The organism is Dyella dinghuensis (assembly GCF_003977615.1).
In the GTDB taxonomy this organism is placed as follows: domain Bacteria; phylum Pseudomonadota; class Gammaproteobacteria; order Xanthomonadales; family Rhodanobacteraceae; genus Dyella_B; species Dyella_B dinghuensis.
In genome coordinates, this window is sequence record NZ_RYZR01000002.1 from 1,214 (window position 1) to 58,884 (window position 57,671).

Genomic DNA, 57,671 nt, shown 5'->3' on the forward strand with positions numbered 1-57,671 from the left:
CTGCCCGCAGAAGGTTGTGATCGACCTGAAGGGCGTCAACTTCAAGTTCGACCGTCCGAAGAAGGGCGAGACCAACATCGAGCCGACGCTGGCAGTGCCGAGCAGCGACTCGCTGGCCATCCTCGACCAGGCTGTGGACACGCTGAAGCGTTACCCGCAGGTGCATGTGACGGTCGCTGGTTACACCGACGGCGTGGGTACGCCGGCGTACAACCAGGGCCTGTCGGAGCGTCGTGCGAAGATCGTGTACGACTACCTGACCTCGCATGGTATCGACGCAAGCCGTCTGGAAGGTCCGATCGGTCATGGCATGAACGACCCGATCGACACCAACAAGACCGCCGAAGGTCGCGCTCGCAACCGTCGTACGGAACTGCAGGTTCAGCAGTAATCGAACGGCAAGCAACACGAAAAAGCCCGGCACACGCCGGGCTTTTTCTTTGTCCGCGCAAAACCCGAGTAGGCTTGCAAGCCGATGCCCGCACCACGTAACTCGTCGTCCAATCAGGCACGCTTCGGTCTCGCACGCGTGCTCAGCAAGCTTGGCGTGTGTTCACGCAGTCAGGCCGAGCGCGCCGTGCGCGAGGGCAGGGTAAGCGTGGATGGCCGCGTAGTGCTGGATCCGGAACGACCTGCCGATCCCGAGCGTCAACGCATTTTCCTGGATGGCGAGGCTGTATCCGCTGCCAAACGGGTGTACATCGCGATCAACAAACCACGTGGCGTGGTTGTGAGCGCAGCAGACGAACAGGGTCGCGATACCGTGTACGAATTGCTGGCGGCATCCGGTCTGCCATGGCTTGGCCCTGTAGGGCGTCTGGACAAAGCGAGCGAAGGTTTGTTGCTGTTGAGCAACGATAGCGTTTGGGCGGCCCATCTCACCGATCCACGCTTCCACGTCGATAAGACTTACCACGTGCAAATCGACACGATTCCCGACCAGCTCTTGCTGGATCGGATGATTCAAGGCATCGCAGACAAAAACGAAACGCTCGCTGCAAAACGCGTAGCGCTACTGCGTTCCGGCGAGAAAAATGCGTGGCTGGAAGTGGTTCTGGATGAAGGCCGTAATCGGCATATCCGGCGCTTGCTGGAAGCCCAGGGCATCGGTGTACTTCGATTGATTCGGGTAGCCATCGGCAATCTGGCCCTCGGCAATCTCACCAAGGGTCAGTGGCGGCATTTGAGCGAAGAAGAAGTGGCGGCTTTGCAAACGCACTGACGCCGCCAGCTGGCCTCCCCCCGCAAAGAGAGAGGCAACAGGTTCAGGCAGCAATAATGCCCAGCGATCGTGCGACTTTCGTAAACGCGGCAATCGCGCGATCCAGATGTTCGCGTGTATGTGCGGCGCTCATCTGCGTACGAATGCGCGCCTGACCTTGCGGCACGACAGGGTAGAAGAAACCCGTAACGTAAATGCCTTCCTCAAGCAGCCCGGCAGCCATCGCCTGCGCCTTCTTCGCGTCGTACACCATCACCGGCACGATCGGATGCACGCCCGGCTTGATATCAAAACCCGCCTTCGTCATCTGCTCGCGGAAATAACGCGTGTTTTCCTGCACGCGCTCGCGCAAGTCGCCTGCCGAGCCGAGCATGTCGAACACCTTGATGGCCGCTGCGACGACGTGCGGAGGCAAGGAGTTCGAGAACAGATACGGACGCGAGCGCTGACGCAACATCTCGATCACTTCCGCGCGGCCGGTCGTGAAACCGCCCAGGGCGCCGCCTAATGCCTTGCCGAGCGTTCCGGTAAAGATATCGATCTTGTCCATCACGCCATGCACTTCGGCCGAACCGCGGCCGTGCGGGCCGAGGAAGCCTGTGCAATGGCATTCGTCGATGTGCACCAGTGCGTTGTACTTGGCGGCCAGTGCAGTGATCTTGTCGAGTGGTGCGATAAATCCATCCATCGAGAACGCGCCATCGCTGGTGATCAGCTTGGTGCGCGCGCCCGCTGCATCGGCGGCTTTCAACTGCGCTTCCAGATCGGCCATATCGCAGTTTGCGTAACGGAAACGCTTGGCCTTGCACAAACGAATGCCATCGATGATCGATGCATGATTCAACGCATCGGAAATCACGGCATCTTCTTCACCGAACAACGGTTCGTACAAGCCACCGTTGGCGTCGAAACAGGCGGCATAGAGAATCGTGTCTTCCGTGCCGAAGAATTCAGCGATCTTCTTTTCCAGCTGCTTGTGCAGATCCTGCGTGCCGCAGATGAAGCGCACCGACGCCATGCCGAAGCCATGCGTATCCAGCGCATCCTTGGCCGCCTGGATCACGTCGGGATGATCGGCAAGGCCGAGGTAATTGTTCGCGCAGAAGTTCAAAACCCTGCGGCCTCCCTCCAGCTCGATCTCGGCGGACTGCGGCGAGGTGATGATGCGCTCGGCCTTGAACAGGCCCTGTTCGCGGATGGATTCGAGTTCTTGGGCGTAACGCGCCTGGCCGGAGTAGCTCATGGGGACATGCCGAGATGGGGAAAGCGCCAATTGTCGGTCTTTCTGGCGCCGGGGGAAACCATGACTCTCGGAAGGCGGAGCCCGCCGTTGCAGGCGGGTCGTTTGCGGGGCTTAGTGCAAACCGAAGTCGTCGCGCGTTGTCTTGCCCTTGTCGTCGATGCCCTGAGCGTCAAGCTTGGGCGCCAGCACGAACACGCGGCCATCGTCGATCTTGCCATGCATGTATTGGCGCACCGCATCGGCACGCCGCTCGGCAAGATGGCGCAGCGCATCCTGATCGACCACGACGTTGGCTTCCATGAGTTTGATCATGGTGTCCGGCGGCTCCGACTTCGCCAGGCCAACGAGATCGCGCGGCTTCTTGAACTTGTCGTGCTTGTACGCCTTTTCCAGATACTTGTTGTAATCGTCCGTACCCGGTTTCACCGGTGCAGCGGTGGCCGCAGCCGTGCCGATGTCGTCGGCTTCCTCTTTTTGCACCAGGTCATCCACCATTACCTTGCGCAAGCCATCCTGATCGACGGACGGATCGACACGACCAGTGATGTCCAGCTTCAGATCGGGCTTCTTATTGAGAATGTCGACAATCTGCACCAAGCGCGCGTTGGCTTGCGCATCCAGCTTGTCCGAACCGGGCGCAAATTCCACATAGCCCAGATCCTGATTACCGCCACCACCCACCGCGGAAGCCAGCAACCGGAACGGGGCTGTTACTGCGCGCTTGATCAGATTGACGAAGGCCTGCCAGATCACACCACCCAGACTGAAATGCGGATCGTTGAGCGAGCCCGACACCGGCACATGAATATCGATGTTGCCGTTGGAATCCTTCAACAATGCAACGGCGAGTTTCACCGGGAGATGACTCACACCGGGCCCTTCGATGCGATCGCCAAAGGTTAGCTGTGTCAGCACGATGTGATTGTCGGCGTTCAACTTGCCCTGATCGAGTTGGTAATGCACATCCATCGTCAGGCGTCCCTTGGTGATGGGATAGCCCGCGTATTTGCCCGAATACGGCGACAGATGCGTCAGCTCGATATCGTTCGCGCCTGCTTTGATGTCCAGAAACGCAACCGGTGTAAGCGGATTGATCGTGCCGGTGATGTTGACCGGTGAGTTGTTGTCGATCGAACCTTGCAGCGTCACGTCAGCCGGCGTGCCGGTAGTGGCGGTGCCGAATGCACCGATCTTGCCCGCCAGTTGCGTGATGTTGGCGGTGTAATTGGGTTTGATGAAGTTGTCCGTGTAATTGAGGTTGCCGTTGGACAACACGATCTGGCCAATATGAATGTCTGCGGGCGGTGCTGCCGTGGTGCTGGCGCTGGCAACGTTAGCCGTGGTCGACGTGCCGCCACCTGCAGCGCGCGTGACTTCCTTGGGCGGTGGCGGTGCGGTAGCAGCCGGAGCAGGGCCATTCTGTGCGCGCGTCACCGAAACGGGCGCCTCGGCAGGATTGGAAACCACATCCTGGATATTGATACGACCGTTCGCGTTGACGATCACGCGTGCGTAGAAATCATCGAGCCCGATACCGCCGATATCGACCTGCGGCGCACCTTCGCCCATGCGCACCTTCATGTTTGTAAGCGAGAGCGAATTCCAGCGCAGAAAATCATCGTTGGTGACCTTATCGAGCACATGCACACGACTGAGCACGACGCGGCCTTGATAGTTCACCAGCGGATCGGGCTTGTGATCGCGGTAACGCGCGCGTCCATTCAAGCTCAGCAGCGCGGTGTCGACGCGAACATTCAACGGCACCTTCACCAGCGACTCGAAGGGCGCTACGTCCAGACGTGTTGCCACAATACGCAGATCCGCATCTGCAGGTTGCGGCTTCACCGTTCCGTCCACATTGAATTTGCCGCGGCCGATGCCACCGGCAAGATTCAGTTTGATCGGTTTGTGCATATCGTCGGAAAGATTGTCGAGGCCGAATTTGTCGGCTTTGATGACGATATGTCCGTCCTTGTTTGGCAGCGTCGGATCTGTGAACCCGAACGTGCTTCCATCCACACCCAGATGCGTAATGCTCCAATGCCACGGCGGCGATGCCGCTGCTTTGCCGTGACTGGGTGGCGAGGGTTTCATCAAACGCGTGAGATCGATGCTTCCATCCTTCAGACGGCGCGCGTCGATCTTCAAGCCATCCATCGTCACGTTACTGAGCTGCGCGACGCTGCTGCCGAGATCCAGATGTGAGATCTCCGTCGTCAGCGCTTGCCATGTCACGGGTTTGTGTCCGTGCTGATCCAGCGCAAAATTATTCACGACGAGTTTGCTGCCATCCATGGTCAGCTCCATCGTCTTGCTCCAATCGGCCTGCAGATGCATGTCGCCATCGAGCGTGCCGCTGGCGATTTGTGCGTTGAGCATGGAGGGCGCCATGCCCATCAACGGGTCGAGCGCCACGTTGTTCATCGTCACTTCGCCATTGAAGCGACTGGTGCTCATGAACAAGTTGCCGGTGGCGTGCAGGTTGCCGCCATTGAGGCCGGACGTGAGGTCGATGGTGCCCGGTTGCGCAGACACAGTGGAGAGATTGCGGATCGATCCGTTGAGACTGCCTAGCGTCAACCGCGCCGGTTTGTCGCTGGTGAGGTCGGTGTATTCAAGCGCACTGTTCTGCAGGCCGAGCGTATCGATGTGCGCATCGGTGGGCGGCGTCCCCGGCTTCGGCGGTGGTTTGTCCTTGCCGAGCAAGCTATCGAAATTCGTGCGGCCACCCGGCAACTTGGCGTAATGCAGCGTCGCTTGATTAATCTGGATCGTGCCAAAGTGATAACGCGATACCAGCGGTTCGACATCATCCAGTGCTGCGCTGCCGTGTCCCAACTCAAGCAGCTGTCCATTGTCCTGTCCGGTCAACGCAAGGTTGTCTGCTTGCAACTGACCTTTGAGGATCAATTGCTGCGTCGGCTTGGTATCGATGAAATTCAGTTCGAGATGACCCGACAACTGTCCGCTGGGAATTTGTGCCGGAAGCGGCTCGGGTACGTACGCGAGATAGCGCGGCAGATCGAAATGATCCAGCGTAAAACCGATAGTCGACTCGTGGCTATCTGCAAACGGTTTGGTCTGACCTTCAATACGCAACGGACTGCCGTCGACCTGCATGGCGAGCAGCGGCTGCACGAAGATATCGACGTCGTGCGGCAGGTTGGCGATGAACGGAATGCCCAGTTCCAGCTGCGAGATACGATGCGCGGTGTTTTGCACCTTGTCGTCGAACGTAATGTCGCCGTTGTGCACGCTGATGTTGGATAACGCAAAGCGCGCGGGCGACGCATTCGGATCTGCAGGCTTCGCATTGAAGCGCTGGATGATATCGGTGAAGTTGAATTCCTGTGGTCCGGTGCGCGCGATGTGTATCTGCGGCGTTTGCACCAGCAGCTGATCCAGCACCGGCGCCATGTGGAAAACCGAACCCCACGACGCATCCACCACCAACTGGTCCACATCGACGAACGGCGATGTGCCATCACGATCGGCAATATGCAGCTTGTCCACTTCCACCCGCAGGGTGTACGGATTGAAGTGAATGGCACCGATGGAAACCTGGCGGCCTAGCATGGCGCCGAGCCGTGTTTGTGCCTGATTCTTGATGATCGACGGCGCGATGAAGAAGCCGAACAGGCCTACAAGCACCAGGAATATGACAATGACCAGCGCCGTGATGCGCAGGCCGCGCGATCGATATAGGCCCTTCGCGCGTTCGCGCCCAGCCTCGATCATGGAACCAGGGGACGATTTTTGGTTTGCCATAACCACGATGCTCCCGTGACATCGCGGACCGACCGTGCCCAGCAGTGCTAGCCGTGCACATCCGTAAGCCAAATACTCAAGTCGGCACGCCTGTCAGGGAGTGTAACGTGCAGCGTAGGGATTTGCGCAGTGTTGGCGACGCAGTTCATGAACCGCGTCACCGGGAAACGATTTCAAGCGCGGCGCCCGCTCGGTGGGAGAGGGCGCCGTCAGACCCTCAACGTGGAAGAGGGGTCAAACGATCAATGCCAGGAGCAAACGACCTTGCCGCACACGCCGGCATCCATCAGGTCGAAGCCTTTCTGGAAATCGTCGATATGAATCTGGTGCGTCAACACCTTCTGCAGCGGGAAGCCCGACAGCACCATTTGCGTCATCTTGTACCAGGTCTCGTACATGCGACGGCCGTAAATGCCTTGCAGCGTGAGACCCTTGAAGATCACGCGATCCCAATCGATGCCTGCGCCCTTGGGCAGAATGCCCAGCAGCGCGATCTTGCCGCCGTTGTACATGCAATCGAGCATGTCGTTGAAGGCACGCGGATTGCCGCTCATTTCCAGACCGACGTCGAAGCCTTCCATGTGAAGGTCCTTCATCACATCTTTCAGCGACTGATTGGCAACGTTCACCACACGCGTCGCGCCCATGTCGGCGGCAAGTTTCAGGCGGTAATCGTTGACGTCGGTGACAACCACGTTACGTGCGCCGACATGCTTGGCGATACCTGCAGCGATGATGCCGATCGGGCCTGCGCCGGTAATCAGCACGTCTTCGCCGATCAGATCGAATTCCAGCGCGCAATGTGCAGCGTTGCCGTAGGGATCGAAGAACGCCGCCAGTTCCGACGGAATCTGATCCGGAATCGGCCACAGGTTCGATGCGGGCATCGTCATGTATTCGGCGAAGGCACCGTTGCGGTTCACGCCGATACCGACGGTGTTCGGGCACAGATGCTGGCGGCCTGCACGACAGTTACGGCAATGGCCGCAGACGATATGGCCCTCGGCGGAAACGCGGTCGCCAATCTTGTAGCCGGTCACGCCAGGGCCGATTTCCACAATGCGGCCGACGAATTCATGACCGATGGTCAGGCCGGGCTTGATGGTGCGCTGGGACCATTCGTCCCACTTGTAGATATGCAGGTCGGTACCGCAGATCGCGGTCTTTTCCAGTTTGATCAGCACCTCGTTCGGGCCAACTTCCGGTACGGGCACCTCTTCCATCCAGATGCCTTTCTCGGCATGGCGCTTGACCAGGGCTTTCATCGTTTGCGGCATGGGGGATTTCCAAAAACGGGCGGGGAATTTAAGACAAGTCCGCAATTATAGATCGCCAGCCCGCTACCCTGCCTTGACGCACTGCGGCATCAAGGCGCAACGCCCGTTACTGGGCGCCCAGCTGATCGTAGACGCGCTTGAATACGATGGGTTGTTTCAAATCCACCGGCGTCCACGTCTCCGTGACCGTCAGATGTTGGCCATCGGCCGATTTCGCCCAGTCCTGTTCCAGCCGGCTACCGTCGCTGAACTGCATCGTCAAATGCATACCATCCGATGAGACTTGGGTCTGTATTTGTGCCGTGCCGTTGAGCGACGGACGCGTGATGTTGTCGAACTTCGTATCGAGTCGATCGGTATTGTTGAAATCCACCTGCATGTCGGCGGTGCGTTGCTGGATGTTCAACAGTGCATCGTCCGCGAATAGGGGCGGAGTGGGATCCTTCGCCCCTTTGTTCTTGTCGAAGCTGTGGCTTTCTTCATAGTCATGATTGCTGCCGCCACCATGACCGCCACCACCGCCGCCGTGGTGTCCACCGCCCTGGCCGCCAAGCAGGTCACCCACCGTCGACGGCGCTGACCCGTTGTCGCTCGAGGAATGGGCCGAGGGTGACTCTTCGTGCTTTTTTTCGGCGTGATAGCGCTTGTTGATGTCCGCCGCGCCGTCGCTTTGAGCGTCGTTGAGCTGCCACAGGCCCGAGAAATCCGGTGCGGGTGGCGTCGCGGCTTTCGCGTTACCGCAAGAAAGCGATCCCACCGCAAGCACCAGGAACAACGAGCCGGAAAATTTCGATAGCGACATGAGGCGGACTTCAAAAGGAGGTTGAACGATCATTGTGCCCTCATTGACGGAGGGTTTTGCAATCGAACGCGTCACGCGCGTTCCAGTGCACACGCGTGCACGGCTCGAGTGCCGATTAGAATGGGCGATGCCCGTTGATCGCCGACCCCTCGCCATTTTTCTGATGGGCCCGACCGCGTCGGGCAAGACCGCGCTGGCTTGCGCCTTGAGCGAGCAGTTCCCGCTTGGCTTGATCAGCGTCGATTCGGCGCTCGTGTATCGCGGTTTGGACATCGGCAGTGCCAAGCCCGACGCGGCAACGCTGGCGCGTTATCCGCACGCGCTGATCGACATTCGCGATCCCGCACAACCTTATTCGGCTGCCGATTTCAGCGCTGATGCGCAGGCGGCCATGCAACGCGTGCATCAGGCAGGCCAGGTGCCGTTGCTGGTCGGGGGTACGGGGCTCTATTTTCGGGCGCTCCAACGAGGGCTTTCGAGCCTTCCCGAAGCCGATACCGAGATACGTGCAAAGTTGGCTGAAGAGGCCGCCAGCATCGGTTGGGACGGCATGCACCGGCGTCTGGCGGAACTCGATCATGCAGCCGCCGAGCGGATCAAACCGGCCGATGCCCAGCGCATTCAGCGCGCCCTGGAAGTGATCGAGCTGACGGGTCAGCCGCTGAGTACCCAGCAGCAGGGCGGTCGGGGCGAACCTTTCCCGTGGCGAGTGCTCAAGCTGGCCCTGCTTCCCAAGGACCGGGCACCTCTTCATGCCCGAATCGCGAGGCGTTTTGACGACATGCTCCACCAAGGCCTGCTCGAAGAAGTAGCCGCCTTACGCAAACGCGGCGACCTGCGGCCGGACCTGCCCGCCATCCGGGCGGTGGGTTACCGGCAGGCCTGGGAGCACCTGGAAGGCCTCCATGATGCCTCCGAGCTACGCAACAGGGGCATTTTCGCCACCCGGCAGTTAGCCAAGCGGCAGATCACCTGGTTGCGAAGCGAGCTCGACGCCCGCACGTTAGACCCTGAGAGTCCGCTTGTGGCCGCCTGGGCCACCGATGCCGTCCGGCTATTTCTTGGATGACAACCTCGAGGCCATTCTTAAGCGAGGATGTGACCCAGTTTTGTTATCTCTTTGTCATAACTTACAAAACTCTTTCAACCACGATTTAAAAGCGGTTAACATTCAAGCGAACTCGGGCCGGGGCGCCGTTTGGCCCCACATTTCTTCGGCCCATCCGTGGCACGTGGGGGAGAACAACAATGTCAAAAGGGCAATCCTTGCAAGATCCGTTTCTGAACGCTTTGCGCCGCGAGCGCGTACCGGTCGCTATTTACCTGGTCAACGGTATCAAGCTGCAGGGCACGATCGAATCCTTCGATCAGTTTGTCGTGCTGCTTCGAAACCAGGTCAGCCAGATGGTCTATAAGCACGCCATCTCCACAGTGGTCCCGAGCCGGAACGTGCGTGTCGGCAACGGTCATGAAGGCCATGACGGCCATGAGAACCACCTCGAGGCGCACGCGTCGGCCGACGAAGGTTGATCCACTCTGTTTGATAGACAAAAGAAAGGCGAACGAGCCGTATTAGTCCTCCCGCATTCCCGCGGTGAGGGCGATACGGCAGAGCGTGCGGAAGAATTCGTCGAACTGGTGAAGTCCGCTGGCGCAGAAGTGCTGGCGACGATTCCTGCGCGCATCGAATCACCGAATCCCCGTTACTACATCGGCACCGGCAAAGCCGAAGAGGTCGCCGAAGCCGTGCGCGCACTCGATGCGGACCTGGTGCTGGTCGACCATCTGCTCACGCCGGTGCAGGAACGCAACCTCGAGAAGATGCTGAGCACCCGCGTGGTGGATCGCGCCGGGTTGATCCTCGACATCTTTGCGCAGCGCGCCCGTTCCCACGAAGGCAAGATGGAAGTGGAGCTGGCGCAGCTCAAGCATCTCGCTACGCGATTGGTACGCGGCTGGACGCACTTGGATGCACAGCGCGGCGGTGCCATCGGCAACCGCGGTCCCGGCGAAACGCAGCTGGAAACCGACCGCCGCCTGCTTGCCGAGCGCGTCAAAATGCTCAGCAAACGGTTGGAAAAAGTGCAGACGCAGCGCGTGCAGCAACGTCGCGCGCGTTTGCGCAATACCGTGCCGCGTGTGGCCTTGGTGGGTTACACCAACGCCGGCAAATCCACACTCTTCAACAAGCTCACGCAGGGTGAGGTGTACGCGGCGGATCAACTGTTCGCCACGCTCGATCCTACCGTGCGCAAGCTCGACGATCTCAGTTGTGGCCCTGCCGTGATTGCCGACACCGTCGGCTTCATCCGCGAACTTCCACATGATCTCGTCGCAGCGTTCCGCGGCACGCTAGCCGAAGCGCGCGATGCGGATCTGTTGCTGCACGTCAGCGATGCAGCTGACGAAGAACGTGAGCGCCTGCATCGCGTGGTCGATCAGGTGCTGGAAGAAATCGGCGCAGGCGATGTGCCGCAGCTGCAGGTGATGAACAAGATCGACCTTGCCGGTGGCGAGCCGCGCATCGTGCGCGATGCGGAAGGCGTGCCGCAGCAAGTGTGGATTTCCGCAGCCACAGGGCAGGGGCTCGATCTGTTGCGTGATGCGCTCGGCGAAGTACTCGGCGGCGATCGCATTCGCTCCGAACTGCTTTTGCCCTTGTCAGCCGGTCGTCTGCATGCACGACTGCACGCCGCAGGCGCCATTGCCGACGAAGCGGTGGACGAATACGGCTGGCGCTTGCGCATCGATGCACCACGCAGCGTGCTGGCGCCGCTCACCGGCGGCAAAGGCCCGGACATCGAGTTGTTGCGCGATCTACTCGGCAACCCCGACGCAGCCATCGACGCTCCCCAGCTAGACCAGTAACCCTAAATGCTGACCCTTCTCCCTCCGGGAGAAGGTGCCGGCAGGCGGATGAGGGTACGACCGGTAGCGAAACCCCACACGCTGACGCAAGCCCCGAACCCTCACCCCAACCCCTCTCCCGCCGGGAGAGGGGCTAACCACACCCGCTCGTACTTCAATCGTCTTGTTGTGAACCCTTCTCCCTCCGGGAGAAGGTGCCGGCAGGCGGATGAGGGTACGACCGGTAGCGAAACCCCACACGCTGACGCAAGCCCGAACCCTCACTCCAACCGCTGTCCCAAGGGAAGAGGGGCTATCACCACCGCTCGTACCTCAACCGTCTCTGTTAGAATGCGACCGTTTGTGGCCATGCCTTTTCGGCCGCTTGCACGTCTAACGACCCGACACCATGTCCCATTCTGCACAGAGCGTTTTCCGGCCGTTGTTGCCGGCCTCCCAGCGGCCTCAAGGAGACTGACCATGGCCTGGAACGAACCCGGAAACGGGCAACGCGATCCATGGAACAAGAACAAGCGTAGTTCCGGTGGCAAATCGGGCATTGAGACCGCACTCAAGGATTCGTTCAAGCGGATCGGCAGGCTTGGCGGTCCGGGCGGCATCTTCACCATCGTCGGGGCCATCGTCCTGGCCTGGGTGTTGCTGACCAGCTACGCCGTCATCGGTGCGGGGCAGGTCGGCGTGGTGCAGCGCTTCGGTGCCTATGCGCGCACGGTCGGCCCTGGCTTTCACTTCAAGCTTCCGACGCCGATCGAAGCGGTCACGCCCGTCGCCACCTCGCGCGTGCGTGCGTTGTCCGATCAGATTCGCATGTTGACCAAGGACGAGGACATCGTCGCTGTCGATTTCAACGTGCAATACCAGGTCACCGATCCGCAGAAATACCTGTTCAACACGCGCGACCCGGACGGCACGCTCAACGAAGCCGCACAGGCCGCCGTGCGCACCGTGATCGGTGCGCAACAGATGGACACCATTCTCACTGGTCAAAGCGACAACGCCGCGGTGGCGCCTACACTGACGGCGCTTCAGCAGGCCGTGCGCAATCAACTGCAGCACACGCTCGATACGTACAACTGCGGTTTGCAGGTCACCGACGTCAGCTTCCAGACGATTACGCCGCCGCAGGAAGTGAAAGACGCTTTCGATGACGTCAACGCCGCACGCCAGGATCGCCAGGGTGCGATCGATCAGGCGCGCGCCAACACCAGCCAGGAAATTCCGCTCGCCAATGGCGATGCGAAGCGTCTTTCCGCCCAGGCCGATGCTTACAAAGCCGAGCGCATCGCCCACGCGCAAGGCGACGTCGAACGCTTCAACCTGATCCTGAAGGAATACAAAGCCGCGCCGGATGTCACGCGCCGCCGCTTGTGGCTGGAAACGATGGAGCAGGTGCTCAGCACCAACAACAAAGTCATCGACGGTTCCGATGGCCGCAGTGTTATCAACGTCACCAACGAACGCGAAACGCCCGCTACCAACCTGCCGGGCGTCGGAACGATCGCACCGCCCGCCAACGATGATGCGGACAAAGGAAAGCAGCCATGAAAACCACCGCTGCCATCATCATCGTGTTGCTCGTCCTGCTTGGCCTCAACAGCCTCTACACCGTGGACGACGGTCAAACGGTTCTTGTCACGCAGTTCGGCAAAATTCTGCGTACCGACAAGCAGGCGGGTCTGCACGCCAAGGTGCCGTTGGTGCAACAGGCGCTCACGCTCGACAACCGCATCCTTGCCTACGACGGTGCACCGGAGCGTTATGCAACATCCGACAAGCAAAGCATCAACGTCGATTACTACGTAAAGTGGCGCATCGATAACGCGGCCGACTACTACCGCGCAACCGGCGGCGAAGAGTTGCAAGCAGGACAACGTCTCAGCCCCATCGTCAGCAATACGCTGCGCGATATCGTCAATACGCACACCTTGCAGGATCTGGTGGGTGGCGGACAGAACGATCTCACCGCGAACGCTATCCAGCAATCCAACGCACAAGCGCAAAAAACGCTCGGCGTTTCCATTGTGGACGTGCGCATCACCGGTATCGAATTCCCGGATGACATCAAAGCGGCCGTCTACAAGCGCATGCAGACCGAACGTCAGCAGCAAGCCGCGACCATTCGTGCCGATGGCAAGCAGCAGGCCGAAGCGATCAAGGCCGATGCCGACAGCCAGGCGCAGATCATTCGCGCCAATGCGGAAAGCGATGCCGAACGCGTGAAAGGCGAGGGCGATGCCCAGGCCGCGCAGGTCTATGCGCAAGCCGCTTCGCAAGATCCGGATTTCTTCGACTTCTACCGCAGCTTGGAGGCTTACAAGCAAGCCTTCGGCGACGGCAGAGGCACCATCATCCTGAAACCCGATTCGGAATTCCTGCGTTACTTCGGCAATCCTTCACCCGCGCCGGCGGGGCGTCGCTGACGCCATGCCGCGCGATTTCTACGCTGCGCTTTGCCTTGTGCTGGTCATCGAAGGCCTTGTGCTTTTCGCAGCGCCGAAAGGTTGGCAAAACATGATGCGCGAGGCTCAGAAGCTGGACCCGCGCACCATACGCATCTTCGGTGCGGCGGCTATCGGCCTGGGTCTGTTAACGCTGCAGTTTGTGCACTAACACTTTTCACCGCGCGGTAACCAATGCGCGCGATAGTTTCCCCGTTCCGCCGATCGGAACGTCTTTAGAGCGAGAAATATCATGGGCAAGTCAGTCGTAATTCTTGGCGCACAGTGGGGCGACGAAGGCAAAGGCAAAATCGTCGACCTGTTGACCGAACGCGTAGGCGCCGTCGCGCGCTTCCAGGGTGGTCACAACGCCGGCCACACCCTTGTCATCAAGGGCAAGAAGACCGTGCTGCACCTGATCCCATCGGGCATTCTGCGCGACGACGCGCTATGCCTCATCGGTAACGGCGTCGTGCTGTCGCCCGCCGCGCTCAAGCAGGAAATCGAAGAGCTCGAAGCGCAAGGCGTCAACGTGCGTCCGCGACTGAAAATCAGTCCGGCAACGCCGCTGATCATGCCGTACCACATCGCCGTCGATAAGGCGCGCGAAATCGCTGCCGGCGGCAAAGCCATCGGCACCACCGGCCGCGGCATCGGCCCGGCGTATGAAGACAAAGTAGCGCGCCGCAGCGTGCGCGTCGCCGATCTGATGTATCCGCACGAACTGCCCGGCCTGATCAAAACCGCCGTCGAATACCACAACTTCATCCTCACGCAGTGGTTGAAGGCCGAGCCGGTCGAATATCAAAAGGTGCTCGACGACGCACTCGCCTACGGCGAATTCATTCGCCCGATGGTCGACGACGTCGCCACCATCCTGCACGACGTGCGCAAGGAAGGCGGCAACATCCTGTTCGAAGGTGCGCAGGGTGCATTGCTCGATATCGATCACGGCACGTATCCGTACGTCACATCCAGCAACACCACCGTCGGCGGCGCACTCGCCGGTACCGGTGTCGGCGCGGGTGATATCGACTACGTGCTGGGCATCTGCAAAGCTTACGCAACGCGCGTCGGCGGCGGTCCGTTCCCCACCGAACTCAACGATGAAATGGGTGAACGCCTGCGCAAGGTCGGCAACGAATTCGGCGCCAGCACCGGTCGTCCGCGCCGTTGCGGCTGGATCGATCTGGTTGCGCTGAAACGCGCCGTGCAGATCAACGGCATCAACGGCCTCGCCATCACCAAGCTCGACGTGCTCGACGGCCTGGAAACCATCAAGGTCTGCATCGCATACGAATACCGCGGCAAGCGCCGCGAACTCGCGCCGCTCGATGCCGACGGCTGGGCGGAATGCAAACCCGTCTACCTCGAATTCCCGGGCTGGGAAGAATCCACCTGCGGTATCCGCGACTGGAACAAACTGCCGCCGGCAGCACGCGCCTACCTGCGCGCCGTCGAAGAACTCTCCGGCTGCCATCTCGCCCTCGTGGCGACCGGCGCGGACCGTGAAGACACGATTGTGCTGGACGATCCATTCGCATAAGCCTTAGCCGCATGTGGCATCCCATAAGAAGGGCCCTCTCGCGAGGGCCCTTTTTTTGCCGTGAAAAATGGGGCGTTACGCGCGAGAAATTATTCAGGACCCTTAAGGCCCATAACTTGCTTAATGACTTAACAGCCTCGCCAACGCCCCGGCGGAAAGCAAGGTTGGCAGGTCCGCGGGCGTTATATATCCCCGCAATTTGCCGATAAGTGTATTTAACAGGACATGGGCTCCGTTCCACGAATGTGACGCAGAAGGTCCATAAATGCTGCGTCGCATCCGATGCCCCGTTTTAAGGGAGAGGCTTCTTGCGCGTCGTTTTGCTGCTCGTACTGCTGCTGATATCCCATCTTGCTCTGGCGAACTGGAGCGGCCATGCGGAAGACGCGTGGCCGCAGTTGACCATGTTGGCGGTGCAGGCGACGGCACTGTGGGCGGTATTCACGCGCTACCGGCGTAGCCCGGCGCTGATCCGGTTGCCATGGCTGTTGCTGGCGCTGGCCGTCCTGATGCAAGTGCTGTGGGGAAGCACCAACCTGCTTACGACGGTACTGGGTGACAAGGGTGGTTACCTGTCCGCACTCGCCACAGTGTTTTCCAGCATGTACCTGATCCCATGCATGTTCATGGTGTCGCGCTCCTTCGTGCGAGATGAACCCCGCGTCGTGGCCGCGCTGGACCTGGCCATGGCGTGCGTGATCGCGATACTGCTGTATGAGTTCTTCACGCACATGCTGAGCGGGCCGCTCGCCAAAGATCCCAGCAGTATCTACGTAGTGGTCTACGACGCGGACGCGATCGATTTTTCGCTCGCCATCATGGCCATTCTGCGCTTGCTGGGTGCGCGCAGTTTTCGCTGGCGTTTCTTTTACTACGCAGCCAGCAGTTATTTGCTGGTCAACGCCATCGTTGCAACCATCTATAACCGCGTAGAAATGCAAGGCCTGCCCTGGTGGGCCGGATCGTTGATCGATATTCCTCACGCATTGCTGGCGCTGGTAGCGATACGACAACCGCCGCGCTGGTTGCGCGCTTACCATCCGTCGCTGGGCGTATCGCAAACCATCGCATCGTTTGCACCGATCATCCTGTCGATGATGGTCGTCGTACTCGGCTTCAGCGTCACGCGATTCAGCTTTGTTGTCGGCCTGGTGACGGGCTGCGCATCCGTACTGTTTTACGGCTTGCGCGTGGCATTTATCCAAGCCCGACATATGGACATGCAACGCGCCGGCGACTTGAGCGCGTTGCGTCTGGAGCAACAGGTGGGACGCGACCCGCTCACAGGCATCGCCAACCGCGTGACACTCGATACGCGTCTACGCGAAGCCATGCAGGAAGGACAGCGAACAACCCACTACTGCGCGGTGTTGATGATCGACATCGATTTCTTCAAGCAATACAACGACAGCCTGGGCCACATCGCCGGCGACGCATGCCTGGTCAAAGTAGCTTCTGTGTTGAGCAGTCAGCTGCGCGCGCGCGATTCGGTCGCGCGCTACGGCGGCGAGGAATTTGTTGTCGTGCTGATGGATGCCAATGCGGAGGCTGCCGTCGAAGCAGCAAAGCGCATGACCGGCGCCATCGAACGTTTGAACATCCCGCATCCGCTCAGCCCTTACGAACGGATCACAGTGAGCATCGGTATCGCCACGCAGGCAGCCGACACTCCCATGGATCCCGTGTTCCTGCTGGAAGAATCCGATCGGGCGCTTTACATGGCGAAGAAAAATGGCCGGGATCGCGTGGAAGTGGCCGATAAATCAGCGCATGACTTAACGGTGGGCTGGAACAGGTTCGATATAGTCAAATAGTTTTTCCACACAGTCGACAACTTGTCGCGGCGCGTGTTGTAAGTGCCTGGATACTTCGCATCGTAGAACGCATCCTTACCGGGCCGCCTAGTGGTCGTGGTCCGCACTTCTTTGCCGTGCCAGGATTTTGTCGACGGGGCTGGTTCGTAGCAACGGCTGCCGAGCTTTTCTACGCTGAAGTCACGATGGATATCTAAAAGGCCAGGAATTTGGACGGCCGTTCTACAAGAAGCTGTAAACGGGCATTTCGACAGAAGTGCGTGAGCAAACGGCGAGAATTTGGTGAGTGCAAATCGCAACTTCCCGCTATAGCGTCTGTGGGTTCGGTCGCTGAAGAGGGGGCGGCCGCGCAAGACGTCACGAAGGGCTAGTTCGGGAGACGTGAGGACGCATGCGTCCTGCGTGGCCATCGGCGGCGTCTCTCATTTTCCCTCGGGGAATGTCTCATGTTTATTGAAAGCCGCCATCGGCCATGGTGCATAGCTTTGGCCGTAACGCTGGGGAGTGTGGTATCACCCGTGTGGTCTGCAGCCACACCACAAGCAACGAATGCTTATCCGGACTATCAGCCGGACAGCCCACGAATCAATGCCGCGATAGACAACAGCAACCTGGTTACCGTACAGGGTAGTCGCCCGGCGTTGGCGGTAGCCAAATACGACAAGGGTCCGCTGCCTTCGTCGCAGCTGATTCGCAATGTCACGCTGCTGCTGAAGCGAAGTGATGAAAAACAGAAGCAGGCAGACGCCTACTCGGCGCAACTGACCAACCCGAGCTCACCCTATTTCCATCATTGGTTGACGCCCGCGCAGATCGGTCAGATGTTTGGACCGGCACAGTCGGACGTCAACAAAGTGACGCAATGGATCAAGTCACAGGGCTTGACCGTCACTTCTGTATCGCCGACCGGAATGACCATTCACTTCTCCGGCACCGCCGGTGCACTGGGTAACGCATTTCATACCAGCCTGCACAGCTACTCAGTCAACGGTGAGCAGCATTTCGCCAATGCCGGTGCAGAACAGATTCCGGCTGCGCTGCAGGCGGTGGTGCAGAATGCGGTTCCATTGCACAACTTCTTTCCGAAGCCGCTCTATCACAACGTCGGATTGGTGAAGAAAGACAAGAATAGCGGGCGGTGGCAGACCGCGACGAAGGATGCGTCAGCACCGAATTTCACCGTGCCACCGGGAACGAACTCCGGCACGGCTTATGACGTCGCACCGGCGGACTTCAATACGATCTACAACGTCAATCCGCTCTGGCAGCAGGGCACGCCGATTCGCGGTGCGGGACAGACGGTGGTCGTGTTAGAGCAGTCGGATGTGCTGCCGGGCGATATCCAGACGTTCCGCCAGGCATTCCTGCCAGCCAATGCCACCGGTACGGTGAGCTATATCCATCCGCTTCTCTATCCGGCAGATACCAGTTGCCCTGATCCGGGCGAGGTATATCCGGACGAAGGCGAGGCGGCGCTTGATGCGGAGTGGGCCGGTGCGGCCGCACCCGACGCGAACATCGTGGTGGCATCGTGCAGCGATGCAGGCGGAGCCACGTTTGCCCCGTTCCAGGCGGCGGAAAACATCACTCTTGGTACGGATAGCCGCTTCGCGGTGATGCCGGCGATCCTGAGCCTGAGCTACGGCGAATGTGAGCCGGAAGGCTTGGTGGATGGCAACGCCAGTTACGCCGGCTTCCTCTGGCAGACAGCCTCGATGGAGGGCGTGACGGTATTCGTTTCGTCCGGCGACGCGGGTGCAGTGGCGTGCGATCAAGGCTCGGAAGTCTCCTTCCAGGGTACGACGGTAAACGGTTTGGGTTCCACGCCGTATAACGTTTCGGTGGGCGGTACCGATTTCCATGATCTGAACGAGACGAGCAAGTACTGGACGTCGACCAATCTGCCTCTGGATTCGTCTGCCATCAGCTACGTGCCGGAGATGACCTGGAACGACTCGTGCGCAAGCAGCGTCATCTATCCCTTGCTCGGTTTCGGCAGTGCAGTGGAATCCTGCAACAGCCTTACCCCGGCGCAGCAGCAGGCATTCTTGAATACCGTTGGCGGTGGTGGCGGTGCCAGCACCAACTGGTATCAGCAGCCATGGCAAACAGGTGTGTACGGCATCAGCAACTACAACTTCCGCACCATGCCGGACGTGTCGTTGTTCGCAGCCAATGGCCTGTTCGGCCACGCGCTGGTGTATTGCATGTCCGATCCGAACGTCGGCGGCACGACCTGCGACTACAGCCAGCCCGATGATGTGTATTTCAACAGCGCGGGCGGCACGTCATTCGCCGCGCCTGCGATGGCAGGCGTCCAGGCGTTGATCAACCAGGCGGTGGGACGGACCGGCGGTAATTACCTGCTTCCCGGCACCGGCAATATTCTGCCGGCGTTGTACTCGATTGCGACCAAGGAATACGGCACCAATGGCTCGCCGAACACCGCGATGCTGGCGGCGTGCAACGCCTCCAATGGTGCAGCGATCAATACCCAATGCGTATTCAACGACATCACCGTGGGCGATAACGCCGAAGTCTGCCTGGCCGGTTCCCGGGATTGCTATTCGGGTGCAGGCGTGGAGCAGTTTGGCATTTCCAGTAACGGTGGCGCGACCACGCTGGCACCTGCCTGGATGACCAATGCTGGCTACGACAATGCGACCGGCCTGGGTAGCGTCAACGTGACCAACCTGGTCCACGCAGTGGCCAAGTTCTATCAGCCATTCCAGCGCGGTTACGTAGCTCCGTACGACTTCATGTCCGGATCCAACGGCGTCGGCGATGGATTCAGCGATATAGCGCTGGTGGATCCGGTCAAGGGCACTCTGACCTCGCTGGGCATGAAGGGGTCGGTGGTTGTGCAGAAAGTGAGCCAGTCGATTGCCCCTGGTTATAGCATCGGTGCCATCGGCAATATTCTTGGTGACAACGGTGTTGGCCAGCTGGCATGGACCGGCCCGGACAACCGTCTGTATTTGTGGGACGGCAACGGTACCGGTAACTATTTTCCGATGCCGATCGGTAACGTTTATGCCGCAGGATGGAAATTGATCGGTTCGGGTACGCCCGATGGCAGCAAGCAATCGCAGCTGTTCTGGTTCAACGCGACGATGCATCAGTTCGGCTGGTGGAAGGTCGCCTACAACTGGTCCACGTTTACCTATGAAGCGACCATCTCGCCAATCACCACCGTAGCCGCGGATTATGTTCCGACCCTGGCCGATGTGAACGGTGATGGTTACGCCGATATCGTGTGGACCAGCACGACCGACAACAGCGTCTATGTGTGGATCAATGACCAGCAGGGCGGATTCGTCGATCACCGTATCGCCGATCATCCGGCCGGTTTCGTGCTGTTTGGTGCAGGTGATGTCAATGGCGACGGCAATACCGACCTGATCTGGACCAATCCTTCCAGCAATCAGATGTCGTGGTGGCTGATGGATGGTTTCACGGTGCTGTCGCAACAGACAGTCAGTGTTGCTCCTGGCTATACCATGTCGAGCATTGCCGATTACGACGGCGATGGCCTGGCAGACATCCTGTGGGTGGGTAAGGCAGGCGACGTCTACGAGTGGCAAAGCAATGGCAGCAGCTTCCAGTCTTTCCGGGTTGCCGACGCTGCGGGCAATCCGCTGGTGATCCCGGCTGGTACGCAGGTGCAGACGAGCCGTCTACAAGGCTCGGCGACGGGTGGTGAAAACACCAGCGTTGGCTCAAGCCACTAACGTTGCTTCAAAGACATGTTTGAAAGGTGGCCGGGTAACCGGCCACCTTTCTGTTGGTGCGTATGGGGCTTTCATGATGGTTGTGCTGAAAGACGAAATAAGCTTTCATTTAGATGGTCCGTGAGGTCTCGGATGAATTCCAAGGAACGCTAGAAACAAAACGAGGAACACCGTAAATTCACGGCCTTTGCGGGGCAAGCCGGCTTCACTTTTGTCGAAGGATAGTTGGAGCCGCAACCTTATCCATCCCCTGATCTGTAATTGGATTGGATGGGACATGGCCGACGCGCGTTTGAGCTGACTAACCTAAATCCCAAGACTTCGCACTATGGAACTGAAAAACGGAGTCAGGGTTACTTCTTGCGCGCTGGCCGGCCGCCACATGGCGAACGTGGAACGCAAAAGGCATTGGCGCATCGTGCGCTCTGTTCTCGGATTCTTACACATGGTCGCTGAATTCGCAGCGAGCTTTGCAAGCTACGGCTGCGCAGGCTGTTTCGTCAGTATCCTGCGTGGATGTGTTCGTTTTGTTTATCCCCGCAAATATTGTGAAAACACTTAGACGATCAACCAAGTTGTCAGCTGACGTTTTGAAAACGCAATCCGACCTCGACTTTTATACATGTCGACACGCATTCCGCGCGCGTCGCGTACGAGTTCAACTAACGCTGGTGTCCTGCAAAACATCCATGCCCTTGATGACGCCCGGACGCTCGGCAAGTTTCGTCATCCAGCGATCCATCGACGGGCGTTTGGCGCGAGCGTCACTGAGCAAGGTGGGATTGTTGGTGATCGCGGCAACGACCCACGGATAAATGGCAATGTCGGCGATGCTGTAGTCGTCGCTGCCGACATAAACCGATTGCGACAGGCGTTGTTCCAGCACGTCGAGCAGGCGGTTGGATTCTGTGAGATATCGATCTATGGCGAGTGGCATGCGTTCCTTCGCGCGGTTGGCAAAGAAGCCTAGTTGTCCGAACATCGGTCCAATGCCACCCACTTGCCAGTTCAACCACTGCAAGGTGGTGTAGCGCGCTGCGCCGCTCGCGGGGAGCAGCTTTCCCGTTTTCTCTGCGAGGTATTGAAGAATGGCTCCGCTCTCGAAGAGCGTTACGCTGTTTTCCCCGTCGACCATGGCCGGGATCTTGCTGTTTGGCGACAGGGCTACGAAGTCCGGCAGAAATTGCTCGTCGCGGGTGATGTCTACGGGATGCACCACATAGGGCAGTTGCAGCTCTTCGAGCGCGATGACCGGCTTTCGCCCGTTGGGTGTTTTCCAGGTGTACAGATCGATCATGGCTTCCTCGATGAACAGTGGTTCTGATGGGCCTCCATCGTAGTTATTGCAATGCCACGCATAAATCCGGCGTGAAACACTTCAGTTGATACCTGGCGTAACAAGTTGCCTGGGCCTTTGCGCGGCCGCCGCCATCAGGGCACTTTCTGCACCAGAAAATCGATGAAGCTGCGCACGCGTAGCGGTACATGGCGGTTGTGCGGGTAGAGCAGGCTAAAAGGCCGCGACCGGCCACCGAACGGCTGTAGCACCGCTACGAGACGGCCCTCGCGCAGATCGTCTTCAACGATAAAGCGATACGTCTGGAACAAACCGGCGCCGTAGCGCGCGAGCGTGACGCCGCCGAGCACGTCTTCGGAAAGTATGTAACCACCGTCGCCGGCGATTTCGATCTTCTCGCCTTGATCCTGAAAGAGCCAGGGAATGCGGCGGCCGCTGCTGGGAAGGTCGAACTGGATGCACTCGTGCCGGGCTAGATCGTCCAGTGTGGTTGGCGTGCCGCGTCGAGCCAGATAGTCGGGCGCGGCCACGACGACCAGTTCCGCATCTTCAAGGTGGCGAACGATCAGGCCGGAATCGGCGGGGGCGCGAACGCGAATGGCAAGGTCGAAGCTTTCGTCGGAGAAATCGACGTTGCGGTTGCTCACGTGGACATCCAATTGCACCTCTGGATGGCGCTCTCGAAACTCCGGCAGCAATGGCAATAGCCGATAGTGCGCGTACGTGGTCGGCACGCTGATGCGCAGCGTACCGACCGGCCGAAGTTGCTGGCCTGTTGCCATTCGCTCTGCTTCGATCAGCTGGGTCAGTGCTTGCCGGCACTCTTCGAAATAGGCGCGGCCCACGTCGGTGAGGCGAATCTGCCGCGTGGTTCGAACGAACAGGCGAACGCCCATGCGTTCCTCCAGGCGCCCGACCGAGCGGCTGACGGCGGCAGGCGTCACGCCAGCTGCCGATGCGGCCGCGGTGAAACTACCGAGCTCTCCTGCCAGACAGAACAGCTCGATGCTACCCAGCAATACATCATCAAACTGGCGACGCATGATTCATTACGCCACGTATCAACTGAAGTGCATTGAACCATATTTATCGCGTGGGAACGCGGGAATACAGTGGTTTTCGTGTTCGAGCGACGCGCGACGGCGGTGGGCAAATGCCGCAGCGCGGTGCGTCGATCATCCATCCATGGCTGGTGTTCAGCGCGCGCGCCGGACCCAGCGCAATCGAGACATTAATAGAGGAAATAAGCATGAAACTGGTTTTGATCGCCGATCCCATGTGTTCCTGGTGCTACGGATTCGGCAAGGAAGTGACGGAGCTGCGCGAGGCCATTCCCGGACTTGAGCTGCAGGTGGTCGTGGGCGGCCTTCGCCCTGACGAAACATCGGTGATGCCCAGGAACCAGCGTACTGCTCGCCTGGAGCACTGGTCGCGCGTCGAGGCGGCGAGCGGGCTCCCGTTCAATCGCGAAGCGTTCCTTGCCAACGACAACCTGGTCTACAACACCGAGCCCGCGTGCCGCGCCGTCGTGACCGCCCGGCGACTGGCTCCTGAAGCTGACCAGCTTGCGGTGCTTCGTGCCATCCAGCGCGCGTTTTACGTCGACGGACGCGACATCACGAAGGGTGAAGTACTCGCAGACGTTGGCGCTGGTGCATTGTCCGGGCAAGGCTATGCGACCACGCCGGATGAATTCCTCAAGGCGTGGCAATCGGCAGAAGCGATGGACGAAACGCGTGGCGATTTCCTGCAAGCGCGACGCTGGGGTATTTCCAGCTTTCCTTCGCTGCTGATCGAAGATGCCGACAAGCTCTACAGCGTGGCGCCGGGCTACGTCGACGCAAAACAGCTTATCTCGCGTGTGCGCACGGTGGCCGGATCGCGTCTGAATGCGATGGCAGGCTGAGTCTATGCATGACGATCAAGCCGTGCTCGACCTGGTGAGCAAATATCTTCGCAGTGTGTATGAAGGAAACACGCATGGACTGCGCGAAGTGTTTCATCCGAACGCGCGCGTCGAAGACGTGGTCACCGGAAGCTTCCGCTCACGTTCTGCCGATCAATATATCGAAGCGGTTGGCTCGCGGCAGAGTCCTTTGGCGGCGGGTGAGACGTTCACCATGGCGCCGAGGGCTATCGAAGTGCTCGGCGATATGGCCACAGTCACGGCGGAGCTACACTTTCTCGGCAACCACTTCTACAACGTGCTTTCCCTGCTTCGTTGCGAGGGTCGCTGGTTGATCATGCACAAGCTTTTCGGTTCCGCAGACCGATAGCGTAATGAGTGGCGTGCGCTAACCGTAGGTGAAGTCCGGCTTGCTCTGTCCGACCTCGATAATGTAACCGTCGGGATCGCGGATGTAGCAGCGCGTCTCGCCGTACTTCTCCTTCGGCTCCGTGATGAACTCGGCGCCCCGGCTTTTCCATAACTTGTAGCAGGCATGAATATCCGCAACGCGGATATTCATGAAGCTGCTGATCTTGTCCGGATCGGCGAGGACGCTGAGCGTTACAGACGGCTTGTCGGGCGTCGGTCCGCCACCCACATTGACCAGCAGCCACGTATTCGCGATCTGAATGTAACCCGGTGCGCCCTTGCCGTCGCCGTGACTGAGAATGCGACCACCGAAGACCGTTTCGTAGAAGCGAGCCGATCGTTCTATGTCGGCGACCGTGAGGAAATGCGCGACGCTGATCCCTTCCCGCGGCGGCATCTCATAGTCCTTCTGTTCGATGTGTACGCTGTTCATTGGCTACTCCAATTTCGATGTGCCAAAGCGCTCTTGCGGCAAAAACGCGACGCACGCAGCAGCGAGGGCATCGATCACGCCTTTTTCCCATTCGGGCGTTAGTAGGCAATCGTTATTAATCCAACGCCATTTACGATAAAAACATACGTGTGAGTAGGAAGATATTGCACGATGGTATTGAGCGGTCGGCAGGTTGCATTGAGCCGTTCGAATGAAGGATGGTGCCAGCTAAGCCACCCAGGAAAAACAAAACACCTTTAACCGGACTGGTCCTGCGGTGTTCTGACCTCTTACCCTCCGTCGTTCGCTCAAGCTGGAACATCTACGTTTAAGGTAATCTGGCGCTTGAGTTCCGCTTTCGACCCGAAGTGGACGTACGTGTGGAGCGAAACATGGATCGAACAAAGACCGCTTTTCTAGCGGCGCCACTGGTCGCGTCGTTGGTTTATTGGTGGATGGAGCTAGTAGCGAATGGCTATCGAGCTGGCGAGCCGTTCGCCGCTTCGTTGGAATTCCTAGCGTTAATCGCGATCTTTGCTTATGGGTGGACGCTTGTCGCGGCACTCCCTGTCTATCTGGTTCTTCAAAAGATTGGTTTGGCCAATAAGTGGCCAATTTTCATTCTTGGAACGGTTTTAGGCTGGCTATTCATTGCATATTGCAATGATGGACGTCCGCTCTTGCATCCTGAGGGCTTCGCTGTCGGGATGATCGCTGCCTGCACTTTTTTACTCATTCGATCTGGCGATGAGCGGCGCATTTCAGTCGAGGATTGACTGTCCGCTTTCGACCGAAAACGGACATCAAAATCGGCGCATTGAATCCATTGGAGTGTTCGAAACAAGACGAAATCCTGTTTCTCTACTCCAATACAACTCTATAGTTGCCCAGGCAGACCCAGCGGACCGATTATGACCACACCGATCGCCACCAACGCCCAGCCCTCGGACGAAGACAGAGCCCGCGCTGTGCACTTCCGTGATGCCATCGCGGACATGCTGGATCCTCTTCTGGTCGAGGGGCGTTTGCGTGAGGGGCTGGCGAACCGGGAGTCGGTCGAAGCCTTGATTGCAATGCATCGTGACGGGATGCTAGCCGGTCATCAGTGGGACGAGCATCACCCGTTTTTCGTTGCCAACCCGGCTCTGAAAGTCTGGCAAGCCAACAACCTTGCGCGTGCCCGCGCCTTTGGCGAGGAGTTTGCCGACGCCGACAAATGGTCACCCGATGGGCGCCACTATTTGTTCGTGGGCCGGGACAAACTCGCCTTGGTAGGTTTGGAGGCTCGCTGCAAGGATCTGCGGCAGCGCCTCACCTTGTGACCGTTAAGGCCGCCGCTCAAGGCGGATATGAAATGCGGCCGTGCTGCATCCCATCGCCATGTCATGAGAGAAAACGATGAGCCATCCCGCAACACGTACCGTCTTGATCGTTGGCGCATCGCGTGGCTTAGGCCTCGCACTAGCGCAGGAATACCTCGTGCGCGGATGGCACGTCATTGCGACGGTGCGCGGCACGGCGCATACCGGGTTGCATGCGCTGCTGGCCGAGCATAAGGGGCGATTGGAGATCGAGACGGTAGATATCAATGAGACCGAACAGGTGCAGGCTTTGCATACGCGCCTGCGTCAACGTTCGTTGGATATCTTGTTCGTCAATGCAGGCATCGCCCCCAATCCGGGCACACCTATCGGTGAAGTTAGTACGGATGAATTCGTGCAGGTGATGATCAACAATGCGCTGAGTCCACTTCGTTTTATCGAGACGTTTCACGATCTGGTGCAGGTCAAAGGCACCATCGCGGTGATGTCTTCAGGTCTCGGCAGCGTTGCCAACAACACCAATGGCGGTTGGGAAACCTATCGTGCCAGCAAGGCATCGCTCAACACGCTGCTGCGGAGCTTTGTCGCGCGGCATGCCACGGATGCGCGCACGTATCTGTTGATAGCGCCCGGTTGGGTGCGCACCGATATGGGTGGTCCGGAGGCGACGCTGGGCGTCGACGAAAGCATTCCGCGTGTGGTTGATGTAGTGGAAGGGCAGACTGGCAACGGTGGTTTGCACTATCTGAACTATCAGGGCGAGACCCTGGCTTGGTAACGGGCGATTTGAAACGGTAAGCCGACGCCCTTGCTGAGACGCTAGAGATCAAGCTCGATATCGGTGGTGGGGCGCGCGCAGCATATGAGCACGTTGCCGTTTACGGGTGCATCGATGGGCTCGGGGTCGTAAAGAATCCGGCCGCCGATGAGTGCGGTCTCACAGGTATGACATACGCCAGTGCGGCATGCCCATCGGACGGGAACATCGCAGGCCTCGGCGAACTCCAGCAGGCTTTGGAATGTGTCGGACCAACGGACGGCCAGACCGCTTCGACTGAATGAGACCGTTGGTCCATCGCCTTGAACACCCTCCGGCGGATGCGGACTCCGGGCAGAGACCGCAGCAATACCCGGCGTTATCGATCCTTCGCTGCCGAAGGTTTCCGTATGGATATTCGCGCTCGCCACGCCAATGCCCTTCAGGCCAGTGATGAGGCCTGACATGAAGCTCGGTGGCCCGCACAGATAGAACTGCGCTGTGGTTGGCGCACCCAGCCGTTGGATCGTCGCCGCACTGATACGTTCTGCGGCATCGAAGTCGCGCCCTTGTCGATCCTCCGCGCGAGGCTGGCTGTAGGCGACAAGCGCATGCGCATGGGGCAATGCATCGAGCAGATGGTGTACTTCCGAAGCAAAGGGTTGCTCGGCACCGTTGCGCGCGCCATGAATCCAATACACGTCGCGATCGGCGGCGGTTCCATCCGACACCAGCTGATGAAGCATGCTCAGTACCGGCGTGATGCCAATGCCTGCGCTCAAGAAAACCACCGGCGCTTTATCACTGCGTAGATTGAATGTTCCGCGCGGTGCGCTGACTTCGATAAGGTCGCCCGCGTGAACACTATCGTGTATGTATTGGCTCCCATCACCGGAACCAAGCTTCACGCTGACGCGATACACGCCACCTTCGCCGATATTGGAGATGGAATAGCTACGCGTCACCGTACCGCTTGCAGACGCACCCGGAAGACGTAGCACCACAAATGATCCGGCGGCAGGAGGGGCGAGGGAAGGCGGTTCATTCGCGGCCAGAAGCAGCGACGTCACGGCATCGCTCTCCTTGATGACGCTGACCACTTTAAGCGCACGAAAACCGGGCCACGCCACCGCGGGGAGCACAGGCCCGAGACCTGCGTTGCCGGGCAATCCCGATGTGTTCGCCAGCAAGGCATCGAAGGAGCGCTTCCATCCAGGACTAAGTGCCGGTTCGTTGGCAGCGCTTCGGACGCGATCTTCGGGATGATTCGGCAAATAGAGCAACGCATCGACTTCGGCGACGGTGATCGCTTCGCGCCCCTGCACGACGCGAATGATTTCGTCGCCCGCGCCGATCTCTCCCTCTTCGATGACTCGAAAATAAAACCCGGGTTTCCGATGTGAGACGAGCAACGCAGGCATGCGTGGTTCGTCCATCCGTATGCCGACGCGATAGCAGGTGACACGCGGCGCCGACACTTCAAACAGCGCGCTGCCAATGCGATATCTGTCGCCGATGCACACCTGGTCGTCAGGAAGCCCATCGACCGTCAGATTTTCTCCGAACATGCCGTATTCGGTTAGCTGCCGATGCAGAATCTGTTCCCAGTACTGGTAGGACGCGACCTGATAGACCATGACGGCGCGATGCAAGCCACCGTGGCCTTGGCGGTCCCCTTGAGCATCGCCGTCGAGATTCAGCCGCCGCGCCATCACGCGCCCGTTCACCGGCCGCTTCCAGATGGCCGTGCGCACGATCTTGCCCCGCCATTGCACTTCTGCTGGAAGGCCGACATTGACAGAAACGACATGGCTCATGGCTCAGGTCTCTGCGAGCATCGAAAACAGGCTAAGAAGCACATGCTACGCGTTTCCTCTCCCAAGAAACCATGCCGGAGTTGTTTCATGGATTCACGGGTCGGCGTAGTCTTGCGGCTGCAGGCAGCCACGCAGGCGCAAGCACCGGTGGTGGCTTAAAGTAAGCGATAACGATAGCAACCATGATGGAGAGGGCGAAATGAGCAAAGGTATGGATTCAAAAAAGAACGACAAGAAAAAGCCGGCCAAGACCATGAAAGAGAAAAAGGCGGCCAAGCAGGAAAAGAAGAAGAACGCCAAATAGTCGAGTCGCTCTTGATGTCTGCATCGGCAATCTAAGTTAGCCGGGTATTCGGGCGTGTCTTACGCAAGGGCTACGCCCCAATTCCGAACCATCCTTCTCCCGCCGCGAGCGATACAAAGCTTTCTAGCGAAGCGCCCAGATGTTCGATGGCGTTGAGTTGAGATGGTTGAGCGATCTCGTTCAACGTGGTCAATAGTTTCCGCGTCGCGCTCTTCCCGCGTTCCGTCAGCGCGAGCAGGATTTGCCGGCGGTCCGACGACGAGCGATGCCGGCGTACCAGGCCATCTCGCACGAGATCGTCAAGCAATCTCGTCAAATAGGCGGCGGCAATCTTCGTGTCGGATTTGAGTTCCATCTGCTTGCATGTCGATGCACTTGAAAGGCGAGCGAGAACGAGCCAATGCAGAAGCGTCAGATGCTCGTTTGCTCCTGAAGCAAGTTGCACCAACTGTTCCATGACATGCATCGTGTATTTCAATGTTCTGGCGACGTCCGCCACTTTGTAGATGGTTCCTGTTGCCGTTTGTACGCCAACGGTCGTCAACTTATGTTTTGTGAGCGGTGCATGCGCTACTTGTTCCAAAGAGTCGTGCCTTGCGTGTTTGTTCATATCTACTCCGCAGCGAGGGCGCTGATGAGAGGCGTGTCTTGTGGTTGTTCATGGTTCGGCTGACGTGGGGTTCACTCACACGTCAGTCGAATCATCGATGCGCCGTCGACCATATGGTCGCCATGTGGGCGTACTTACTTCACTTCGCCAGCCATGTTTTTGTGAATGATCTGAGCGACCAGTTCGTCCGCGTTCGCCAACTGTTGCTGGAAAACATCCGTGCTGAAAGCAGCCTGCGTCGGTACGTTCTGGGCAAGCATCAGACCGTTATCGTCGTGCAGGTTCACGGTCGTATCCATCGACATGCCAATGCGTAGCGGATGTTGATCCAGCTGCTGAGGATCGGTGAACACCACGCGCACGGGAATGCGCTGCACGATCTTGATCCAGTTGCCGGTCGCATTTTGCGCAGGCAGTAGCGCGAACGCGCCGCCTGTTCCTACGCCAAGCTCCAACACCTTGCCGTCGTATTTGACCTTGTGGCCATAGACGTCGGAGGTCACTTCCACCGGTTGGCCGATGCGCATGTGAGTGAGCTGCGTCTCTTTGAAGTTGGCATCGATCCATACGTCATGTAGCGGTACCACGGCCATCAACGCGGCACCCGGTTGCACGCGTTGACCAACCTGCACGGTGCGCTTGGCGACATAGCCGGTGACGGGTGCGACCATGGTCGTACGAACCTCCGTGAGGTAGGCGGCACGGTATTGAGCGGCAGCGGCTTTGACATCGGGATGCGACGTCACGATGGTGTCATCCACCAATACCTTATTGGTCTGCAGCTGCTGCTGGGCTGTTGTGAGTGAGCTTTCGGCGGCAGTCAGTGCATCCAATGCATGTGAGAGTTCTTCCGCTGAGATGGCGCCTGAGCTGGCCAAGGTAACGCGACGGTTGTAGTCGGCCTTCGCTTTCTGCAATGCGACCTGGCGTACCGCCACGTCGGCCTGCGCGCCTGACACGGTGCTGTACAGACCGCGCACCCGGCGCACGGTAGCTGCGAGGTTTGCAGCGGCATTCTGCAGGGCCACATCCGCGTCCGACTTATCAAGCGTCACCAACACGTCGCCCTTCTTGACGAAGTCGCCGTCATCGGCGCCGATGCTGACGACGGTGCCTGTAATCTGCGGTGTGATCTGCACGACGTTGCCGTTGACGTAAGCGTCGTCCGTGCTTTCGTACCAGCGGCTTTCCAGAAAGTACCAGATGCCAAAAACGATAGCGCCGACGAGGATGACGGCACCAAGGATGCGCAGCATGAGGCTGCGGCCTTTTTTTTGGGGTTGCACGGCTTCGTTGGTAGCCGAGGAGGGTTGAGTAGACATGATGGCTGCCTCAAGAACGATGGTGAATAAGGGAAGAAGAGTTCGCGTCGGCAGCGACGGCCGACACGTTAGGAGCGGGCTGGCTTGGGCTATAACCGCCGCCGAGCGCCTGAATGATTTGCACCGAGTAGTCGGTTTGTTCGGCATGCAATGTCGCCATGCGATTTTGGGCAACCAGCAGTTCCTGGCGCACGCTGAGTGCTTCGAGATAACTGCCGATGCCGGCCTTGTAGCGTTGTTCGGCGAGCGTCCACGCATCGTTGGCGGCGTCGACGGCGCGCTGTTGCGCGTCGATCTGCACCTGCAACGAGGTCAGTGCGTCGTTGTCGTCGCACACTTCGTTGACGGCACGCACAAGCGTGTCGTTGTACTGCGCCACGGCGAGATCGTATTGCGCGTCCTGCCCGTTCAAATTCGCACGGCGGCGACCACCATCGAAGATAGGCAGGCTGATCGCCGGGCCCGCTTGATAGAAGCGGGATTTCGCCGTGAAGAGATTGCCGCCACCAAGCGCGATCAAACCTGCCATCGCGGAGATGTCGACGTTGGGAAGGAACTGCGTCTTGGCTGCGTCGATGTTTTTATCGGCGGCTTCTACGCGCCAGCGCGCAGCGACGAGGTCGGCGCGATGTCCGAGCAGATCCATCGGCAGATTGGTTGGAATGCTCAGCGCACCCGGCGGCAACAGCTGCGGGCGAGCGATCGTCAGGCCGCGATCCGGACCTTTGCCCAGCAGCACGGATAGTGCGGAGCGCGCTGCATCGATCGCACGATCCGCTTGTGCCTTTTGACCCTGTGCACTGGCGACTTCCGAATCGCTCTGCTTGAGCTGCACTTGACTATCGATGCCTGCGGCAACGCGTTGCCGCGTCAGCTTTTGCACGTCCGTCGCACGCGACAGCTCCGCCGTTGCGACATCCTGCTGTGCATAGGCGTAGCCGAGCTGCACATAGGCGCGGGCGACGTTCGTGGAGAGTTCGATACGTGCCGCGTGTGCGTCGACTTCTGCAGCGCGCTGCTGGCCCAGCGCTGCTTCCCATGTGGCACGTTGACCGCCCCAAAGATCGAGGTCCCATTTGAAACTGACGTCGACATACTTGGCCGCACCGTTATGGCCTTTGCCGATGGGCGGCAGCGTCGTCGGCAGGCGCACTTCGGAAACACTGCCGCCGGCGTTGACTTCCGGTTTGCGGTCGGCGTCGGCTTCCGAGGCTTCGGCTTGCGCCTGGCGCGCGCGCGCATCGGCTTCGGCGAGGCTCGGGTTGTCGTGCAGGGCTTCGGCAATCAGTGCATTGAGCTGACTGTCGCCCAATGATGTCCACCAATCGGCCTGGGGCCATGCAGCAGGCGACACCTGTACGTTTGCAAGCGTACGCGTTACCGCGAGAGAGTCGGGGTTGATAGGCGCGCCGTCCGGATGCAGGCCGCCGCTGCTGGCACATGCTGCCAGTGCGAGGGTCATTCCGACCGCTGCCGCAATGAGATGAACACGCATAGTCTTGGTCTCGGTATGTGGGTAGGGGTTATGGGATGAAGCGCGCAAGCGCTTCGGATGTAAGAGCGTTAGCGTTGGGTATCGGCGTCGATGAACTTGCCGAGCAGACGCAGCAGTTCTTTGAATTCGGTTTTGCTGAAGTTCCTCACGCGCTCGTTCAGCACGGGCAGCGCCATGTCTGGAATGTTTGCGGCAATGGCCTCGCCTTTGCGCGTCAGCTTCAGATCGACGACGCGGCGATCGGTGTTGCTGCGCGTACGCTTCAGCAATCCCTTTGCTTCCAGCTTGTTCAGCATGCGGGTCATCAGGCCGGTGTCGATGCTGAGGTGCCTGGACATTTCAAAGGGCGTGGCAGCAACACCGCGGCTAAGCCACAGAATGATGCCCATCTGCTGGCTGGTAATGTCGAGCGGCTCCAACGCAGCATCCATGTCTGCAAGCACCATGTTGCGTGCTTTCGTCAACATGAAGCCGATGCTTTGCGTCGTCGGAAAAGTTTTTTTTGTGTAATGTTCCACGTCGAAGTCCTCGAAGCTGTTGTATGCGTCGTGCGGCAATCGGATAGGGAGTGTTCGGTCGTATCGGCGATTGATCAGTGGCCGCCAGCCGTCGCCGCTTCAGCGGCTGCATCCTTGCTGGGATGCGTGACCCATATCAGTGGAATGATCACGATGAAGATGATCGCGGACAGCCAGAAGATGTCGTTGAGACCGAGCATCGCCGCTTGCGCGTTCAATCCGTTCTCGATGAAGGCCAATGCATTGGATGCACCGATCTGCAGCGTCGACTGCGCTTGTGCGACCGACTCGGTAAAGATCGAGTTGTAGCTGTTGGCCTGTTCTGTCAGCTGCGAGTGATGCAGGATCGTGCGGTTGTTCCAGCCGGTGGCCAGCAGCGACGTTCCAACGGCACCCGCAAATACGCGCACGAAGTTCGAGAGGCCCGCGGCAGATGGGATCTTCTCCGGCGGCAGTCCCGACAAAATGATGGCCGTCAGAGGCACAAAGAAGAGGGCAGTCGGAATACCCTGCAGCAGTGTTGGCAGGATCAACGTGTATTGATCGATCTGCGTGGTATACAGCGAGCGCATGAAGAACACACCGGAGAATCCGGCGAAGGCCATCGTCGCCAATATGCGCACATCGGTCTTCATCATCAGCTTGCCCATCATCGGCGCAAGGACGACGGCAAAAATACCGAGCGGCGCGGTCACCATGCCGGCATCGACCGCGCGATAACCGAGATACTCCTGAATCCACTGCGGCAGCAGCACCAGGTTCGCGAAGAAGATGGCGTACGCGACCGAGATCGCTACGGTGCCGCCGAGAAAGTTGCGTCCGGCGAACAGTCGCAGGTCGACGATCGGCTTCTCTTCGGTCAGCTCCCAGATCACGAAGAACGCAAGCCCGATCAGTGCAAATATGCCGAGCGCACAAATGACCGGCGAGTTGAACCAGTCCAGATCCTTGCCCTTGTCGAGCATGACTTGCAGCGCAGCCACCCAGCCGATCAGCGCGAGCAATCCAACTGTGTCGATTGGCAAACGATGCGTAGGCGTTTCACGGTCGCGATAAATCATCCACACGGCGGCACCGGCGAAAATGCCGACCGGTACGTTGATATAGAAAATCCACGACCAGCTGTACCGATCGGTGATCCAGCCGCCCAAAGCCGGGCCGACGATCGGGCCGACCGTTGCCGTCATCGCCCACAGCGATAAAGCGCTACCGCTTTTCTCTTTTGGAAAGGTTGTGAGCAACAGCGCTTGCGACAACGGGATCAGTGGACCGGCCGACACGCCTTGTAGTACGCGTGCCAATAGCAACACCGAGAGATTGGGGGCCAAGCCGCATAACGCAGACGAAATCGTAAACAGCAAAATCGCAGCAACGAACAGTTTGACCTGACCGATGCGCTGGGTGAGCCAACCGGTGAGTGGAATCGCCACTGCGTTGGCAGCGGAGAACACGGTGATCACCCATGTTCCTTCGTCGACCGACACGCCAAGATCGCCAGACAGCGTGGGAATGGCGACGTTGGCGATGGAGGAGTCGAGCACGTTCATGAACGTGGCGAGTGCAACGGCGAATGCGCCGATGGCAAACCGCATACCTGTTAGAGGTGCGGGTGCTGCGGAGGAAGTGGATGCGCTCATGGTGGGGTCCAGTGCGGCGATGTGGGTGTCAAAGCGACGTTTGGCAATCAAATATCTGACTAGTCAGATAAATAATTAAAAAAACGGCGAACCGTTGCCTGACATGCGTTTGAGGGGGTGGTCATCTGTGCTCTCTGCGCTGGTTGAAGCGTCAGGGGGCAACGGTGGCGGTAGGGACCATCCGTGCAAGCGTTGCCGGCAGAGGCGTCGCGGCCAGCCATGATGGCAAGCCGCGCCGTTGGCGCGCCATTAGCCTTTGGTAGCGCCAATGAGGTTTTGCGTGGCATCGGCCTCAGCAGCCGTTGGGCTGCGGATCCTTCCTGTAACTCGGTATGGGACATGTTTCATGCCTTCTCCCGTAGGCCGTGCCCGCGCCACGCGGTCCGCACCTCGAGATTTGTCTGGAGGCAGACAATAACGACGCTCGATAAATTAGTCAATAGGTAGACTGTTTGTTGGCATATTAATTTATAGGTAATTGTTTTTATTAGATCGCGTGTTCCGATGAGGGATTGTCATGTACCATACAATCCAGTCATAGATAGTTTCAGCGAGAGAAAATCCCTTGGCCGACGACGCCTTAGCCAGCGAACAGAGCTTTCCGACCTCCTATATGCGCGAGGCCTATCTGCGCCGGTTTCCGCTGGCCGCCGCCCAGCGCCTGGAAACGGTCTTCACCCTCAGATCGGTGAGTCAGCAGATCAACAACGTGTTGAACGAATGGCTGGAAGGCACCGCAGGTTCGCCTTCGCGATTTCAGACGCTTGCGTTGCTTTGGGCCGCGGGGGACCGCTACGTTCCGCACCAGGAAATCATTGCGGCTTTGCAGGTCAAGCGCGCAACGGTGTCTGCACTGATGTTTTCGCTTGAACAAGAAGGTCTGGTGCAATCGATCGGCGACGAGAACGATAGGCGCCGATTGCTCGCGACGCTGACGGAGAAGGGCAAGAGCATCATTGCCAGCGCGTTGGAATTAAATGCGCAAAGGCTGGAGAAGGTACTCGCCGGCCTCTCGCCAGATGAATTGCAATTGCTGCAAAGCCTGCTGCGTCGCATGCGCGATGGCTTCATCAAGGTTTCCGACGAGAAAACCAAAGCCTGATTGCTTTCGGAGTTGAGGGCATCCCTGCCGAATATTCGTAATGCGTGACGTCAATCGCTGACGATCGTATTTCTTCCGCGTTGCTTTGCCTGATACATCCGTTTGTCGATCGTTTCAATAAACGGGATCACTTCATCGCTGCATTCGGGCGTCGCGGTGTTGAGGCCGATGCTTACCGTCAGATATTTGCCGACGTCCGAACCCTTGTGCGGAATATGCTCGCTGGCGATCAGTTCGCGGCAGTGGGAAGCGATTTTGTAGGCTTCGCTTTGGTTGGTATCCGGCAGGATGAGGATGAATTCTTCGCCGCCAAAACGGGCGACGAAATCACGCGGGCGCTTCGCCGCAACGGTGAGAAGCTTGGCGACGCGTTTCAGGCATTGGTCGCCTTCCAGGTGGCCGTAGTGGTCGTTGTATTGCTTGAAGCAATCGATATCCAGCATCAGTACCGACAACGGCTGCTTGTTGCGGCATGCGTTGCTCCATTCGGTCTCCATGACCACGTCGAAGCGGCGGCGATTGGCGACGCCGGTCAGGCCGTCCTTGAAGGACAGTTCTTCGAGTTCGCGGCGCAGCGCGGCGAGCTGCTCTTCCGTGCGCTTGCGTTCGCTGATGTCGAACATGAATCCGACGAGCGAGTCCACGTCGCCGTTGTCCTTGCGCACCACGTGCACCACGTCGCGAATCCAGACGAAGTCGCCGTTCTTGTTGAGTGCGCGATAGTCCGCTTCGTGATCGATGCCGGCCTTCGATTGCGCGACACAAAAATTGACGGCCCAGTCGCGATCTTCCGGATGAATGCGCTCGGCCCAATCTTGTACGGTGGCCCAGCTCGATTGATCCCAACCCAGCAGCTCTTCGATCTGCGGACCGATGTAGGCGAACTGCATGGTGTCCCAATCGATCTTCCAGGGAATGGCGCGGGTGGATTCCAATAGCGTTTTGTACGTAGCGCCATCCAAGTCCATCTTGCTTTCGATTGTCGTCATCGTGGTCCGGTCCGTTCGAAGGTGTGCCGCGCGAGGGGCGGGTCGCATGCCACTTGGCACTAGTCGATCAGATATTGACGCAGTTTGATGTAATTCAGCTACCACAGGCGTGTCATCCAGGCGCCCACTTCCCCGTTAAAATGGATGGTGTTCTACCCCCAACCCCGTCACATGGAGTGCCTCATGTCCCCATTACTCAGGAAGACCATTGGGTCGTTGTGCTTTGCCGTGCCTTTCGTTGCAGCGTCGCTGACCGGAGCTGCCTACGCGCAGGATTCCGCGCCCGCTAGCAGCAGTTCGGTGCCCACCGACAAGGATCTCGCGAAGTCCGAATGCATCATCGGCGAGGAACGTTTTCTACCGGGCGATTACTACTACTGCCTCGGCACGCTGACCTACGGCCAGCACAACTACAGCGATTCGCAGCGATTCTTTACGACGGCTGCCAGTTGGGCCAGCAAACCCGCGCAGTTCGTGCTGGGTGTGATGGCGTTGAACGGCGATCAGCAACCGCGCAATCGAGCACTGGCGCTGGCGTGGTTAACGCTCGCGTCGGAGCGTCCGGATTCCCGCTTCAAGGCTTCCTACGATCAGGTCTACAAGGCCTCGACGATGGCCGAACGCAGGGCGGCGGATGATTTGCTCGCGAAGATGCGCCCCGTTTATGGTGATGCCACGGCGGCCGTGCGCGCAGAGAAGCGCTATCAGGACGGCATGGCCATGCTGGCGCGGCAGGACACGCCGCCAGGCCAGATGTACTGCATGGAAGGTGTCACCGATCAGCTCTCCGGGCCGCAGCGCCCGTGCCAACCGGTGATGATGTACACCGAGACGATCGACAAGGCCTCCGTGAATGTGTTCGACGGTTGGACCGGTCACGTGACCGTGGGGCCTGTCGAGCAAGTGCCCGCACCGGGCAAGCCATCGAGCGGTGCGAACTGACGCCCCGTTTCGACCGATCGAGAAGGGCCCCGCATGCGGGGCCTTTCTTTTTGCAGTCACCTATCGAAAAGCGCGAATTTTTCAGCGAACCATGACCATAGTCATGACTTCCGGCGGTATCTGCCCACTCATCGCTCATAGCACCATGCCGCATCTGTGCATTGCGCAGCAGACAGGGCGAGCAGTCGATTGACCCGAGGGGAGGGGTTGCTCGCTTATCGACCGGTGCAGCCGGTCAATCGATTCGAGAGGATGTCATGCGTCGTATTCTTTTTTCCGCTATCGCGCTGGCCTTGGCCGGTGCGTCGATGAGTGGCATTGCTGCCGCACCGTCGGCTGCAACGTCTGCCGAAGTCATCGGCACCACGCAGTTGCCGCGCAATGTGCGGCCTACGCATTACGACGTTAACGTGACGCCTCACGCTGATTCGCTCACGTTTGACGGCAAGGTCGCGGTCGCGATCGACGTGATCAAACCGACGGCGAGCATCACGCTGAATGCCATCGACTTGACGTTCGCGTCAGTGAGTCTGTCGCCGGTAGCCGGTCAGGCAACCTTTCCGGCGCCGAAAGTTTCCGTCGACGACAAGGCACAAACCGCCACGTTTACGTTTGCGAAACCGCTCCCGGTCGGCAGCTACACATTGTCGATGAATTACAGCGGCAAGATCGGCACGCAGCCGGTGGGTTTGTTCGTGCTCGACTACGACACCAAGGCCGGCAAGAAGCACGCGCTGTACACGCAGTTTGAAAACTCCGATGCGCGCCGTTTCATTCCGTCGTGGGATGAGCCCGCTTACAAAGCCACCTTCAGCTTGACCGCCATCGTTCCATCCGACGACATGGCCGTCAGCAACATGCCGGCCGCGCAGAAGTCGGACCTTGGCAACGGCATGACACGCGTGCAATTCCAGCAATCGCCGAAGATGTCGACCTATCTGCTGTTCTTCGGCGCTGGTGAATTCGATCGCGCGACCACCACATCGGATGGCACCGAGATAGGTGTCGTCACGCAGAAGGGTGTCTCGTCGCAGGCAGGTTTCGCACTGGATTCGGCCAAGGCCGTGCTACACGAATACAACGATTACTTCGGCACGCCGTATCCGCTGCCCAAGCTGGACAACGTCGCCGCTCCCGGCACCAGCCAGTTCTTCGGCGCGATGGAAAACTGGGGCGCCATCTTCACCTTCGAATACGTGATGCTGCTCGATCCTTCGATCTCCACACAGGGCGACAAGGAAGAAGTCTTCGGCGTCGAAGCGCATGAAATGGCGCACCAGTGGTTCGGCGATCTGGTCACCATGCGCTGGTGGGACGATCTGTGGCTCAACGAAGGCTTCGCCTCATGGATGGCGACGCGTACCACCGAGAAGCTGCATCCGGAATGGCACGCCGAGCTGGATACGGTAGGCATTCGCGAGTCGGCCATGGCACTCGATTCCGTCGCGACGTCGCATCCCATCGTGCAGCGTATCGAAACGGTGGAGCAGGCCAATCAGGCTTTCGACGCCATCACCTATTCCAAGGGCGAATCGGTGATTCGCATGCTCGAGAATTACATCGGTGCGGATACGTGGCGCGATGGCGTGCGCCGTTACATCAAGGATCACGCGTACAGCAACACCGTCTCCGACGATTTGTGGCGCGCTATGGAAACCGTCACCAATAAGCCGGTGACCACGATTGCGCACGACTTCACGCTGCAGCCGGGCATTCCGCTGATCCGCGTGACCTCGGAAACGTGCAAGAACGGCAGCACCACGCTGGTGCTGACACAAGGTGAATTCACGCGCGACCGCCCGAACAAGACGCCGTTGCATTGGCATGTGCCCGTTATCGCCGAAACAATCGGCGGCAAGACGGTCAGCACCATCGTCGACGGTCACGCATCGCTGGTCGTGCCGGGTTGCGGTCCGGTTGTCGTCAACGCGGGGCAGGCTGGTTATTACCGCACGCTCTACACGCCCGCTGCCTTCGCGGCGCTCAGCGCGGATTACGCAAAAATGCAGCCGATCGATCAGATCGGTTTGATGGAAGACACCTACGCGCTAGGCATGGCCGGCAACGAACCGGCATCGCTGGTGATGGACCTGATCAAGGCCGCGCCCGACGACAGCAACCCGGCATTGTGGGCGACGATGGCCGAACTGCTGAGCAGCTTCGATAGCTACTACCGCGACACGGGTGCACGTCAGCAACAGCTCCGCAGTTTTGCCATTGCACGGCTTGAGCCGGAACTCACGCGCATCGGTTGGGAAGCCAAACCCGACGAACCGACCTTGGTGACCAACCTGCGTCAGCAGTTGATCCAGGTGCTCGCATCGCTGGACGATCAGAACGTGGTCAACGAAGCACGTCGTCGCTACGCCGCGCAGTCGACCGATCCGAAAGCCATTCCGGCTGCACTGCGCAAGACGATCTACGCTGTCGTTGCCACGCATGCCGATGCGGCAACGTGGGATCAGCTGCACAAACAAGCACAGGCTGAAAAGACCCCGCTGATCAAGGCCGGTCTCTACGACATGCTCGCATCGTCGGAAGACGAGGCGCTGGCCAAACGTGCGCTGGACCTGTCGGTGACTGACGAACCGGGTGCCACCACCAGCGCCAACATGATCGACACCGTTTCGCGGCTGCATCCGGATATGGCTTTCGATTTCGTCGTCGCACATCGTGAGCAGGTGGAAAAGCTGGTGGACGGCCCATCACTCAGCCAGTACTACCCGCGCGTGGCACGCATGTCGCTCGATCCGGCCATGGTCGGCAAGCTGACCGATTTCGCCAACGCACATATCGCCGCGTCGGCGCGCCGCAATGTGAATACCGCGATTGCGAACATTCAATACCGCATCGGCGTGCGCAATCAGCGCCTGCCAGCTATCGATGCGTGGTTGAAGAAGAACGGTTGATGCCATGCATGCAGCCTCTCTCGTAACGGGAGAGGCTGCATGACTTATCAGCCGTCGGCCGCGACATCGTCCAGGAAGGATGCCGTCGGCACGAAATACAGCGAGCCGGTGACGGCTTTGCTGAAATCCAGCAATCGGTCGTAGTTGCCAGGCGGACGGCCGACGAACATGTTGTTGAGCATTTGCTCGATGCGATGCGGGGATCGCGCATAGCCGATGAAGTAGGTGCCGAATTCGCCTTTGCTTGCATCGCCGAACGGCATGTTGTCACGCACGATGTCCAGCTCTTCGCCGTTTTCCACGATGGTCGTCAACGCGTTGTGCGCGTAACTTGGTTTCACGTCATCGTCCAGCTCGATATCCTCGAGTTTGGTTCGGCCGATGATCTTTTCCTGCTGCTCGACAGGTACGGCATTCCACGCGGGCAAATTGTGCAGGTACTTCTGCACGATCACGTAGCTGCCGCCGGTAAAGGCTGGATCTTCACTGCCGATAATGGCGGCCTCGACGGCGGCCTGATCCGTCGGATTCTCGGTGCCGTCGACAAAGCCGATCAAATCGCGGTCGTCGAAATAATTGAAGCCGTGCACTTCATCGGATTCGGCGACGGCGTCGCCGAGGCGGGAGACGATGTATCTCGCCATTTCGAAGCACATGTCCATGCGCGTGGAGCGAATGTGGAACAGGATGTCGCCCGGCGTGGCGACGGCATGGTGCACGCCTTTGATTTCGCGAAACGGGTGTAGGTCTTTAGGGCGTGGTTGCCCGAACAAGCGATCCCATGCATAGGAACCGAAGGCCATGATGCACGACAGACGGCTTTCGAGATCGCGGAATCCAACGGCGCGCAGTAGCCCGGAAAGATCGCCGCACAGCTTACGCACGGTCGCGCGGTGCTCGGGTTCGGGCTTAAGCGTTACGACGAGAAAAATTGCCGCATGCGTGAGCTTTGCAACAACCGGCTGCTGAATCGTGGTGGTCACGATGGGTTCCTCACTGGGTTGTCTGCTGCAGTTTAGTCGCCGCTCCACGGATTTCTATAGCGGATCGGCGAGGAGCGTTCAAAAAAAGACCCCGCCAAAGCGGGGTCTTTCTGGTTACGGGTTGAAGAAGAGGGCTTATACCTCGGCTTCTTCCTTGTACGCGTCAATCGGAATGCAGGCGCACATGACATTCTTGTCGCCGTAGACATTGTCCACGCGTGCGACGGGCGACCAGTATTTCTGCAAGCGCAGGCTTGCCAGCGGGAAGGCGGCCAGTTCGCGCGGGTAGGCGTGCGTCCACTCCGTGCCGGTGACCATGGTGGCAGTGTGCGGTGCGTTCTTGAGCGGGTTGTCTTCGCGATCCAGACGGCCGTCTTCGATGGCGCGGATTTCGTCGCGAATCTGGATCATCGCGTCGATGAAGCGATCCAGTTCGTGCTGCGATTCGCTTTCGGTCGGCTCGACCATCAGCGTGCCCGCCACCGGGAAGCTCAGCGTCGGTGCGTGGAAGCCGAAGTCGATCAGGCGCTTTGCCACGTCTTCGGCACTGATACCGGTGCTGTCCTTGATCGGGCGCAGATCGAGAATGCATTCGTGCGCGACCAAACCGTTACGACCGGTGTAAAGCGTTTCGTAATGCGGTGCCAGGCGCTTGGCGATGTAGTTGGCATTGAGCAGCGCCACCTGTGTCGCTTTGCGCAGACCCTGCTGACCCATCATCGTGATGTACATCCACGAAATTGGCAGGATGCTGGCGCTGCCGAAGCTCGCAGCGCTCACCATGCCGACCTTGCCTTCGCCGCCGAGCGTGCGCGGAAGGAACGGTGCAAGATGCGACTTCACCGCACACGGACCCACGCCCGGGCCGCCGCCGCCGTGCGGAATGCAGAACGTCTTGTGCAGGTTCAGATGCGAAACGTCCGAACCCCACTTGCCCGGTTTGGCTACGCCGACGAGCGCATTCATGTTGGCGCCATCGGTGTAAACCTGGCCGCCGTGTTCATGCACGATCTCGCAGATGCGCACCACGTCTTCCTCGAATACGCCGTGCGTAGACGGGTAGGTGATCATCAACGCAGCGAGGCGATCAGCGTACTTCTCAGCCTTGGCGCGGATGTCGTCGATATCGACGTTGCCGTTGCTGTCGCACTTGGTCACCACCACCGTCATGCCGCACATCTGCGCGGAAGCGGGGTTGGTGCCATGGGCGGATTCGGGGATCAGGCAGATATCGCGCTGATCCTGGCCGCGCGAACGGTGATATTCGCGAATGGCGAGCAGGCCGGCGTATTCGCCCTGTGCGCCCGAGTTCGGCTGCAGGCTCACCGCGTCGTAGCCGGTGCATTCCACTAGCATGGCTTCCAGTTCATCGATCAGCTGCTTGTAACCCTGCGTCTGATCGACCGGCGCCAGCGGATGGATGGCGCCGAATTCAGGCCATGTCACCGGAATCATTTCCGCGGTGGCGTTGAGCTTCATGGTGCAGCTGCCGAGCGGAATCATGGTGCGATCCATCGCCAGATCCTTGTCGGCGAGCGAGCGCATGTAGCGCAGCAGTTCGTGTTCGCTGTGATGCGTGTTGAATACCGGGTGCTGCAGGAACGTGCTCTTGCGCAGCAAAGCTGTCGGCAACGCATCGGGCGTGGCTGCATCCAGTTCGTCGATATCGCCGATGTCGGCGCTGAACAGGTTGGCGAGTGCAAGCACGTCGGCGCGTGTGGTGGTTTCGTCGAGGCTGATACCCACGCTCTGGCCATGGATCTGGCGCAGGTTGATGCCGAGGCCCTCCGCCTTGGCGTGAATCGCATCGGCGTCGACGTTGGTGACATGCAAGGTGTCGAAGAAATCATGACCCACTTCCATGCCTGCGCTACGCAATGCAGCGGCGAGAATGGCGGCGAGGCGATGCGTGCGGCGCGCGATGCGCGTCAGTCCTTCCGGACCGTGGTAGACGGCGTACATGCTGGCCATCACCGCGAGCAGTACCTGCGCCGTGCAGATGTTGGACGTGGCCTTCTCGCGACGGATGTGCTGTTCGCGCGTCTGCAGGGTCAGGCGATAGGCAGGCTTGCCTTCCGCATCCACCGATACACCGATCAGGCGACCCGGCATCGAACGCTTGTACGCGTCGCGGCAAGCGAGATAAGCGGCGTGCGGGCCGCCGAAGCCGAACGGCACGCCGAAACGCTGGCTGTTGCCGATGACGATATCCGCACCCCATGAACCCGGCGACGCAATCAGCGTCAGCGCAAGCAGATCGGTAGCGACCGCGACGATGCCGCCGCGCGCATGCACTGCATCGGCTACCGCCTTGTAGTCATGGATCTGGCCGAAGGTGTTCGGATATTGCAGCAGCACACCGAAGCTATCGACCTTGATGGCGTCCGCCGCATCACCGACATGCAGCTCGATGCCGATACCGTCAGCGCGCGTATGCAGCACTTCCAGCGTCTGCGGATGCACGTCGTTGGCGACGAAGAACACGTTGGACTTGGATTTGGCCGAACGCTTGGCCAGCGTCATCGCTTCGCCTGCGGCGGTGGCCTCATCCAGCAGCGAGGCGTTGGAGATATCCATGCCGGTAAGGTCGGCGACCATGGTCTGGAAGTTGATCAGCGCTTCCATGCGGCCTTGCGAGATCTCCGCCTGATACGGCGTGTATGCCGTGTACCACGCGGGATTCTCCAGGATATTGCGCAGGATGACGTTCGGCGTGAGCGTACCGTAGTAACCCTGGCCGATGTAGTTCTTGAACACCTTGTTCTTGCGCGCGATGGTGCGAATTTTCGCCAGCGCTTCTTCTTCCGTGATGCTTTCCGGCAGCGCGAGCGGCTGCTTGGATTTGATCTGACCCGGCACGATGGCGTCGGTCATCGCTTCGAGCGAATCGTGGCCGATCACGTGCAGCATCTGCGCGATCTCGGCATCGTTCGGGCCGATGTGGCGCTCGATGAAGGCGTGATGGTGCTCGAGTTCGCGTAGCGAAGGGGAGTTGTTCTGGCTCATGGCAAGGGGCGTCCGAAAACGCGTGCATGCCGCACGCTAGGCGCCCCTCTGTCCTTTTGCCTGAGAGTTTGGAAGCGTTGTTGCTGCTTCGTGCCCCTTCGGCGCCGGATTCAACCGGTCTCTCCAGAGTCTTGGTCCACGGCGGTATGGGGCCTGAGCGATTACGGGCGTTGCGCCTTCGGCAGCGGGGTTTACCCGCTTCTCCCACCATGAACATCAAGGGGTTAATTATACCTCGTATGGAGCCCAGCGCACTGCCGTTTCCTGACTGGGAGGAGTAGCCTCGGGCTTCCCCAAAATCCGCCTGTTTCCGCCTTCCAGAAAAAGCTGGAATGACGTAAGCGAAATGTTATGAACAAGCCACCCTTTCGCATCGAACAACTCGATCACGTCGTACTGCGCGTGTACAACGTGCCCATCATGCTCGCGTTTTACTGCGATGTTTTAGGTTGCAGTCTCGAACGCAGACAAGACGAAATTGGCCTCGTGCAATTGCGCGCCGGCCATTCGCTGATCGACCTGGTGAGCATCGACGGAAAACTCGGCCGTCACGGCGGCGCAGGCCCGGGTACAAGCGGGCACAACATGGATCACCTGTGTCTGAGCGTGGATGACTACGACGAGCAAACCATCCTTGCGTATCTCAAGGCGCAAGGCGTCCACGTCGGCGACGTCGGCAGTCGCTACGGTGCCAAAGGCGAGGGCCCCTCGATCTATCTGTTTGATCCACAAGGCAACATGGTGGAACTAAAAGGACCGCCGAACCGCCAGGCCAGCCCTGCGTAGGCGTTGCTGCGACACTCTGTTCTAAAAAACATGTGTCGGAAGTAAGGAATTTAACGTTTGTGAAGATTTAATCGATATAATGCGCGTTCCCCAAGGCGCTTGATCCCCCGTTGGCCGAATTGGCAACGCGCCGAATCAAGCGGAGCAGTCCCGCGAATGATGTCCCCCTCGGCATTCGCGCCGGACTGAGCTACAGCTAGCAGATGTCTTTCGCGGATCTCGTGTGCGCGTTCATGCGCACGTTGCACTGATCCGGGCTGTCCCGAGTGCGGACATGGAGCTTGTGGACTGCGGCAACATCAGTAGTCCGATCACAGTGAATGTATTCGCGGCGTTGCCTGCAACGCGGTGGCGTTTTTCTGCGCTGCCGCCAGGGCACGTGTGGCCATGGGTGGCCGAATCTTTAGTTGCATCGCGCTGCCGAGGCGCTCTTAAGAGCCAGTCCCACGCATTGAAGTAGTCCGCGCCGGAACTGTTTGCTCGCAGGGCAAGGAAGAACGAGGGCGTGTATGTCGATACACAACCGAGTGATGACGCAGCACTGCGAGCAAACAGTTCCGGCCCGTAGGGTTGAGACGGTGTGGCCGCCATGCGGCAGCGCGCGGCTTGACCTGACAGCCAGTCAGGCGCTGCGCCACGCGCTACCACCTGACGGCCACACCGCCTCAACGCGGACCACTTCAATGCGTGGGACTGGCTCTCGCCACGGAATTGATAGGCGTTCTTCATGCGTTGCCAACGGCGATGGATATCGCTGCGCACGCTTGCAGTTTTGAGGGTGTCGGTGTGTGTGAACCAGAATGTTCAAAGCGGTCGACCGATGATGAAAACGTTATCGACCCAACGACGGTCTCCGACCGCGAAGTAGATGCTTTACTCACGAATCTGCCGTCAGCACACGATGTCTGCATCGTGCACCCGGCGGCGGGCGCTGTCAGCTCGAGCAATCGTGTACGTGCATGGAGACATCGTATGAGTGACCCAGCAAAGCGGGCGCGCCGCGCTGCGCGCGTGATTCGGCATATTCGCTTCGTGTATTTCGCGAATGTCGATGACGACAGTCTGTTTGCCGATTATCACCACGAGCTGGTCACGGCCGAAGTATTGATGGATCGCGTGCTCGCGGCGCGTGCGGCAGGCATGAAGGCGGTGCATCCGACCTTGACCAACGACGCCGAAGAACAGCTGTTCGTGCGTCCTTTGCGTGGCAGCTTTACGCAGGTGACGCCTGAATACATTCGTTGGTACGGCCGCGACGGCATCCGCCGCGAGTTGCCGATGGTGCGCGAAGATCTCGCGATCGAACTGATGGGCGAATACGCGTATACGTATAGCCATGCCATGGATATCGCCACGAACAATTCCGGCGCTTTGTCGCGTAACGATCAGGCGTGGTTGATTGCGCGATCGCGTGCGCCGATTTCGTGCCGTCCATTGCATGCCACGGAATTTCGTCAGCTGATCAAGGCGATCGAAGCGGCGCATAAGGTGCCCTACGGCGATTCCACGGTGGTGCAGGCGAACATCGAAATCGCGCGTCGTGCAGCCGCTACGCTTGGTGCGGTGATGGACGAATACGTGGAAGTGCCTTTCCACACACCGGCACTCACGGAAGCGTTTGCCGAGTTTCATCGGGCGCATCTTCAGCGCGTGGCGGATGCATCGCGCATCGCCAGTCTTTTGCCGTTGCCGATCAATGGCATGCTTGGTTGGTTCACCGCCAAGCGCGCGCGTATTTACGCCGAAGTGCAGGCGCGTCTCGCCTCGCGTTAAGCCGTCATCCTCTCCCTGCGGGGAGAGGAGTTCAGCATTGTCATATTGCGCTGCACGAATCGATTTGCGGCGATTTTTTGCGCCTGCCGCTCGAAACACGCCCTGAGTAGGCGCCCCCTGAAATTGTGACAATTCGCAGCATGTGCAAAGCATGTTGCGCAGCACTACACCTTGCCTGCCTGCGCATAAGCGGTTGCCCTGCGCTTAGGCTACAGTCATACGCGTCACCGTAGCGATGCTGCAGTTGTACCGTGCTCATTCAAGGGGAGAGGTCCATGACTGTTGTGCCTGAAGCTGTACCGGCGTCCGGAGGATCGATGCCAGGATTGTTGGCGAGGGAACGCACCATTGCAGGACCGCGCTTCAATCGTTGGCTTGTGCCACCTGCTGCTTTGGCCATCCATTTGTGCATCGGCATGGCGTACGGTTTTTCGGTGTTCTGGCTGCCGATGAGCAAGCTCGTGCCGGGTGCGCCAAGCTGTGAAGCACTCGGTTTCTTCGGACAGTTGTTCGCGACGTCGTGCAACTGGACGGTTCCCGCCGTTACTCATATTTTCGAAACCTTTATCGCCATGCTCGGCATTTCAGCCGCGATCTGGGGCGGTTGGCTGGAGCGCGCCGGGCCTCGTAAAGCGGGCTTTATAGCGGCGTTGTGTTGGGGCGGTGGGCTGGTGATCGGCGGCATCGGCGTGTCGATGCATCAGCTGTGGCTTACCTTCCTGGGTTGCGGTGTTCTTGGCGGCGTGGGGCAGGGTTTGGGTTACATCACGCCCGTCTCGACGCTGATCAAATGGTTCCCCGATCGCCGCGGTCTGGCGACCGGTTTCGCGATCATGGGTTACGGCGGCGGCGCGATGATCGGGGCACCGATAGCGGTCGCCTTGATGTCCCATTTCGCCAGCGGCGACGTTCCTGGCGTGTCCCATACGCTCATTGCCATGGGCGTTCTGTATTTCATCGTGATGTCGCTGGGTGCGTTCGGATTCCGCGTGCCGCCCAACGGCTGGAAACCCCTTGGCTGGAATGCGCCGACGGCATCGTCCAAGCTGATTACGCAGCATCACGTGCATGTGAATGAGGCATGGAAAACGCCGCAGTTCTGGTTGATCTGGATCGTGCTGTGCATGAACGTGACCGCCGGCATTGGCGTGATCTCGATGGCAAGCCCGATGTTCCAGGATGTATTTGGCGGCCGCCTGCTTGGCCTTTCTTCCGACGTCACGCTAACGGTCGCGCAGAAAGCCGCGATTGCTGCATCGGCAGCCGGATTGGTCGGTTTGATCAGCCTGTTCAACAGCCTTGGGCGCATCTTCTGGGCGTCCAGTTCCGACTACCTCGGCCGCAAAGTTACGTACTTTGTGTTCTTCGTGCTCGGCATCGCGTTGTACTGCTCGTTGCCAACGCTGGGACACCTCGGGCTTGCTGCGATGTTTGTTATCGCGGTGTGTGTGATTCTGTCGATGTACGGCGGCGGATTCGCCACGGTGCCCGCTTACCTGGCGGACATTTTCGGTACACAAATGGTCGGCGCCATTCATGGGCGCCTGCTCACCGCGTGGTCGGTGGCGGGCGTTGCCGGACCGTTCCTGATCGCTGCCGTGCGTCAGGCGCAGCTTGATGCGGGTGTCGCGAAAAGCCTGGTTTACGACCGAACCTTGTACATCCTGGCGGGTCTGTTGTTTATCGGGCTGATCGCCAACTTGCTGGTCAAGCCTGTGAAGGAAGCGCACCATATGACACCTGAGGAGCTTGCACGCGAACGCGCGCTGCAGCATGAAGCGCCTCAAGTGACGGCAAGCGCAGCAGATGCCGCACGTGGCAGCTTCGGCGTGGTTGGCGTTATCGCGTGGGCGCTGGTCGGAATTCCCTTCCTGATTGGCGTTTGGATTGCTCTCAGCAAAGCCGCCGCCTTGTTCTGAAGCTGAGTGTCTGAGGTTGAGTGAATGAAATCCGTCAAGAACGTGTCGTCGTTGCCGCCGATCGACGAGAAAGTTCGCGACGCGGTACTCGGCGTAACGACCCGGCTGAAGGATCAGCCGGGTGCGCTGCTGCCCGTGCTGCATGGCATTCAATCCGAACTCGGTTATGTGCCGGACGATGCAATTCCGCTTATTGCCCGCGAAATGAATCTTTCGCGTGCGGACGTGCATGGCGTGGTCTCGTTCTATCATTTTTTCCGCACACGCCCCGCAGGCAAACGCGTGATTTATCTGTGCCGTGCGGAATCGTGCCAGTCGATGGGCGCGGTGAAACTCGAGCAGCATGTCAAACAGCGTCTTGGTGTGGATTTTCACGAAACAACTCACGATGGCGCTTGGACGCTTGAGCCGGTGTACTGCCTGGGCAATTGCGCGTGCTCACCCGCAATCATGGTCGATGACGAATTGAAAGGCCGCGTCACACCCGAAAGCTTCGACGCATGGCTGCAGTCGGAGGCGCCATGAGCATCACGGTCTACGTACCGCGTGATGCCAGTGCGCTCTCGCTGGGTGCGGAAGGCGTGGCGAAGGCTATCGCTTCCGAGGCGGCAAAACGCAACGCCGATGTGCGCGTTGTGCGCAACGGCTCGCGTGGGTTGTACTGGCTTGAACCGATGGTCGAAGTGGAAACGCCCGACGGTCGGGTCGCTTATGGTCCGGTGCAGGCAAACGATGTGGCAGGTCTGTTCGATGCCGACTTACTGCATGCGGGAAAACACAAGCTGTCCCTAGGTCCTACCGAAGACATTCCGTGGCTGAAGAGCCAGCAGCGCCTGACGTTTGTGCGTGTTGGTATTGTCGATCCCCGCAGTCTCGATGATTACCGTGCGCATGGCGGCTATCGCGGACTGGATGCGGCCTTGAAGATGGAGCCCGCCGCCATCGTACAGGCGGTCGCCGATTCCGGTTTGCGTGGCCGCGGTGGCGCTGCATTTCCCGCGGGCATCAAATGGAAGACGTGTCTCGATGCGTCCGCCGATCAAAAGTACATTGTCTGCAACGCTGACGAAGGCGATTCGGGAACGTTCGCCGATCGCATGATCATGGAAGGCGATCCGTTCGTGCTGATTGAAGGCATGACGATCGCTGGACTCGCTGTCGGTGCCACACACGGTTATATCTACCTGCGCGTCGAATATCCGCACGCCCAACGTGCGCTCGAAGCCGCGATCGGCGCAGCGCAAGCAGCCGGTTATCTCGGCGACAACCTCGGTGGCAGCGGCAAAACCTTCCATCTCGAAGTGCGCATGGCGGCCGGCGCGTACATTTGCGGCGAGGAGACCTCGCTGCTGGAAAGCCTGGAAGGCAAGCGCGGCCAAGTCCGATTCAAGCCGCCGTTGCCGGCCATCCAAGGCTTGTTCGGCAAGCCTACCGTCATCAATAACGTGATCACGCTGGCCACAGTGCCGATCATTCTGGATCGCGGCGCCGCGTTCTATCGCGACTTCGGTACGGGCCGTTCGCGCGGTACGTTGCCGATACAGCTGGCGGGCAATATCAAACGTCCAGGCCTGGTCGAGCGCGCTTTCGGCGTCACGCTGCGCGAACTGATTGAAGGTTATGGCGGCGGCACGGCAAGCGGTCGTCCTGTGCGCGCTGTGCAGGTGGGTGGCCCGTTGGGTGCTTATATTCCGGTATCACGTCTCGATACACCCATCGACTATGAAGCGTTTGCCGCGATCAGTGGCATGGTAGGCCACGGCGGCGTGGTGGTATTCGACGACACCGTCGATATGGCGGCGCAGGCGCGCTTCGCGATGGAGTTCTGCGCGATCGAATCGTGCGGCAAGTGTACGCCGTGCCGCGTCGGCTCCACGCGCGGTGTCGAAGTGATCGATCGCATGGTCGCGGGCAGTATCGCCGAGCGCGAGCGTAACGAAGTGCTGCTGCGCGATCTCTGCCAGACCATGCTTGCCGGTTCGCTTTGCGCATTGGGTGGCATGGCGCCGTATCCGGTACTGAGCGCGCTCGATCACTTTTCCGAAGATTTCGCGGGAACGCCGCAGCGCGCGGCGTCCTGAGGAGGTAAGACCCTATGCTGTCCATCGTCGAAATCGATCGCGGCACACCGCTAGTCAAATCCGACAAGATGGTGGTGCTGGAGATCGACGGCCGCAACATCAGCGTGCCGGAAGGGACTTCTGTGATGCGTGCTGCATCGCAGGCGGGCATCAGCATTCCTAAACTTTGTGCGACAGACATGCTGGAAGCATTCGGTTCATGTCGCCTTTGCCTGGTCGAGATCGACGGTCGCAAAGGCTATCCTGCCTCGTGCACGACGCCCGTTACCGAAGGCATGAAAGTCAGCACGCAGACGCCGAAGCTGGCAGAGATCCGCCGAGGCGTAATGGAGTTGTATATATCCGATCATCCGCTGGATTGCCTGACGTGTCCGGCGAACGGGCATTGCGAATTGCAGGATATGGCTGGCGTAGTGGGCCTGCGCGAAGTGCGCTACGGCTACGACGGCGAGAATCATGTCTTCGCCAAAACGAAGCAGGGCGAAACCAATCCCCACTTCGTTGCCAAAGACGAATCCAATCCGTACTTCACCTTCGATCCATCCAAGTGCATTGTCTGCTCGCGCTGCGTGCGCGCCTGCGATGAAGTGCAAGGTACTTTCGCGCTGACCATTCAGGGCCGCGGTTTCGAGTCGAAGGTCTCGGCGAGCCAGGACAATCGGTTTCTCGATTCGGAGTGTGTTTCCTGTGGAGCGTGTGTGCAGGCCTGTCCTACCGCCACGCTGTCGGAAAAATCGTTGATCGACCGCGGCCAAGCCGAACATAGTGTCGTCACCACCTGCGCCTACTGCGGTGTGGGTTGTAGCTTCCGCGCCGAAATGAAGGGTGAGGAAATTGTGCGCATGGTGCCGAACAAGGATGGCCATGCGAATCATGGTCATTCGTGCGTCAAAGGGCGTTTTGCCATCGGCTACGCGACGCATCCGGATCGCATCAACACGCCGATGATCCGCAAGAAGATCAGCGATCCGTGGCGGATTGTCAGCTGGGACGAGGCGATTGCTTACGTAGCCAGCGAGTTCAAGCGTCTGCAATCGGCGTTCGGCAAATTCTCGGTCGGCGGTATTACCTCGTCGCGTTGCACGAACGAAGAAACCTATCTGGTGCAGAAGCTGGTGCGCGCCGGTTTTGGCAACAATAACGTGGATACGTGTGCGCGTGTGTGTCATTCGCCCACTGGCTACGGTTTGAAAGCGACACTGGGCGAATCGGCAGGTACGCAGGATTTCGATTCCATCGAGCAAACCGATGTCGTGCTGGTGATCGGTGCCAATCCCACCGATGCTCATCCGGTCTTTGGCTCGCAGATGAAGCAGCGCCTGCGTGCTGGCGCGAAGCTGATTGTTGTCGATCCGCGCCGCATCGATCTGGTGCGCACGCCTCACATCATGGCCGACTACCATCTCAAACTGAGGCCCGGTACCAACGTGGCGCTGCTCAACACACTGGCGCATGTGATTGTCACGGAAGGTCTGGTCGACGAAGCGTTCGTCGCCGCGCGTTGCGAGCCCGAAGCCTTCAACAAATGGCGAACGTTCGTTGCGCAGGACAAATACAGCCCGGAAAACATGGAAGCCGAGACCGGCGTTCCAGCTGCCAGTGTGCGCGCAGCGGCGCGTCTGTATGCGACGGGCGGCAACGCAGCGATCTATTACGGCCTTGGTGTCACCGAGCACTCGCAGGGTTCGACGGCGGTGATGGGGATCGCCAACCTGGCCATGGCCACCGGTAACATCGGCCGCGAAGGCGTGGGCGTGAATCCGTTGCGCGGACAGAACAACGTGCAGGGCTCGTGCGACATGGGGTCTTTCCCGCATGAATTCCCAGGTTATCGCCACGTTGGCGATGCTGCAGTCCGGGGTTCATTCGAAGCGGCGTGGGGTGTGCCTCTGCACGATGAGCCGGGCCTGCGCATTCCCAACATGTTTGAAGCAGCCATCGATGGAAGCTTCAGGGGGCTCTACATCGAAGGCGAGGACATCGCGCAATCCGATCCCAACACGCAGCACGTTACCGCTGCCTTGCAGGCGATGGAATGCGTGGTCGTGCAGGATTTGTTCCTCAATGAAACGGCGAAGTTTGCGCATGTCTTCCTGCCTGGCTGTTCGTTCCTGGAGAAGGACGGCACCTTCACCAATGCCGAACGCCGCATTTCGCGCGTGCGCAAAGTGATGGAACCGAAGGCCGGCTATGCCGATTGGGAAGTGACCCAGCTGCTGGCGAATGCGATGGGTTACCCGATGCAGTACAAGCATCCGTCGGAGATCATGGATGAAATTGCGCGGCTGACACCGACGTTCCACGGCGTGAGCTTCGAAAAAATCGACCAGCTGGGTTCCATCCAGTGGCCCTGCAATGAAGAACATCCCAACGGCACACCGGTCATGCATGTGGACGAGTTTGTGCGTGGCAAGGGCCGTTTCATGTTGACCGAGTACGTACCGACCTCGGAAAAGGTCAACGCGGTGCATCCGCTGATTCTCACCACCGGCCGCATCCTGAGTCAGTACAACGTGGGCGCGCAGACGCGCCGCACGGCGAATGTGATGTGGCACGACGAAGACCGTCTGGAAATTCATCCGCACGATGCAGAAGAGCGTGGCATCAAGGATGAAGACTGGGCCGGCGTGGAAAGCCGTGCAGGTCAAACCGTGCTGCGCGCACGCATCTCCGAACGCATGCAGCCGGGCGTGGTGTACACGACCTTCCACTTCCCCGGGTCGGGTGCCAACGTCATCACCACCGAAAATTCCGACTGGGCGACCAATTGTCCGGAATACAAGGTCACAGCCGTGCAGGTGACGCGCGTGAACCAGCCTTCGGAATGGCAGAAGCGCTATCAGGCGTTCTCCGAAGAACAGCAATCGTTGCTGGAGCAATCGCTGGATGCCGCCGAAACACCCTGAAACGCCGCCGATCGGCAAGGGCTATGTGACGCGCCGCGTTGATCGCTATCGTCGCGGCGAACATGAGCACACGAACGATGCAATCACCGAAGAAGTGCCGGTCGCGATGATCTACAACGACGTGCCGTTCGCCGTGATGATGGTGACGCCGCTCGATCTTGAAGATTTTGCGCTGGGTTTCTCGCTGAGCGAAGGTTTGATTGCAAGGCAGGACGAGTTGCAAAGCATCGAGGTGCGCCCGCAGCTCGAAGGTGTCGAGATCATCATGCGCGTGTCGACGACGACTGTAGAAGATCGCGCGGGACAGCAGGGTGAACGTTTGTTGCCGGGCCGCAGCGGCTGTGGGCTGTGCGGTGCACGCATGCTTGAAGATGCCGTGCGTCACCCTAAACCGGTGGGCCGCGGTCCGACCATCGACGCTGTCGCGCTTGAGCGAGCGCTTGATTCGCTGCGCAATGCGCAACCGGTGAACGCAGAAACAGGCTCAGTACACGCGGCCGCATGGGTCGATGAGAACGGCAAGATCGCGATGGTTCGCGAAGATGTCGGCCGGCACAACGCGCTCGATAAATTGATCGGCGCCATGGTGAAAGCGAACTTGGATACCGAAGCTGGATTCCTGGTCGTCACCAGCCGCGCGAGTTACGAGATGGTGACCAAGGCGGCCAGCGCTGGTATCACGTTGATGGCAGCCATTTCGGCGCCGACGGCATTGGCGATTCATCTGGCCGAGAGCACCGGTCTGACGCTGGTCGGTTTCGCACGCCCCGGCAGCTACGTTGTCTACACTCACCCGCAGCGATTGCGACACGCTGCCGGAGCGCATGCATGAACATCGAACGTCTCGTTACCATGGCGAACGACATCAGCCACTACTTCGCCGCGGACCCGGACCACGCAGCGGGCGCTGCCAGCATTGCCGATCATCTGAAGCGATTCTGGGAGCCCGGCATGCGCAAGCAGATCGTGGCGCATCTGGCGGCAGGCGGCGAAGGTCTTGAGCCGTTGGCGAAGTTGGGCGTCGAGCGGCTTGCCGAGCTGGACCGCAAGAGCGCTCAGGCGACTCACTCTTGATCTTAGGGGTTGCGCTTCCAGCAGCGAATCGCTTCAGGCGGAAGATGCACGGCCAGTGATTCGGGAACCGACGCATGTCCCGACACGTCGATCCAAAGCCGGGCTTGACCACAGCGCAGTCCAAGCAGCGTGCGGCACCCGTTGACGTGACGAACTTCGACTGAAGCCGGAAGGTCATCGGCGGATGCTTCCTGAGCATCGACCACGCGGATTGCCTCGGGCGCGATGGTCCAGTCCACATCGGAACCGGGTATGGCCTGACGCCCAATCGGAAATGACATCCCACTGTCCGGCCATACCACTCGCGGCGCTTCCAGCGTGCCGATGACCTGTCCGCGATGCACGTTCCGGTAGCCGAGCAAGCGTGCGGCCGCCCCGCTTACAGGATGCGCGTACACCGTTTCGGGTGTGCCCATCTGGATGATCTTTCGATCGTGCATCAATACCAGCCGATCCGCGACCGCTGCCAGATGCGGATCGTGGCTGACAGCAAGCGTTGGGATGCCGAAGTCATGCACCTCTGCGATCAGTTCGGCGATGACGTCGTCGCGTGTGACGGGATCGAGTGCAGACGTGGGTTCATCCAGCAATAAAAGTTGCGGCCGCCGCGCGAGTGCGCGCGCCAGCGCAACGCGTTGCTGCTGACCGCCCGACAACATGGCGGGATAGTGTTCCGCGAACTCAGCCATGTGCACACGCTCAAGCAGTTGCAGCGCCTGTTCGCGCCGCTGCGCGCCGCGAAGCGCAAAGGCGACGTTCTGCCATGCATTCAGATGCGGAAACAGCGCATAGCCCTGCGGCAGATAACCCACCGCGCGATGCTGCGCGGCCATGCCGCCAAACGGTTCGCCATGTGCAGGTACAAGACCGGCAATCGCACGCAACAGCAGCGATTTGCCTTCGCCGCTTGCGCCGAGCAGCACGGTAAAACCTTCGACGTCGAAGGTAGCCTGTAAAGCAATGGGCCGTTCGATCGTATAGTCAACGCGCATCAGAACAAACGCCGCCGGCGTGCAGCGAGGCCAAGGATCAGCGGCAGCGGCATCGCCACCAGAAAGAAAATCCACAGCAACGGATAGACCGCGCTCAGTCCGGTATTCTGCAGATTCACCCAGAGTTTGACCGGAATACCTTGCGGGTAATACGCGACGATCAACACCGCGCCAAATTCGCCCAGCGCACGTACCCAGGCGAGTGCGACCGCCGCGGCAAGTCCCAGACGCGCCAGTGGCAAGCTGACGCGCAGGAAACTTCGCCACGGCGAATGGCCCAGGGTCAAGGCAATCTGCTCCAGTTCGCGCGGCACGCTTTCGAAAGCGGCGCGCGCAGCGATCACGTAATAGGGCAGTGCGCTGTAGAACTGTGCCATGACGAATGCGGGCGCGGAATTGGTCAGCACCAGACCGGCGCGTTCCAGCAAGCCCCCGGCTGGCCCGTAGGGGCCGTACATCGATGCCAGCAAAAGTCCCAGCGCCAGCGGCGGTGTGAGTAATGCAAGCAGCAGTAACGCGTCGATCAGCCATTTGCCGTGGATGGGGTAACGTGCGAGCCACCACGCTAATGGCGTGCCCAACGCGATGATCAGCAGAAGCGCCAGAAGGCTGTAAACGAGCGATACCGCAATCGCACCGCCATCGCCTTCGGCGAATCCGAAGGCGCGCCAGTGCGTCGCGAGCACCAGGCCGATGAACGGCGCAGCCAGCAGGATCAGTGTCAGTGCACTGATGACAGCCGGCAGACGTGCGTGCGGACGGTCATCCGTCACAAAGCGTTTCCGCGCGGTGGACTGTAGCCGTGATCCTGAAACAGTTTCTGTCCATCGGGACTTTGAAGAAACGTCACGAAGTCGCGCGCCAGTTCAGGCTGTTGCGCATTGCCCAGCGCCGCGGCGTAGAACACGAGTGGCTGCACGCGCAAGGTCTTGCCGTTGTCGAGCTTGATCGACGCGCGGTCATACCACGGCGTTTGCATGCCGGGGTCGCCAAGGTTGATTTGATCCGGAAGTGCAATCGTGGGCAGATGATGCGATTGCGCCGCACTGAGATAGCTGATGGCGGCGTCGATTTGCCCGGCTTCCAGTCGCGACATCAAGGATGGTTCCGTGAAAATTTGCGCGGTGTTCTGCGGGTCGCCTGCAATGGCATGCATCAAGCCGGGTTTGTGGTAATACGCTTCGGCCAGCTGCAAGGTCAGCAATACATTCGCGCCTTGCGGATCGATGGACGGATCCGTGCGGCCCAGCCGCAGGCCCGGTTCGCTCAACACGTCATACCACGTCTTTTTTCCTTGTGATGCCGCGGCAAAATCCATCGCGAATCGGCTTTGCGGGCTGTAGCTGACCACCATCTGCGTACTGGCAACGGGAACGGCGGCCGTCACTAAACCGGCCTGTTTCAGCACTTGCATCGGACCAGGGGTAATCGTGACAAAGACGTCCGCTTGTATCTGATGCGCAGCGAGCAAATGCGCCAATGCATACGAACCTTGTCCAGTGCCCTGATAAGTCGCGTTATGCGCCTTGGCGAAGGTAGGGCCGACAGCGCCATCCATCACAACGCCCATGGAGCCAGCGTAGGCGACGCGCAAGACGGGCGTGTTGTCCGCTGCAACCGTTGAAGCGCAGAGCAGGGTGACGACGAAAGCGACAAGAGCCCAGGTGCGTT

Annotated in this window: 46 protein-coding genes and 2 riboswitches (1 of these 48 cut by a window edge); of the genes, 27 read left to right on the forward strand and 19 right to left on the reverse strand. The window is 59.4% G+C overall.

All coding sequences use genetic code 11. The features are described 5' to 3' along the window. Both EKH79_RS19010 and EKH79_RS01140 read left to right on the forward strand, forming a co-directional pair. A partial coding sequence (locus EKH79_RS19010) for an OmpA family protein (RefSeq protein WP_233590125.1) occupies nt 1-391 on the forward strand: 391 nt, incomplete at its 5' end. Nucleotides 392-475: 84 nt separating this feature from the next. Then, nucleotides 476-1,222, forward strand: a complete 747-nt coding sequence (locus EKH79_RS01140) for a pseudouridine synthase (protein WP_126671962.1) — start codon at nt 476-478, stop codon at nt 1,220-1,222. 43 nt (nt 1,223-1,265) lie between these two features. Here EKH79_RS01140 and kbl read toward each other — a convergent pair whose 3' ends face one another. The 4 genes from kbl to EKH79_RS01160 form a co-directional block, all read right to left on the reverse strand. Then, entirely contained in the window at nt 1,266-2,465 is a 1,200-nt protein-coding gene (kbl, locus tag EKH79_RS01145; RefSeq protein ID WP_126671963.1) for a glycine C-acetyltransferase, read from the reverse strand. Nucleotides 2,466-2,576: 111 nt separating this feature from the next. Then, the gene (locus EKH79_RS01150) at nt 2,577-6,233 is read right to left on the reverse strand and encodes a DUF748 domain-containing protein (RefSeq protein WP_126671964.1); all 3,657 of its coding nucleotides are present in this window, start codon (nt 6,231-6,233) and stop codon (nt 2,577-2,579) included. Nucleotides 6,234-6,475: 242 nt separating this feature from the next. Continuing rightward, nucleotides 6,476-7,510 carry an L-threonine 3-dehydrogenase gene (gene tdh / locus EKH79_RS01155; protein ID WP_199754080.1) on the reverse strand — a complete coding sequence of 345 codons (1,035 nt, stop codon included), beginning with the start codon at nt 7,508-7,510 and terminating at the stop codon, nt 6,476-6,478. 106 nt (nt 7,511-7,616) lie between these two features. Then, complete coding sequence (locus tag EKH79_RS01160; RefSeq protein WP_126671965.1) at nt 7,617-8,312, reverse strand: hypothetical protein; 696 nt, start codon at nt 8,310-8,312, stop codon at nt 7,617-7,619. Nucleotides 8,313-8,439: 127 nt separating this feature from the next. On the opposite strand from EKH79_RS01160, the gene miaA reads away from it, so the two are divergent. The 9 genes from miaA to EKH79_RS01205 all read left to right on the forward strand — a co-directional run bounded on the left by miaA (nt 8,440) and on the right by EKH79_RS01205 (nt 20,709). Next, the gene (gene miaA / locus EKH79_RS01165) at nt 8,440-9,381 is read left to right on the forward strand and encodes a tRNA (adenosine(37)-N6)-dimethylallyltransferase MiaA (protein WP_126671966.1); all 942 of its coding nucleotides are present in this window, start codon (nt 8,440-8,442) and stop codon (nt 9,379-9,381) included. Between the two features lie 179 nt (nt 9,382-9,560). Beyond that, on the forward strand, nt 9,561-9,842 hold the full coding sequence (hfq, locus tag EKH79_RS01170; protein ID WP_126671967.1) for an RNA chaperone Hfq: 282 nt from the start codon (nt 9,561-9,563) through the stop codon (nt 9,840-9,842). A gap of 6 nt (nt 9,843-9,848) precedes the next feature. Continuing rightward, on the forward strand, nt 9,849-11,180 hold the full coding sequence (gene hflX, locus EKH79_RS01175) for a ribosome rescue GTPase HflX (protein WP_126671968.1): 1,332 nt from the start codon (nt 9,849-9,851) through the stop codon (nt 11,178-11,180). A 459-nt stretch (nt 11,181-11,639) separates the two neighbouring features. Further along, nucleotides 11,640-12,725 carry an FtsH protease activity modulator HflK gene (hflK, locus tag EKH79_RS01180; protein WP_126671969.1) on the forward strand — a complete coding sequence of 362 codons (1,086 nt, stop codon included), beginning with the start codon at nt 11,640-11,642 and terminating at the stop codon, nt 12,723-12,725. Beyond that, nucleotides 12,722-13,600, forward strand: coding sequence for a protease modulator HflC (gene hflC / locus EKH79_RS01185; RefSeq protein WP_126671970.1), 879 nt, complete (start codon nt 12,722-12,724; stop codon nt 13,598-13,600). Before hflK ends, hflC begins: the two co-directional genes overlap by 4 nt. Before the next feature lie 4 nt (nt 13,601-13,604). After that, complete coding sequence (locus EKH79_RS01190; protein WP_126671971.1) at nt 13,605-13,790, forward strand: DUF2065 domain-containing protein; 186 nt, start codon at nt 13,605-13,607, stop codon at nt 13,788-13,790. Nucleotides 13,791-13,871: 81 nt separating this feature from the next. Then, on the forward strand, nt 13,872-15,164 hold the full coding sequence (locus EKH79_RS01195) for an adenylosuccinate synthase (protein ID WP_126671972.1): 1,293 nt from the start codon (nt 13,872-13,874) through the stop codon (nt 15,162-15,164). Between the two features lie 308 nt (nt 15,165-15,472). After that, nucleotides 15,473-16,978, forward strand: coding sequence for a GGDEF domain-containing protein (locus tag EKH79_RS01200; RefSeq protein ID WP_126671973.1), 1,506 nt, complete (start codon nt 15,473-15,475; stop codon nt 16,976-16,978). Between the two features lie 446 nt (nt 16,979-17,424). After that, nucleotides 17,425-20,709 carry a protease pro-enzyme activation domain-containing protein gene (locus EKH79_RS01205; RefSeq protein WP_126671974.1) on the forward strand — a complete coding sequence of 1,095 codons (3,285 nt, stop codon included), beginning with the start codon at nt 17,425-17,427 and terminating at the stop codon, nt 20,707-20,709. A gap of 658 nt (nt 20,710-21,367) precedes the next feature. Here EKH79_RS01205 and EKH79_RS01210 read toward each other — a convergent pair. Both EKH79_RS01210 and EKH79_RS01215 read right to left on the reverse strand, forming a co-directional pair. Beyond that, nucleotides 21,368-22,006 (reverse strand): glutathione S-transferase N-terminal domain-containing protein, encoded by a 639-nt coding sequence (locus EKH79_RS01210; protein ID WP_126671975.1) that lies wholly within the window; start codon nt 22,004-22,006, stop codon nt 21,368-21,370. Between the two features lie 134 nt (nt 22,007-22,140). Continuing rightward, nucleotides 22,141-23,049 carry a LysR family transcriptional regulator gene (locus tag EKH79_RS01215; protein ID WP_126671976.1) on the reverse strand — a complete coding sequence of 303 codons (909 nt, stop codon included), beginning with the start codon at nt 23,047-23,049 and terminating at the stop codon, nt 22,141-22,143. Nucleotides 23,050-23,255: 206 nt separating this feature from the next. On the opposite strand from EKH79_RS01215, the gene EKH79_RS01220 reads away from it, so the two are divergent. Together EKH79_RS01220 and EKH79_RS01225 are read left to right on the forward strand one after the other, a co-directional pair. Next, nucleotides 23,256-23,912, forward strand: a complete 657-nt coding sequence (locus EKH79_RS01220; protein ID WP_126671977.1) for a DsbA family protein — start codon at nt 23,256-23,258, stop codon at nt 23,910-23,912. A gap of 4 nt (nt 23,913-23,916) precedes the next feature. Then, nucleotides 23,917-24,282, forward strand: coding sequence for a nuclear transport factor 2 family protein (locus tag EKH79_RS01225; RefSeq protein WP_158621165.1), 366 nt, complete (start codon nt 23,917-23,919; stop codon nt 24,280-24,282). Nucleotides 24,283-24,300: 18 nt separating this feature from the next. On the opposite strand, the gene EKH79_RS01230 is transcribed toward EKH79_RS01225, so the two are convergent. Then, nucleotides 24,301-24,756, reverse strand: coding sequence for a VOC family protein (locus EKH79_RS01230; protein ID WP_126671979.1), 456 nt, complete (start codon nt 24,754-24,756; stop codon nt 24,301-24,303). A 392-nt stretch (nt 24,757-25,148) separates the two neighbouring features. Between EKH79_RS01230 and EKH79_RS01235 the strand changes: the two genes are divergently transcribed. The 3 genes from EKH79_RS01235 (at nt 25,149) to EKH79_RS01245 (ending at nt 26,856) form a co-directional block, all read left to right on the forward strand. Next, entirely contained in the window at nt 25,149-25,532 is a 384-nt protein-coding gene (locus EKH79_RS01235; RefSeq protein ID WP_126671980.1) for a hypothetical protein, read from the forward strand. Nucleotides 25,533-25,667: 135 nt separating this feature from the next. Beyond that, on the forward strand, nt 25,668-26,078 hold the full coding sequence (locus EKH79_RS01240; RefSeq protein ID WP_126671981.1) for a hypothetical protein: 411 nt from the start codon (nt 25,668-25,670) through the stop codon (nt 26,076-26,078). A gap of 76 nt (nt 26,079-26,154) precedes the next feature. After that, nucleotides 26,155-26,856 carry an SDR family NAD(P)-dependent oxidoreductase gene (locus tag EKH79_RS01245; protein ID WP_126671982.1) on the forward strand — a complete coding sequence of 234 codons (702 nt, stop codon included), beginning with the start codon at nt 26,155-26,157 and terminating at the stop codon, nt 26,854-26,856. A 41-nt stretch (nt 26,857-26,897) separates the two neighbouring features. Here EKH79_RS01245 and EKH79_RS01250 read toward each other — a convergent pair whose 3' ends face one another. From EKH79_RS01250 to EKH79_RS01275, 6 genes are all read right to left on the reverse strand, one after another. Next, entirely contained in the window at nt 26,898-28,652 is a 1,755-nt protein-coding gene (locus tag EKH79_RS01250; protein WP_126671983.1) for an MOSC and FAD-binding oxidoreductase domain-containing protein, read from the reverse strand. A gap of 374 nt (nt 28,653-29,026) precedes the next feature. After that, complete coding sequence (locus EKH79_RS01255) at nt 29,027-29,566, reverse strand: MarR family winged helix-turn-helix transcriptional regulator (RefSeq protein ID WP_199754081.1); 540 nt, start codon at nt 29,564-29,566, stop codon at nt 29,027-29,029. A 134-nt stretch (nt 29,567-29,700) separates the two neighbouring features. Then, complete coding sequence (locus EKH79_RS01260) at nt 29,701-30,888, reverse strand: HlyD/EmrA/EmrK family protein (protein ID WP_126671984.1); 1,188 nt, start codon at nt 30,886-30,888, stop codon at nt 29,701-29,703. 10 nt (nt 30,889-30,898) lie between these two features. After that, the gene (locus EKH79_RS01265; RefSeq protein ID WP_126671985.1) at nt 30,899-32,383 is read right to left on the reverse strand and encodes an efflux transporter outer membrane subunit; all 1,485 of its coding nucleotides are present in this window, start codon (nt 32,381-32,383) and stop codon (nt 30,899-30,901) included. Between the two features lie 68 nt (nt 32,384-32,451). Further along, entirely contained in the window at nt 32,452-32,850 is a 399-nt protein-coding gene (locus EKH79_RS01270) for a MarR family winged helix-turn-helix transcriptional regulator (protein WP_233590126.1), read from the reverse strand. A gap of 125 nt (nt 32,851-32,975) precedes the next feature. Continuing rightward, complete coding sequence (locus tag EKH79_RS01275) at nt 32,976-34,538, reverse strand: DHA2 family efflux MFS transporter permease subunit (protein ID WP_126671987.1); 1,563 nt, start codon at nt 34,536-34,538, stop codon at nt 32,976-32,978. Between the two features lie 565 nt (nt 34,539-35,103). On the opposite strand from EKH79_RS01275, the gene EKH79_RS01280 reads away from it, so the two are divergent. Further along, nucleotides 35,104-35,640, forward strand: coding sequence for a MarR family winged helix-turn-helix transcriptional regulator (locus EKH79_RS01280; protein WP_126671988.1), 537 nt, complete (start codon nt 35,104-35,106; stop codon nt 35,638-35,640). 50 nt (nt 35,641-35,690) lie between these two features. On the opposite strand, the gene EKH79_RS01285 is transcribed toward EKH79_RS01280, so the two are convergent. Beyond that, nucleotides 35,691-36,629 (reverse strand): GGDEF domain-containing protein, encoded by a 939-nt coding sequence (locus tag EKH79_RS01285; protein WP_126671989.1) that lies wholly within the window; start codon nt 36,627-36,629, stop codon nt 35,691-35,693. Between the two features lie 183 nt (nt 36,630-36,812). Here EKH79_RS01285 and EKH79_RS01290 point away from each other — a divergent pair, with 183 nt between their 5' ends. After that, entirely contained in the window at nt 36,813-37,571 is a 759-nt protein-coding gene (locus EKH79_RS01290) for a hypothetical protein (protein WP_126671990.1), read from the forward strand. 257 nt (nt 37,572-37,828) lie between these two features. Further along, nucleotides 37,829-40,480 carry a M1 family metallopeptidase gene (locus tag EKH79_RS01295; protein ID WP_126671991.1) on the forward strand — a complete coding sequence of 884 codons (2,652 nt, stop codon included), beginning with the start codon at nt 37,829-37,831 and terminating at the stop codon, nt 40,478-40,480. 47 nt (nt 40,481-40,527) lie between these two features. Here the strand turns inward: EKH79_RS01295 and EKH79_RS01300 are convergent, their stop codons facing one another. Then, the gene (locus EKH79_RS01300) at nt 40,528-41,463 is read right to left on the reverse strand and encodes a Dyp-type peroxidase (protein WP_126671992.1); all 936 of its coding nucleotides are present in this window, start codon (nt 41,461-41,463) and stop codon (nt 40,528-40,530) included. Between the two features lie 135 nt (nt 41,464-41,598). Then, the gene (gene gcvP, locus EKH79_RS01305) at nt 41,599-44,469 is read right to left on the reverse strand and encodes an aminomethyl-transferring glycine dehydrogenase (RefSeq protein ID WP_126671993.1); all 2,871 of its coding nucleotides are present in this window, start codon (nt 44,467-44,469) and stop codon (nt 41,599-41,601) included. A 46-nt stretch (nt 44,470-44,515) separates the two neighbouring features. Continuing rightward, a riboswitch (glycine riboswitch) is annotated at nt 44,516-44,598 on the reverse strand. Between the two features lie 3 nt (nt 44,599-44,601). Next, nucleotides 44,602-44,686, reverse strand: a riboswitch (glycine riboswitch). Between the two features lie 134 nt (nt 44,687-44,820). Here gcvP and EKH79_RS01310 point away from each other — a divergent pair. The 8 genes from EKH79_RS01310 (at nt 44,821) to EKH79_RS01345 (ending at nt 55,008) form a co-directional block, all read left to right on the forward strand. Continuing rightward, nucleotides 44,821-45,255, forward strand: a complete 435-nt coding sequence (locus EKH79_RS01310) for a VOC family protein (RefSeq protein ID WP_126671994.1) — start codon at nt 44,821-44,823, stop codon at nt 45,253-45,255. Nucleotides 45,256-46,227: 972 nt separating this feature from the next. Continuing rightward, on the forward strand, nt 46,228-47,028 hold the full coding sequence (locus EKH79_RS01315; protein ID WP_126671995.1) for a hypothetical protein: 801 nt from the start codon (nt 46,228-46,230) through the stop codon (nt 47,026-47,028). 275 nt (nt 47,029-47,303) lie between these two features. Next, nucleotides 47,304-48,947, forward strand: coding sequence for an L-lactate MFS transporter (locus EKH79_RS01320; RefSeq protein WP_233590127.1), 1,644 nt, complete (start codon nt 47,304-47,306; stop codon nt 48,945-48,947). A gap of 24 nt (nt 48,948-48,971) precedes the next feature. Continuing rightward, on the forward strand, nt 48,972-49,472 hold the full coding sequence (locus tag EKH79_RS01325; RefSeq protein WP_126671996.1) for a formate dehydrogenase subunit gamma: 501 nt from the start codon (nt 48,972-48,974) through the stop codon (nt 49,470-49,472). Beyond that, the gene (locus EKH79_RS01330; RefSeq protein WP_126671997.1) at nt 49,469-51,028 is read left to right on the forward strand and encodes a formate dehydrogenase beta subunit; all 1,560 of its coding nucleotides are present in this window, start codon (nt 49,469-49,471) and stop codon (nt 51,026-51,028) included. The genes EKH79_RS01325 and EKH79_RS01330 overlap by 4 nt, the downstream gene beginning before the upstream one ends. A gap of 14 nt (nt 51,029-51,042) precedes the next feature. After that, nucleotides 51,043-53,934 carry a formate dehydrogenase subunit alpha gene (fdhF, locus tag EKH79_RS01335; protein WP_126671998.1) on the forward strand — a complete coding sequence of 964 codons (2,892 nt, stop codon included), beginning with the start codon at nt 51,043-51,045 and terminating at the stop codon, nt 53,932-53,934. Beyond that, entirely contained in the window at nt 53,915-54,766 is an 852-nt protein-coding gene (fdhD, locus tag EKH79_RS01340) for a formate dehydrogenase accessory sulfurtransferase FdhD (protein WP_126671999.1), read from the forward strand. Before fdhF ends, fdhD begins: the two co-directional genes overlap by 20 nt. After that, nucleotides 54,763-55,008, forward strand: a complete 246-nt coding sequence (locus tag EKH79_RS01345; protein WP_126672000.1) for a formate dehydrogenase subunit delta — start codon at nt 54,763-54,765, stop codon at nt 55,006-55,008. Before fdhD ends, EKH79_RS01345 begins: the two co-directional genes overlap by 4 nt. A 2-nt stretch (nt 55,009-55,010) precedes the next feature. Here EKH79_RS01345 and EKH79_RS01350 read toward each other — a convergent pair whose 3' ends face one another. The 3 genes in view from EKH79_RS01350 to EKH79_RS01360 are tightly spaced (each overlapping or abutting the next) and all read right to left on the reverse strand, a layout consistent with a single transcriptional unit that may run on beyond the window. Continuing rightward, complete coding sequence (locus tag EKH79_RS01350) at nt 55,011-56,000, reverse strand: ABC transporter ATP-binding protein (protein WP_126672001.1); 990 nt, start codon at nt 55,998-56,000, stop codon at nt 55,011-55,013. Beyond that, nucleotides 56,000-56,773: an ABC transporter permease subunit gene (locus EKH79_RS01355; RefSeq protein ID WP_126672002.1), complete on the reverse strand. Its 774-nt coding sequence runs from the start codon at nt 56,771-56,773 to the stop codon at nt 56,000-56,002. The genes EKH79_RS01350 and EKH79_RS01355 overlap by 1 nt, the downstream gene beginning before the upstream one ends. Further along, nucleotides 56,770-57,671, reverse strand: partial view of an extracellular solute-binding protein gene (locus EKH79_RS01360; RefSeq protein WP_126672003.1) — the 3' portion only. The gene runs 13 nt beyond the window's last position; only the last 902 of its 915 coding nucleotides appear in the window; its start codon lies off the right edge, out of view; the stop codon is at nt 56,770-56,772. The genes EKH79_RS01355 and EKH79_RS01360 overlap by 4 nt, the downstream gene beginning before the upstream one ends.

Coding starts and splice junctions, on each gene's coding strand:
- EKH79_RS01255 (WP_199754081.1), bottom strand. CDS start 29,566: ATGAACAAACACGCAAGGCACGACTCTTTGGAACAAGTAGCGCATGCA.
- EKH79_RS01265 (WP_126671985.1), bottom strand. CDS start 32,383: ATGCGTGTTCATCTCATTGCGGCAGCGGTCGGAATGACCCTCGCACTG.
- kbl (WP_126671963.1), bottom strand. CDS start 2,465: ATGAGCTACTCCGGCCAGGCGCGTTACGCCCAAGAACTCGAATCCATC.
- EKH79_RS01270 (WP_233590126.1), bottom strand. CDS start 32,850: ATGTTGACGAAAGCACGCAACATGGTGCTTGCAGACATGGATGCTGCG.
- EKH79_RS01215 (WP_126671976.1), bottom strand. CDS start 23,049: ATGCGTCGCCAGTTTGATGATGTATTGCTGGGTAGCATCGAGCTGTTC.
- miaA (WP_126671966.1), top strand. CDS start 8,440: ATGCCCGTTGATCGCCGACCCCTCGCCATTTTTCTGATGGGCCCGACC.
- EKH79_RS01275 (WP_126671987.1), bottom strand. CDS start 34,538: ATGAGCGCATCCACTTCCTCCGCAGCACCCGCACCTCTAACAGGTATG.
- EKH79_RS01295 (WP_126671991.1), top strand. CDS start 37,829: ATGCGTCGTATTCTTTTTTCCGCTATCGCGCTGGCCTTGGCCGGTGCG.
- EKH79_RS01250 (WP_126671983.1), bottom strand. CDS start 28,652: ATGAGCCATGTCGTTTCTGTCAATGTCGGCCTTCCAGCAGAAGTGCAA.
- EKH79_RS01345 (WP_126672000.1), top strand. CDS start 54,763: ATGAACATCGAACGTCTCGTTACCATGGCGAACGACATCAGCCACTAC.
- EKH79_RS01245 (WP_126671982.1), top strand. CDS start 26,155: ATGAGCCATCCCGCAACACGTACCGTCTTGATCGTTGGCGCATCGCGT.
- EKH79_RS01140 (WP_126671962.1), top strand. CDS start 476: ATGCCCGCACCACGTAACTCGTCGTCCAATCAGGCACGCTTCGGTCTC.
- hflC (WP_126671970.1), top strand. CDS start 12,722: ATGAAAACCACCGCTGCCATCATCATCGTGTTGCTCGTCCTGCTTGGC.
- EKH79_RS01285 (WP_126671989.1), bottom strand. CDS start 36,629: ATGACGACAATCGAAAGCAAGATGGACTTGGATGGCGCTACGTACAAA.
- hflK (WP_126671969.1), top strand. CDS start 11,640: ATGGCCTGGAACGAACCCGGAAACGGGCAACGCGATCCATGGAACAAG.
- EKH79_RS01150 (WP_126671964.1), bottom strand. CDS start 6,233: ATGGCAAACCAAAAATCGTCCCCTGGTTCCATGATCGAGGCTGGGCGC.
- gcvP (WP_126671993.1), bottom strand. CDS start 44,469: ATGAGCCAGAACAACTCCCCTTCGCTACGCGAACTCGAGCACCATCAC.
- EKH79_RS01160 (WP_126671965.1), bottom strand. CDS start 8,312: ATGTCGCTATCGAAATTTTCCGGCTCGTTGTTCCTGGTGCTTGCGGTG.
- EKH79_RS01235 (WP_126671980.1), top strand. CDS start 25,149: ATGGATCGAACAAAGACCGCTTTTCTAGCGGCGCCACTGGTCGCGTCG.
- EKH79_RS01290 (WP_126671990.1), top strand. CDS start 36,813: ATGTCCCCATTACTCAGGAAGACCATTGGGTCGTTGTGCTTTGCCGTG.
- EKH79_RS01325 (WP_126671996.1), top strand. CDS start 48,972: ATGAAATCCGTCAAGAACGTGTCGTCGTTGCCGCCGATCGACGAGAAA.
- EKH79_RS01330 (WP_126671997.1), top strand. CDS start 49,469: ATGAGCATCACGGTCTACGTACCGCGTGATGCCAGTGCGCTCTCGCTG.
- EKH79_RS01205 (WP_126671974.1), top strand. CDS start 17,425: ATGTTTATTGAAAGCCGCCATCGGCCATGGTGCATAGCTTTGGCCGTA.
- EKH79_RS01315 (WP_126671995.1), top strand. CDS start 46,228: ATGAGTGACCCAGCAAAGCGGGCGCGCCGCGCTGCGCGCGTGATTCGG.
- fdhD (WP_126671999.1), top strand. CDS start 53,915: ATGCCGCCGAAACACCCTGAAACGCCGCCGATCGGCAAGGGCTATGTG.
- EKH79_RS01320 (WP_233590127.1), top strand. CDS start 47,304: ATGACTGTTGTGCCTGAAGCTGTACCGGCGTCCGGAGGATCGATGCCA.
- fdhF (WP_126671998.1), top strand. CDS start 51,043: ATGCTGTCCATCGTCGAAATCGATCGCGGCACACCGCTAGTCAAATCC.
- EKH79_RS01230 (WP_126671979.1), bottom strand. CDS start 24,756: ATGAACAGCGTACACATCGAACAGAAGGACTATGAGATGCCGCCGCGG.
- hfq (WP_126671967.1), top strand. CDS start 9,561: ATGTCAAAAGGGCAATCCTTGCAAGATCCGTTTCTGAACGCTTTGCGC.
- EKH79_RS01190 (WP_126671971.1), top strand. CDS start 13,605: ATGCCGCGCGATTTCTACGCTGCGCTTTGCCTTGTGCTGGTCATCGAA.
- EKH79_RS01225 (WP_158621165.1), top strand. CDS start 23,917: ATGCATGACGATCAAGCCGTGCTCGACCTGGTGAGCAAATATCTTCGC.
- EKH79_RS01350 (WP_126672001.1), bottom strand. CDS start 56,000: ATGCGCGTTGACTATACGATCGAACGGCCCATTGCTTTACAGGCTACC.
- EKH79_RS01260 (WP_126671984.1), bottom strand. CDS start 30,888: ATGTCTACTCAACCCTCCTCGGCTACCAACGAAGCCGTGCAACCCCAA.
- EKH79_RS01310 (WP_126671994.1), top strand. CDS start 44,821: ATGAACAAGCCACCCTTTCGCATCGAACAACTCGATCACGTCGTACTG.
- EKH79_RS01210 (WP_126671975.1), bottom strand. CDS start 22,006: ATGATCGATCTGTACACCTGGAAAACACCCAACGGGCGAAAGCCGGTC.
- EKH79_RS01195 (WP_126671972.1), top strand. CDS start 13,872: ATGGGCAAGTCAGTCGTAATTCTTGGCGCACAGTGGGGCGACGAAGGC.
- EKH79_RS01220 (WP_126671977.1), top strand. CDS start 23,256: ATGAAACTGGTTTTGATCGCCGATCCCATGTGTTCCTGGTGCTACGGA.
- tdh (WP_199754080.1), bottom strand. CDS start 7,510: ATGCCGCAAACGATGAAAGCCCTGGTCAAGCGCCATGCCGAGAAAGGC.
- EKH79_RS01240 (WP_126671981.1), top strand. CDS start 25,668: ATGACCACACCGATCGCCACCAACGCCCAGCCCTCGGACGAAGACAGA.